This window comes from Marinobacter salexigens (assembly GCF_018860765.1).
Classification (GTDB): Bacteria; Pseudomonadota; Gammaproteobacteria; order Pseudomonadales; family Oleiphilaceae; genus Marinobacter; species Marinobacter salexigens_A.
On the sequence record NZ_JAHKPV010000019.1, the window covers coordinates 115,344 to 173,014 of the forward strand.

Consider the following 57,671-nt stretch of genomic DNA (forward strand, 5'->3'; position numbering starts at 1 on the left):
GGCGCAGTTATTTCCAGAAAAACCCTGTCAAAAGTCATCGAACTGGCTGACAAGTATGACTTCATTGTTGCTTCTGACGAGTGCTACACCGAACTGTACCCTGATGAAAACAAGCCGCCTGAAGGTTTGCTGCAAACCTGCGCAGCGATAGGCCGACATGACTTCGCCCGCTGCATTGTTTTTCACAGCCTCTCGAAGCGCAGTAATCTGCCCGGCCTGAGATCAGGTTTTGTCGCCGGGGATGCAAACATATTAAAAGGCTACCTTAATTACCGCACCTATCATGGTTGCGCCATGCCGGTTCACAACCAGCTGGCCAGCATTGCTGCCTGGCAGGATGAGAGCCATGTGCGGGACAACCGGGCAGCTTACCGAGCTAAATTTGAGGCTGTAATACCTATCCTGCGCGAAGTCATGGACGTGGATTTCCCTGATGCCGGTTTCTACCTTTGGCCTACTACCCCAATGGATGACGAAACTTTTGCGAAAGAGCTGTCTGCCCAGCAGAACGTTCATGTCTTGCCCGGTCGCTACCTGTCCCGCACTGTGAACGGTCACAACCCGGGGAAAAACAGGGTTCGCATGGCATTGGTTGCACCACTGGAAGAATGCGTGGAAGCTGCGAGGCGCATCGTTGAATTTGTAAAGGCAAACTGACTTATGAAACTCTATGGCATTCGCAATTGCGACACCGTCAAAAAAGCCCGTAAATGGCTTGATGAGCAAGGCATTACCTACGAGTTTCACGACTTCAAAAAAGAAGGGCTGGATGAGAACCGGTTATCCCAGTGGGAAAAAGCGGTAGGCTGGGAAACCCTCCTGAACCGCCGTGGCACCACTTGGCGCAAACTCAGCGACGAGGTTCGTGATACTATCAGCGCCCAATCTGCCCACGACATTATGCTGGAAAACACCTCCATCATTAAACGGCCCATTGTCGAATATTACAGCGCGGTTTATGTCGGCTTCAACGCCGACGACTGGGCGGCAATCATCAAAAAACACCATTAAATAGACGTCACCAAACAGACAGGAGCAATCACTGCATGAGCTTTGCATTCGGCATAGGTATCGGCACCCAAAACAATCAGGGAGAATGGCTGGAGGTTTTTTACCAGCAACCGATCATCACCCCCGAGACAGAGCTGATTGATGTAGTGGGGACGGCTCTGGATTATAAAGGCGGGAATCAGGCAATCCATGCTACCGCTGAACAACTGGTTCAATTTGCAAATGCCCTGCGCCAAATCGGCTCAACAAATCAGGCATCACTCGCAGAGAAGGCCGCCAGCAGCAAACGCCCGGTTGTAGTGACCGTTCTAGAAACAGACGATACCGCTTCAAGCACGCCGGAGGTCTATCTTAAGCTGCATTTGATCTCCCACCGACAAGCAAAACCCCATGGCCTGAAATTGGACGGCATCTTCGGCCTACTGCCTAACTTGGCGTGGACCAACGAAGGCGCCATTGACCTGAACGAGCTAGCGGAACGTCAGCTTAAGGCCCGCCTTGAAGGCCGCTCTCTGGAAGTGAAGTCTGTAGACAAATTCCCGCAGATGACGGATTACGTAGTGCCCAATGGCGTTCGCATTGCAGATACAGCGCGAGTGCGCCTTGGCGCCTACGTAGGTGAAGGTACAACCGTTATGCACGAAGGCTTTATCAACTTCAATGCTGGCACCGAAGGCACCAGCATGATTGAAGGCCGCATTTCTGCAGGCGTGATGGTGGGCAAGGGGTCAGACCTTGGTGGCGGCTGTTCGACCATGGGCACTCTGTCGGGTGGCGGCAACATGGTTATTTCTGTCGGCGAAAACTGCCTGATCGGCGCAAATGCAGGCATTGGCATTCCATTAGGTGACCGCTGCAAGGTTGAGGCCGGCCTGTATATTACTGCCGGTACCAAAGTTGCTCTACTGGACGACAACAACGAATTGGTCGAAATCATCAAAGCCCGCGATCTGGCCAACAAACCAGACCTTTTGTTCCGCCGTAATAGCCAAACCGGCGCGGTTGAATGTAAAACCAATCGATCCGCTATCGAACTGAACGACGAACTCCATGCAAACAACTGATTCATCAACAATCAAACTGGCCATCGACCTGATCAGCCGGCCATCAGTAACGCCAGATGATGCTGGTTGCCAAGAGCTGATGATGTCGCGGTTATCTCCCTTAGGTTTTGCCGCAGAGCACATGCGATTTGGCGACACTGACAACCTCTGGGCGCGCAAAGGCTCAGAGGGGCCCGTGCTTGCGTTTGCAGGGCATACCGACGTGGTTCCTACCGGGCCTAAAAAAAACTGGACTTACCCACCGTTTGATCCGGTTATCAAAGATGGCTACCTCTATGGCCGGGGCGCTGCCGACATGAAAGGCAGTCTCGCGGCCTTCATCACTGCATGTGAGCGCTTCGTAAGCGCTCACCCGAATCATCGTGGCTCCATTGCCCTGCTGATTACCAGTGACGAGGAAGGTCCAGCCCAAAACGGCACTGTGAAGGTTATCGAAGCACTGGAAGTCCGTTCAGAAAAGATTGACTGGTGCTTGATTGGCGAACCCTCCAGCACTCATGAAGTCGGTGATGTCATAAAGAATGGTCGCCGGGGCTCGCTGCACGGCTACTTAACGGTACAGGGCGTTCAGGGCCATGTTGCTTATCCCCATCTGGCAGAGAATGCCATCCATGCAGTCGCACCAGCTCTGCATACGCTGGCGAATGAGTTCTGGGACAACGGCAACGATTATTTCCCGCCTACAACCTTCCAGATTACAAAAATGGAAGCTGGCACTGGTAGCAACATCATCCCCGGCGAGTGCTTGGTGCACTTCAACTTCCGATACTGCACAGAAAACACGGCGGAGAGCCTTGAAGAGCGGGTGGTGGCAACGCTTGAGAGGCACAATCTCAAATACGACCTGCAATGGCACCTCAGTGGCCGCCCCTTCCTAACGGATAAGGGCGCGCTGGTGTCTGCTAGCCAGAGCGCCATTCGGAACGTAACCGGGCGCGAGACTGAGCTCTCTACGTCTGGTGGAACGTCTGATGGGCGTTTCATCGCACCAACCGGCGCGCAGGTTGTAGAGCTGGGCCCGATCAACGCGACCATTCACAAAGTAAACGAATGCGTAAAAGCTGACGACCTAGACACTCTATCCCGCATTTATGAGCAGATTCTTGTGGAATTGCTAGCCTGAGCGACTCGCTTGAAAACTAACGCAAGCAAAGAGGCCAGAACATTGTTCTGGCCTCTTTGTTTTATGAATCAGTAGTGAGGTGGCGGTAACTCTTCCTCTTCACGCTTGATATTAGACGACGAAAAATCCTTGATCTGGCTATGCAATAACCGCTTCGCATCCCAGAGTTCACGAATATCCATCTCTTGCTTCGCCACCTGCTCGCTCAGGGTATGAATAACATCATCCTGAAAGGCAAGCCGTGTTTCCAGTTCGTCCAGTCTGGTTTGCAAATCGTTTTGACTCATCAGCTACTCAACCCTCTTGGATAATTGGTTCGCGTGAATGGGTAAATATGAGATCCAGATCCTGCCAAGAGCATTCAATGCCACAGCCGTTTGGTATGCCGCAGGGATAATCTGCTATCATGCCGCTTTTGCCCGCCCGAGCTTTCGTTTTTAAGGGAATCGGGGGGTAATCACTGGCCGGATAAGCGATTTTACCCGATATCCGGTTTTTTATCGTCAGCGTTAATGAAAAATGGAGAATTCTCAGTCAATGCGTAATCCAGCCAAAGCGATCCTTGTTGCTCTCCTGATCGCTATCCCAGCACCATTGGTACTTGCCCTTCTGCTCTCATTTACCCCTGAACCACTTCGCCTGATTGCCATTGGCGAATTTGTAGAGGCTCTGGGCAGCTCCCGTGGCATTGCCGCATACGTCATTACCTTCATTGTTTTCGGTATTACCGGCTTTATTGCCGTTGCAGTTGCCGCTAAACAGCAACCAACACGCAGTGCGCCGCAGCGTAGCAGCTCACCGTCTCGGAGCCAGAGTTCTAGCCAAGGCTACGCGAACTCCGATACCGATGATGCCGACTATGATGACGACAGCCCCGAAGGCGATGAAGAAGGCACTGTTAAGTGGTTTAACGTCAAGAAGGGATTTGGCTTCATTGTCCGCGACAGCGGAGACGAAGTCTTTGTTCACTTCCGCGCTATTCGTGGAAGTGGTCGTCGGGTTCTTCGCCAAGGCCAGCTGGTTCGTTTCAGTGTGGTTGACGCCGATAAAGGCCTGCAAGCAGATAACGTTTCGATCCTGAGCGACTGAAACCTAAGCTGATACAAAAAGGCAGCCCACTATTTAATTAGGGGCTGCCTTTTTCGTTCCGGACGGCACACAGCTAGTCAATTCCAAACAACAAGCTGCTCTCCCCGAACGTCCAACCGCCACCATTTTTCATTTTCCACCGCCTCACCCTCTTGCCACTCCCCCGGGCTGCAACGGACTTCGGTCTCCATCGCTCGCCATGCACTGCGTGCACAATCCAGATCGCTACTCCAAGGTAACTTCTCACCTTCAATAATCAACGAGGTAAATCGCTTACCAAAAGCCTGTGGATACAAGGTGATTTTAAGCCGCTCTTCGCCAAAATACGCTGAGCCTTTGGCAACGGATGCGACATCACTGTCATCAAGCACCAACTGCTTTATGTGGCTTTCAAGCCAACGGACAACGGCGCCTGCTTTCAAGTCACGAATGTAAATTTCAAGATCCTGCACTCGCAGATTCTCCATGCTGGTGATCACAATGCCGCACATAGTGAACCGGCCCGGGCCGCGCTGCAAGCCAGCGTTCCAGTTCATACCGTAAATCGTCCACCGTAAGCTTGCGCAATGTGCCTGCTGCCTGCCGTTCGTACCAGTCAACTTCGGCAGCGACACGCAACAACTGTACTTCTTCAAGCGACTGAGCTATTTCATCCAGTGGTTCTTGCCGCGCCATGGCAACAAGACTCTGGCGCCGGAGTGTATCCTCTTGCCCGGAAAGCGCTACCGACTTCACGGGCCCGCGCCGGGCAAATAGCTCAAGCCGCGCTGCAGCTCGCTCTACCCACTGGAGCATTCCGCCCGGAGTAGAAACACACCGGCTGCGCCGGGAGGCTGCAAATTGAATCACCGGTTGCGGCAAATGAATGTTCCATCGGCGCTCTATAGCTGCCTGATGAGCGACCAAGATAGCCTTGCGCTGCATCTCACTGGAAAGCGGCGCATTATACACCTCCAGCGCCCGCCCAAGCTGTTGCTCCAATGTACGGCAGCTTTCAGCACTTACAGCCTGCACATCCGGCCCCAATAGCATCACGGGCCCCTGCCACCGCTGGACAAGCTCAGAAGCAAGGCCCGAGGGGCTAGCCATCAACATGAGTAAGTCGGCCGGAGTCACATTATCTAGCACCAATACTGGCCAGAGCCTTTTGCCAGAGACCGGAATAACGGCGAGTTCGCTAGCCATTAATTCCGCTTCGCGGCGCAGGTCCATTTCAACATAGGGTTGCGCGAACGATGATAACAGAGAACGCAGCCAAGCAGATTTACCCGCGCCACGCTCTCCCCTTACCCAAACTAGCGCATTTGGTGTTGCGGCCAGAGTGATAGCAACGTCTTCCGCCAGTTCAATCCAGTCCGTATCGGTAATAACAACCGGGGCCGTTTCCTCATTAATTCCTGAGTTTGCGAGGCTTCCGTCACTATTTAGTTGATCACTATTTAAGTGATTGCTATCCATCTGGTCACTTGAGGTCGGCCACCGTGAAACCAACTCAAGAACCGAAACATACGCCTTTTCCTGCAGGCGCTCTGCGTATCGTGCAAGCACCTCTAGGAGTTGCGGCCAATCGAGCCAAGCAGGCGTCCCATAAGTTTCTCGTGCAGTCGCCAACCAGTAGATCAGCTGAGAAGAAAGCAGGCCTTCACCGCCCACTTCGGTCACAATCGGCTGTTCACACTGAACGGTGCGGATAAGCTCATCCATATCGACACCGGATCCACGCAAAAAGCGGCTTATAGGAGGGCTGGTGTTCAACAATGCAAGCAGAAAATCTTCGACCGTAATTACTGCGCCGCCGCGACGATCAACATCTTCACGGGCATTCAGCAATGCAGTCTGACATTGAGGGGCCAAGCATCCTTGCCAGTCTTCCATGAAACATCTCCCTGTTTTAGCGCATCGTCCTGATGCTTTGAGCGTGATACCAACAAGCTAAGTAAAAGTGATCCAATGATTCTATGGACGTTTTCTTACATCTGCAATTCCCGTAAGCCTATTAAGCTTACCAGGTGCCCGTATTCTCCATGCTTGCCCAAGGTTCCCTAGGCGCCAGTGGCTCACCGCTCTGCAGTAACTCTATAGATATATTATCCGGGGTGCGGATAAACGCCATGCGCCCATCTCTCGGTGGGCGGTTGATGGTAACGCCGTTCGCCTGTAATGACTCGCAAAGCGCGTAGATATCGCCCACCCGGTATGCCAAATGACCAAAATTACGCCCACCTTCGTACGCTTCCGGGTCCCAGTTATAGGTTAACTCCAGCATGGGAGCCCTGTTTTCACGAGCTTGCGCCTCATCTTGCGGTGCCGCCAGAAATACTAGAGTAAATCGGCCTTTTTCGCTGCTTTTACGGTCAATCTCAACCATGCCCAACAGGTCGCAAAAGAAGTGCAAAGTTTGTTCGAGATTACTAACGCGAATCATCGTATGTAGGTATTGCATGCTGCTCTCTCTGTAATCGGCCGTTTTATGCGGTAACTTGTTGCGATTAGGCCTGCGGGCCTTTCGATTAAGCTTGCAGCCCTTTCAAACCTCACACCTTTATTGACCGATAGTTTACGGTATTCTGGGTGGATGAATGCAAACCTAGCCGCCAAGCTGATCAATTCTTACCGTACACCAGCGATACGACATCTCGCTTGGTTATGCCAAACACCGCAACTGCTGCGCTCGCCGATCACATTCGATCCAGCGCACTATTTGCCCCCAAACTACCCCGATTTACTCAAACGCTGGGACCAGAAACCTGAAACGGCACCGCTCCTGCTGAGCGAACCACCGCAGCGGAGGTTGGGTTTTTATTTTGAGCGGCTGTATCAAGTTTTGTTAAACGACTTGCTAGGTTGGCCCATCCTACTAAAAAACCAGCAAATCCAATCAAACGGACGCACCATCGGAGAGCTCGACTTTGTAGCGCACAATCTAAAAGACGACAGGGTCGAGCACCACGAAATCGCCATCAAGTTTTATCTTGGTGTACCGACCTCAGGCGGCCCTACCTTCTGGCACGGCCCTAATGCGCGGGACAGGCTGGATATAAAAACAACCAACCTGCTTGAGCATCAAAGCCGACGCACACAGCTGCCTGAAACCCTCGCACTCCTCTCTGAATTCGACATAACCGGCCCGCTGACCCCGCGAGTATTCATGCCGGGATACCTGTTCTATCCCACCAACGAACAGGTGCAAACGCCCACTTATGTTCCCGATAATCACCTGCGCGGGAGTTGGATGTATATTACCGACGCCAAAGCTCTAGACACGTCGCACTGGGTTGTTCTCAGCAAACCACACTGGATTGGTAACTGGTATCAGAGTGATCCGCCTAATACTACGTACACTCTGGAAGCACTGGAACGCGTGGAGCATAGAGCCGTGCCTCAACTGTTCGCCATGATGCAAAAAGACCCGGGAACAGGAAACTGGTTGGAAATAGATCGAGTTTTTGTAGTGCCGGGAGTTTGGCCGGGAGCAAATCGGTCAGCATCCCAATAAGTCGGGCGGTTGACCCCAAAGCTATTCTGCTGCAGGCTAATCTGGTTTCGTTACGCAACCCAAGGAGCAACCCGGCTCCGAAAGGCCTCACTACAGATAGGGAGGAATACTATGAGTCAGTATCAAAATCATGCCATCGTACTGAAAAAACGCCCCAACGGGGAAATCCAAGACGGTGATCTCGTTATGGAAGATCGCCCAGTGCGCAAACCCGAAGAGGGTGAAGTTGTTGCACAAGTTCTTTGGTTGTCATTAGATCCATACATGCGCCCACGCATGAACGATGCTAAAGGGTACATGGACCCTATCGGGATCGACGACCCCATCGTAGGCGAGAGTGTAGCGAGGATTGTCGAGTCTCGTTCAGACAAATTACAAGTCGGCGATTTAGTTACCTGTTACTCCGGCTGGCAGGAGTATGTAACCTTTCCAGCGGACGCCCCAATGGTTTACAAAATCCATCAAAAAGAAGGCGTTCCGCTGCAAACATACCTTGGTGTTGCCGGTATGCCTGGCCGCACCGGTTACTGCGGTTTAACCTATGTAGGCAAGCCTAAAGCGGGAGAGACCGTCGTGGTTTCCGCCGCATCAGGCCCTGTGGGCACAGTGGTTGGCCAAACTGCAAAAACGAACGGTTGCCGCGTTGTCGGTGTTGCCGGTGGTCCGGAGAAGTGCAACTATGTTGTTGACGAGCTTGGTTTTGACGTTTGCGTAGACTACAAAGCCGGTAATTTGGAAGCCGATTTGAAAGCTGCCTGCCCAGACGGCATCGACATCTACTACGAAAACGTGGGTGGCGATGTAACCAGAGCCGTTGCGCCGCTGTTAAATGCAGGAGCAAGAGTGCCGATTTGCGGTTATGTCTCAGCTTACAATGCCAAGAACACAGACAAAGTAGAGACGCCGTTTGATATTCTCAAGCGTCTGGACCCGGTACCTGAGCACCGCTTCTTTCTGGTAACCGAGTGGCAGGACAAGCATCAGGAAATAACCGATATCCTTACAAGCCGTATTGCGTCCGGCGAAATCAAGTACAGGGAAACCGTTGCTGAAGGCCTCGAAAATGCAGTTGAGGCCTTCAAGGGAATGCTGAAGGGCAAAAACTTCGGCAAGCAACTGGTGCACATCGCCGACTAAATTAAACTGCCTTAGAACACCGGGAAGACTACTCCCCTATCTGGAGGAGTACCTTTCCGGTATTTTTGTTCGCCGCCACGTGTGCCATAGCCTCCTCAGCCTGCTCGATGGGCCATACACTGTCGATGACAGGCTCAATTTGCCCGGCTACTAGAAGCGGCCAAACGTGACGGTATAAGTCCTGCATCACTCGCTCCTTGTCTGCTACTGACCGAGAGCGCAGTGTAGAACCAATTAACTTGTGGCGCTTAACCAACATCAAGCCCAAGTCGACCTCCGCAAAACGCCCCCCCAGAAGGCCGATCAAAACAATCCGGCCATCGGCACTAAGAACCTTTTGGTCATCCTTGATATAACTGCCACCAACCGGGTCTAGCGCCATGTCCACACCCCCCCAACTCTTCACCGCGTCGACAAATGAGCCATTTTTGCGGTTCCAGGTGCCGGTTGCACCCAGTTTACGGCAAACTTCCAGCTTTTCGTCATCTCCCGCGGTCGCGAATACCGGATTACCAAAAGCCGTAGCAATCTGGATAACTGCGGTGCCTAGACCACTACCGGCAGCATGCAACAAAACCCTCTCACCAGGCCTCAGGTCGGCTTCCTGGTACAGATTAAGCCAGGCCGTGGCATACACCTCAGGAAGTGCCGCTGCTTTTTTCAATGAGAACCCTTTGGGAATAGGCAATACCTGTGCAGCAGGAGCCACTACCTGAGTTGCGTAACCACCACCGGTGAGCAAGGCGCACACTTCGTCGCCCGGCGCAAAGCCGGTCACGGCCTCGCCAACGGCAGAAATACGACCGCTCACCTCTAGCCCCAAAATTTCAGAGGCACCCGGAGGCGGAGGGTAAACACCGGCACGTTGCGACAGATCCGCACGGTTAACGGCACTCCAGACAACATCGATTGCCACGTGATCCGCTGCTAACTCTTCAAAGCTTGCGCAGTCTTCCCATACAAGGGCGCCATCGGTTACCTTGATTGCTTTCATCATGTCTTTAATCTCAGCACTCTGAATATCCGGTCAGGATACCCCAACTGTCTTCACGGTTGTAATGAGTATGCTTTCATAATTCGCTTACCTCTGCGCCTCGGGAAAAGAGAGGGTCTATTTCTTGAGTGCCAGGGAGGATGAGGCAAGCATTTTAGAAATCAGGGCATTTTGTTTTAATCCCGATTGGACAACCATACGCTTTGATAAGGCTTCAAGGTAATGCAACCCGAAAGGTCACTGATTGCGGTACCCGCAATCAGATCAATCCAATGATCGGTCCCAATCAGATTGATATCACTCAACGCCACCTGCTGCAGTTCGTCACTGATATTATGAATGCAGAAAACGGACTGTTCCCGCCGCATGCTTTGGCGCCAGAATCCGAACAACTTGAGCCCCAGATGCAAGGTAAACTGGGTTGCATTTGGATGGAAAGCCGGCTGCTTTCGGCGAATCGCAATCAGACGCTTCAGCTCCTGATAGGCTTTACTGTGATGACTCAGCGGGTTGTCGAGTTCCTGTTCCAGATCCGCAAGCTGCCACTGACTCCTATTGATGGAGCGCAGGCGACCGGTATGCTCCATTCGCTCGGTATCGTTTTCCTTCGCCAGCAAGCTGTGTATGTAAAAAGCGGGTATACCCTCCAACGCGAGCATGACCGTGTGCGCACAAATAAACCTCTGCAACTGCCAGTGGTCAACACCGTTCCCGGAGGTGCCCTTCAATGCATCATAGAGGGCAATATTGATTTCATAAGGCTGGTCCCGGCCATCAGGTGTGCGCCTGAAGGATACTTTACCGCCGAATGACTCCATGGTTTTGAGCAGTCGCTGCTTTTCCTCTTCAGACAACAACCCGTCCGTGGGGCGCATTCCCACACCATCATGGGATGCAATAAAGTTCAGATAGGTGGTTCCCATCTGTGCCGGCGGCATACTCATGAGCCAGGTTTTGAGGTGCTTGCAGTCACCTGTCACCAGCGTATTAATCAGTAGCGGCGGCAACGAAAAGTTGTAGATAACATGGGCTTCGTTGGCATTACCAAAATACGTGAGATTCTCGCGGTTCGGCACATTGGTTTCCGTGATCACCACGGCGTCCGGGCTGTGGTGCTCTATCAACAAGCGCAAAATCTTGATCAATTCGTGGGTCTGCTGAAGATGGATACTCGGGGTTCCAGGCTCTTTCCATAGGAAAGCCACAGCGTCGAGCCGGAAGATAATGACGCCTCGTTCGAGGTAGTAACGAACAATGGCGGCAAACTCAATCAATACCTGAGGGTTGGCAAAATTAAGATCAACCTGATCTTCACTGAAGGTACACCAAACATAACGCTCGCCGTCCTCCGTATGAACTGACGTGAGCAATGGCGACGTGCGTGGCCTGACAACAGCGCTCAAATCATCCTTAGGGTTTCCCTCAAAAAAATAGTCCTTGCCAGGGTCAATCCGCCTCTTAAAATTCTCAAACCATCGGCTACGGGCTGACATATGGTTGATCACCAGATCCGCCATGAGCTTGAAGTCCTGCGCGATGGCTTCGACGTCTTCCCAGTTTCCGTGGGACTCATTGACGGCAAGGTAATCCATCACCGAGAAACCATCATCGGAGCTGTAGGGAAAGAAAGGCAAAATATGTACGGCGGAAATACTGTCAGAAAGACATCGATTCAGAAACTGACGCAGTGTGACCAAGGGCTTTTCATCGTCTCGCTGAACGGTGTCCGCATAGGTGATCAGAACGATATCCGATTCCGTCCAATGGTTCTGATGAGCTGCTGGCGGAGGCTGGTCCGGACTCAGGCCCATCGTGGTCAGAAGCTCACTGGCGAGGAAATCACAATCCAGCGCCGGATAAACAGTTTCGAGCATACTAACCAGCTTGGCGCTCAGAACCTGACTCATGGCCGATAGTCCTTATTATCCAGGTCCACGGCCTCGAGCAATTGCTCCTTGATATCCGGAATAGCACTGGTGACCCGGTTCCAGCTTGGAATGAATGGCGTATCCATGGGGTTCTCCAGAAAGTAAGCACCTGCGCTCATCACATTCTGGGCGAACAGTTCAACGGCTTTCTCTTCCTTATGCCGATCAAACCCAAGGCCGTTGATAATTGCATCGTTCTGATAGGTCTCCACAAAATCCAGAGCGATGCGGAAATAGGTGGCCTTGATGGTCCGGAACTTCTCGCTCGAGAATATCTCACCATTCGTTGCCAGTTTTCTGAACAGCGCCTTGGAAATATCCACACTCATCTTGGACAAACCCTGGCTGGCATCCTCCGGTGAGAGGTCTTGGTGTTTATGGTCGTAGACATCGGCAATATCTACTTGGCAGAGCCTGTTGGTGGCATAGTTCCGCTTCATTTCCGACAACACGCCAATCTCCAATCCCCAGTCACTGGGGATTCGAAGATCATTAATCACATCTGTGCGGAAGGAGAACTCTCCGGCAAGGGGATATCGGTAACTGTCGAGATAATCCAGAAAATCGCTCGGGCCACACACCTTTTTCATGGCACGAATCAAAGGAGTCACCAGCAGGCGACTGACACGCCCGTTCATCTTCCCATCTGCCACCCGGGCGTAGTAACCCTTACAGAACATATAATTGAAGCTCGGATTGGCCACAGGATAAATCAGTCGTGCCACCAGCTCCCGCGAATAGGTAAGAATGTCACAATCGTGCAGTGCGACGGATTCACTCACACCAGAAGCCAGGACATAACCGAAGCAGTACCAGACGTTGCGGCCTTTACCCATTTCCGTGGGAGCCAGCCCCTGCTCCCGAAGCTTCAGATCAATGGCACGGAGGCGTGGGCCATCGTTCCAGAGCACCTTGAAGTTTTGTGGGAGCCCAGAGAAATATTCAAGCGCATGGCGATATTGCTCTTCGTTAGCCCGGTCCAGACCGATAATGATCTCGTCCAGATAAGGCACCTTCGCAAGTTCCTGCACAATGTGCTTTAACGCTGGCCCTTCAAGTTCGGAATAAAGAGACGGCAGCACAAGTGACATGGGCCGGGTCTTGCGAAAGGTCATCAACTCAGCTTCCAGATCCGCCACTGGCCGGCGAACAAGGTTATGCAGCGTGGTTACAATGCCATTCTGGTAAAAGTCGCCCATGGCGATTCTCCTTTGCAGTACTAGTATCCGTACTCAAACAGGAGATTGAGTACACACTCATTCCATCCCGCCGGGCCGGGTTTGAGAGAGCGCATGGCGTGTTTTTCCGAGGGCAGCTGCACCTCTTTGCTGTTAACCCCGCGGATGACGACCGGAATATCTGCTTCCTCCAGCATTTGCTGGTCGTTGGGGCTGTCCCCCAGCGCAATAGCCGTCACTCGCTGGTAGCCATAGCGCTCCAGGTATAGTTCTCTATATTTGTTTAGCAAAAAGCGGGCCCCATCGGCTTTATCAAAGATTCCCATTGCGTGGTAAAACCGACCACCTTTAACCAGGCGCAGGTTTTCAGTACCCAGCGCGGCTTCAAAACGTATCCGTTCTTCTTCGCTCCCCTGCCAAACCAATGGCTCGGTTCCCAGACGCTCCCGGGCGCGGGCAGACGAAGCTGAATCTAGCCCCGTGAGCTGGGCCAGTTCGTCATCCTCCATATCAGCAAAGCCTCGAAAGCGTGCGCCGCTGTCCCTTTGTGCAGAGAGCACTTTAAGAACCTCTGACCGGGACGCCCCAAAATGCACTACCTGCTCACTATCACTCCCGAATATGTCCGGAGGAATAACCACGGCTGCACTGTTTTCGACGATGAAAGGATCGGTGTTTCCAAGTTGCTGACGCAGCACCCGGATTTCCGCAGCAGTTTTGCTTGAGTTCAGGATCAGCGGAATACCGGCCTCCGCAACCCGCTCTAGCGCAGGCGCCGCCTGCTGCCAACGATAGTTTTCATGGTTGAGCAAGGTTCCATCCAGATCTGAAAATATGACCAAGCGTGACTTGGGCATGGGAAACTCCTTCAGGATTGAGTCCGAAAAATGGGGCGGCTCAGGGAATGATCATCGGACACCTCAATCAACACATCCGCACGATCTGGCAGTTCCCTAAGGCAAGACCGGGTTACCCGCTCATAGTGCATAATGAAGCGGGCTACCTCCTGATCGCTCATGATGCGCAATTCCTGAACAGCTTGCGCTGGTGCGCCCTCATTTGGTGCGCGCGCCGTTTTCTCTGCCAACTTATGCTCTTGCAATGTGCGCCATTCCAGCACCCGGGACATCGAAGGCGCTTTAAGCATAATCAGGCTATCCAACTCATTAAAAAACGCCTGATACTCACCCTTGAGACACTCATTTACATACCTTCGCCAAATGCCCAAGGGATCTTCCGCTGCCTCCAGTGTGTTGAGAGGTGCAGCCAGTGCCTTATCATCTTCAGGTAAAGCCCCTAGGCACCAGCCTTCAACAAGAACAACTTCTGCCCTGCCTTCAAAAACAGGCCATTCGTTCGGAGGAACACGGTCGTCGCGGGATTTGTCGAAAGCCGGAATACGGGTGCGATCGCAAGGGCCGGCCATTCGAAGCTTATCAATAACCTGCTCGCCAAGTTCCAGATCGTGCGTTCCCGGCACACCCCGGGTCATAAACAGAGGGTGTACGCGTTCAGCCAGTGCCCCCCGCTCAGCTCTGGTAAGGTACAGATCATCCAGTGAAATGCTCACTGTCGGGCATTGATAGTGATCATAAAGCAGTCTGGTCAAAAACAACGCCAAAGTGGACTTCCCGGTGCCCTGAGCACCATGAATTCCCAAAACAATGGTTCTGTTCTTCGCGTTCCTTAACGAGACAATGTGCTCTATCAGAGGCAGGATGGTCTGTTCTACTGTAGTCGCGTAATTTTGAGGAAGCCCTTCTTTCTCAATCAGGGCATCAATAATTGCTCTAAGCTCACTGTCAGACACGTTAGGTTCCCGTCTTTGATGGATCAGTTAATCAACTATTCAATAGATCAGCAGAATTCGTACCATATGGGAGTATAGGCTTTTATGAGTAGCAACGATTTCCGTGTAGAACACCGCTACCTGGAGCTCCCGGACAGCTTCTACACCCGAGTGCAGCCCACTCCGCTTAAAGATGCAAGAATGGCCTGCTTCAACCACAAGCTAGCTCAGGAACTAGGTTTTCATGTCACCAATGAAGCCGATTGGGCTGGAATAGGCGGGGGCACGGAACTGCTGGAGGGCATGGACCCGGTGGCCATGAAATACACCGGCCACCAATTTGGCATGTACAACCCGGAACTGGGTGATGGCCGAGGCCTGCTCTTATGGGAAACCATAGGCCCTGATGGCCGCCGCTGGGACTGGCACCTGAAGGGCGCGGGGACAACGCCCTACTCCCGTTTTGGTGACGGCCGAGCGGTTCTACGTTCCACTATCCGCGAATACCTGTGCAGCGAAGCCATGCAGGGTCTGGGCATTCCAACCACCCGTGCTTTGTTTATGGTCAGTGCCCGGGATCCGATTCGAAGGGAGTCTATTGAAACCGCTGCCGCACTGGTGCGTGTAGCGCAAACCCATATCCGCTTTGGCCACTTCGAGTTTGCGGCGCACCACGAAGGACCGGAAACCGTTAAAACCCTGCTAGAACACGTTATATCACTTCACTTCCCACACCTGATCCTGCTAGCTGAGGAAGAGCGCCATGCGCGCTGGTTTGAAGAAGTCGTTGAGCGCACAGCCCGCCTTATTGCCGACTGGCAAGCCGTGGGCTTTTGCCATGGCGTGATGAACAGCGACAACATGTCTATCATTGGTGACACTTTTGATTATGGACCTTTCGCCTTTCTGGATGATTTTGACGCCGGTTACATCTGCAACCATACCGATCAGGGTGGCAGGTACGCCTACAACCGCCAGCCTCAGGTAGGCTTTGCAAATTGTCAGTACCTTGCCAATGCGTTGCTGCCAGTAATGAATGACAACACCATTCGAAAAGGTTTACAGCGCTACGAAACCGCCTACAACGGGCGTTTTTTACAGAACATGCGGGACAAGCTTGGCCTAGTCCAAGAAGACGAAGGCGATCTCGGGCTGGTTACGGACACCTTCAGCATGCTCAACGAGCACCGCACCGACTACACGGCTTTCTTCCGCGCACTGTCCAACCTTTATGACCACGGCCATGCGCCCCTGAGGGATCTATTCGTAGACCGACAAGTGGTAGATGAATGGCTTGCGCGTTACGAGGAACGGCTGACAAAAGAAACCCGCGCCCGGGATGAAAGGGAATACGAAATGCGCAGGGTAAATCCCAAATACATTCTGAGGAACTATCTGGCGCAGAAAGTAATTCTGGAAGCACAGAACGGCGACTTTGAGCCTATGAAGGAGTTGATAAAGGTTCTGGAGAAGCCCTTCGACGAGCAACCGGCCTTTGAAAAATATGCAGAGCTACCGCCAGATTGGGGCAAGCATTTGAACATTAGCTGTTCAAGTTAACTTTAGGGAAACAGGAAAAGAAAACCGAGGGCCAGATTTAGAAACCCGACCCTCGGAGTTAAAGACTAGCTAGTTTCAAACTGCCTTCGCAGCGATAATCTTCTCTTGCCACTCCACCGGGCCTGTTTGGTGTACAGACGTGCCTTTGGAGTCCACCGCAACGGTTACCGGCATGTCTTCCACATCAAACTCGTAAATGGCTTCCATACCCAGCTCAGGGAAAGCAACCACTTCCGCGTGCTTGATGGCTTTGGAGACCAAGTAGGCTGAACCACCCACAGCCATGAGATACACGGCACCAAATTCCTTAATTGCATCTATGGCCACCTGACCACGCTCGGCTTTACCAATCATGCCGGTGAGGCCGGTTTTCTCAAGCATTGTGTGAGTAAACTTGTCCATACGGGTCGCAGTGGTTGGACCAGCGGGGCCGACCACTTCTTCACGTACAGGATCAACCGGGCCAACGTAATAGATGAAACGGCCTTTCAGATCTACCGGCAGCTCTTCGCCGTTATTGATCATATCAACCATCTTTTTGTGCGCTGCGTCGCGGCCGGTCAGCATCTTGCCAGACAACAGAACGGTCTCACCTGGCTGCCACTCTTTTACTTCTTCCGGCGTGACGGTATTCAGATTAACCCGACGCACGCCCTCGCCTACTTCCCAAGTGATTTCTGGCCAGTCTTCTAGGCTCGGCGGGGTTTGCAGAGCAGGACCACTGCCATCAAGCGTAAAGTGTGCGTGACGGGTAGCGGCACAGTTAGGAATAATCGCTACAGGCTTGTTCGCTGCGTGGGTAGGATAGTCTTTTACCTTTACATCCAGCACGGTTGTCAGGCCACCAAGACCCTGAGCACCAATACCCAGATCATTCACTTTGTCGAATAGCTCAAGGCGCAGCTCTTCGGCACGGTTGGATGCACCGCGCGCCTGAAGATCGTGGATATCGATAGGATCGAGCAGCGATTCTTTTGCCAACTGCATAGCCTTTTCAGCCGTACCGCCGATACCAATACCCAGCATACCGGGCGGGCACCAGCCCGCTCCCATTTGCGGCACCATTTTCAAAACCCAGTCCACAACGGAATCGGATGGATTCAGCATGGCAAATTTGGATTTGGCTTCAGAGCCGCCACCTTTAGCCGCCACATGAACTTCAACCGTATCACCCGGCACCATTTTGTAGTGAATAATCGCTGGCGTATTATCACCTGTGTTCTGGCGCTTGCCATCAGGGTCGGCAAGAATTGAAGCCCTCAGTACGTTATCCGGGTTGGCATAGGCACGCCGTACGCCCTCGTTGATGACATCGTCCAGCGCCATCTCGCAGTCCCACTGAACATTCATACCAATGTTAACGAACACGGTCACAATACCGGTGTCCTGACACAGCGGGCGGTGGCCCTGGGCGCACATGCGGGAGTTGATCAGGATTTGCGCCATGGCATCCTTGGCCGCCTGGGACTCTTCCTTCTGGTAAGCCTCGTAAACACCGTCAATGAAATCTTTAGGGTGATAGTAAGAAATGAACTGCAGCGCGTCCGCTACGCTTTCAATCAGGTCATCCTGGCGGATTACAGTGGTCATAGGCGCCTCATCAGGTTGGTCTCGTTATAGTAAATACGTCAAAAAAACAGGTGGCACAGTTTACCAGAAATTCGTGCGCACTAGGCACTGGACAGAAGGCGAAGGTTTTCTTAACAATCGCCGGAAAAAAGGTATCATCCTAACCAAATGACAAAAAACACTTATTTAGGAGAGACCGTGACAGATTTCATCCAAACCGAGCTCAGCAACCAGATTCTTACCGTTCGCATTAAACGCCCAGAACGCAAAAATGCCCTTACTCACGCCATGTATACCGCGCTTGGCGATGCGCTTGAGCAGGCCGAAGCAGATGCTGGTATTCGTTGCGTATTATTTACCGGCAACGAAGACTGTTTTACTGCTGGAAACGACTTGGGCGACTTTGCCAGCGGTTTGCAAGGCGCCTTCACAGAAACGCCCGTGGGCCGCTTCCTGTTTCTTCTGGCCAAGGCTACGAAGCCGGTAGTGGTTTCGGTAAATGGGCCAGCGGTGGGAATTGGCACTACTATGCTGCTGCACTGCGATATGGTGTTTGCAGGTACCAATGCCCGCTTCCAGATGCCCTTTGCCAGTCTGGGGCTGTGCCCGGAAGGCGGCTCCAGCCTACTGTTGCCCACTTGGTTAGGCCGGGTGCGTGCCGCAGAGCTGTTGATGCTGGGCGGTGCTTTCAGTGCAGAGGATGCGCATCGTATGGGCTTAATAAATCGAATATGTGAACCAGCCGAGACAGACAAAGTCGCTCAGGAAGCCTGCCAGAAACTCGCCAGCCAGCCACCAGCCGCTATACGCGCAACCAAAAAGTTATTAGGCAGCCCAACTCAAGAAGCACTTACCACCACTATGATGGCCGAGGGCGAGCTATTTGCAGAGCGCCTGAAATCGCCGGAAGCGGCCGAAGCCTTCAGCGCCTTTATGCAAAAGCGCAAACCCGATTTCTCACGTTTCAAATAACCTACTCGCCCGCCGGAACACATAGTCTGGCGGGCGTTTGATACATTTTGTAAAAACCCCGGCATATCGTTGGCTTGGGCTCGACAAACGCCTCTCAGCCAACTATTTTTCATTAAAGCCAAGCTCCCCTTTCGTGCGAGGAGGGCCCAAATAGCAAGAATCACACTTTTGGCTGATCAACACTGGCTTTAGTGTCGCTATAGTCATAAATACAGAAATTGGCTTGAAGCGCTGGCTACAATTTCAGACAACCGTTTAAGCAGAACAGGCCACTGACACCGGGTTTACCGCATCAGACCGGCCCCGTTAGTTGCCGAACATAACGATACAACAACAGGAAAAGGTTCCACCCATGTTCAAGAAAACTCTAATAAGTCTTGCCGTGGCGTCTTCCCTTGGGCTAACAGGCTGCTTTAGCGGCGCTGACGAGGGGGCGAATGCAAACCCGGATTATAAAGTTGACGATACAACCATTGATCGCAGCCTTGTAAGGCCAATTTATCACCCTAACCCGTTGGCTGGGGAAAATGCTGCCTTCCCGATTAACTCAGACCTGATCCTGCTGCTGGGTGCAACCCAGAGCGCCAATTATGATTTCACTGGTCTGTCAACTGGCTCTACCCCTGCCGACGATGCAGTAAACCGGCTCTCTGGGTTTTCCACTTCCGGCGCATTTAGCTTGAAGTTTGATGGGTCACTGAACCCTGCTTCTGTGTTGGCCAATGCATCTGTTTTTCTGGTTCCGCTTAACGTAGGTCCAGCCGTTGCTTCTGCACCACTGGCGCTTCCCAACACAAACCCAAGCAGTATCGTAACTGCCGATCCGTTCGGCCAAGGACTAGAGACACCTCTTGTACAGCCAAATTTCCGTGCCGATGTAGTCAGTCTGGATGGCGGCAGCGACAACGCAATCCGCGTAGTGCCTCTTGAGCCGCTTGAGGAAGGCCAGAAGTATCTGGTCATTGTTTCTGACGCTGTTCAAGACACCAACGGCAAGTCAATTACCCGCTCTGTTCAAGACGTTGCGCTGGCCGATGGCGTTCTTGGTAACCCAGCACTGGGCAATGTGAAGAGCCTACTTCAAAGTCTAGATGCTTTGGCGAATGGATTCCTCGCAGCCAACAACACAGGGTCCAATTCGGCGCTCGCTTATTCGTTTACTACAAATTCAGACAAAAACGTTCTGAAAGCCATGATGGCACCGGCCGCCTTCGGCACAGCACTAGGCCAGAAAATCGGCTTTACGGCACAGTTGAAGGTTATCAGAGACAACTATCCCACTCTGAACTTTTCAGAACTTACGGAGAAGCTTGGAGAAATAGCTGTCAAGGCTGGCCAATTGCAGCAAGGCGAGCTTGACCCAAGCACGCTTACAGCCGCTGAATTGGCGTCAATTACTCGGTTGAGCCAAATTACGCCGCGTATTACTCCGGAGAACATTGGTGCTGCAATAGCAAACGAAGTTGGAAAATCCTTGCATATTCCTGTTCCACGCCCGTCGTTCTTCTATCCAGCAAAATCTGCGGCCACATTGGCGACCATTGCCAATTTGGATGCAACCAGCCCCATCAAAGGCGCCGCACAGCAAGTACAAGTATCTCAGGGCGCAATTACTCTGCCCTACTTCCAATCCCTCCCCGGTGACGACGGCACAGGCATTGTAACGGGTAGCTGGTCTGGCAGCACAAGCCTAGAAGCAGGTTTGAACGAGAGCCTACAACCGGGCGAGCAAACCTTCTCGTTCCTGCGGGACATCGACGGAAAACTGAACGTGAACGGCTACTTCCCGTTCCCACAACAAAAAGCAAATACCACCGTTCCTGTGGTTGTTTTCCATCCGGTACTGGATGGAACAGCTGCGCAGCCTGCGGCCTGCGTCAATGCAGAGTCTGGCAAGCCTAATGGCGTGACCATCTTCCAGCATGGCATTACCGTAGACCGCAGTGTCTCAATGCTTCCCGCGATTTTGCTTGCTCAGGGCGCTTGCCAAACCGTTGTTGCCATTGACCAGCCATTGCACGGTTTGGCGGGTGCAACAAATGGCCGCGTACCGGGTCTTGATACGCTCGACGAGGCAACTCTGACGGCAACGATTGGTCAGGTTCTTCAGGCGCCCGGCGTTGCCGGTTCACCGCTCGAACCTCAACTAAACGCCTTGATCAATGCGGACTACATTGGTGAGCGCCACTTCGGCTATACCAGTAACGCTCAGTTGCAGCCCGTTGAAGCTGGTGCAGCTGACATCTCCTCAGGCAGCCTGTTTATCAACCCAGGCAACATGATGAATAGCCGTGATAACCTGCGCCAAGGTGTTGTGGATCTGTTGAACGTAGCAGCGTCTATTCAAACCTTTGACATAGATGGCAACTACGCCACACAAGGTGACCTTGCTGGCGTTCCAGTGAATTTCGTAGGCCATTCTTTGGGCGGCATTTCTGGCACCGCATTTGCGACACTTGCAAACGACGGAACGTTGAATCAAACACTAAATGGCATTTACCAGTCGGCGGGTGCGCCATTAAATAACTTCGCTTTCCCATCCTTGAACTCGGTTGTGCTCCATGACACCAGCGGACAGGTAACGCGGTTGATCGAGAACTCGCCAGCCTTCTCCGGCAGCCTGCTTGGTGGCTTGGCAGCGGCGAACGTCACTCAGGGAAGCTCGAACTTTGAAAGCTTCTTCTATGTGTTCCAGTCCATAGTGGATGCATCGGACCCTGTCAACTTCGCTAAAGATCTAGGTGCTTCTACAACCAACATCCTGATGTCGGAAGTTGTTGGCGATACCACTGTACCCAACGAAGCAAACGTGAATACGCTTGGTAGTGCTTTCTCAGCCCCGCTGGCAGGAACCGAGCCGCTCATGGCCCTGATTGATCTGGGCGCTGGCGGTAGTTCTTTGGTTGATGGATCTGAAGGCCTTGGCATCATCGATACAACTACGCCAACCGGTAGTGCAATGCCAGTTGCGAGTTTCTTCGATGGAACAAACCCATGCGCTAGCGCAAACCATGGCACCTTTGTTGGGCCGGTTGTTGCTAACGAAAACTGCCCTGGCGGAGCGGCGGATACAAGCGTTGCATTTAGTGCAATGATCACTCAAACGGCTCAAGCCCTTAGCGGACAACCCATCCCGGGGCAATCTGCCCCTGCCGTTGGCGCTTCGCTTGGCAGCAGCCAGACAATCGACAAGGCTCTGGACCAAAACCAGTAAGCCACTATAAGCACCAAAGCCCCGAGCCTGGCCGGGGCGCAAAAATAAAAAACCGGCGGATGACTGATCATCCGCCGGTTTTTTTGTATCGACCCCTTCCATAGGGTCGGACTCTATCACATTCTCTTCACTATAAATTGCCTACTGACTACTTATAGTCGACTCACCATTAGTAACTAGGCTCGCCGCAATTTCATCCTCCGTGAACGGCAACTTGCGATACATTTTATCGGAATACATCTGACTCTGATCCTTGAAGTAAGGCGACATAGAGTCTGATGACTGAGAATAGCTTACAAGTCCGTAGGCCTCTGGCCCGTTCTCGGTGAACTCAAGCCCAAAGTGCCAGCTTGTCCCTCTGGACATCAGCCAGCCATCAACCCCATCGCTGCCATCAGAAAGCCCTGCGGTGTTAGGGATAGTGCTGGGCGCAATTCGAGGCAGCCTCGTGTCCTCAGCAACCGGACTACCGACAACGCCTATAGCATTGAAAGCGCCATCAATATTACCGTCGCCCCCATGCCAGGGAATCCCGACCATTTGAAAGGTTGGTGTGTCGCCAGAATCAGGTGTTACACCGCCGGATGCGCGATAGTATTGGAGATCACCCAGTTCATCAGCAGGCTGAATGCCTTGGGATTCCAGCGCGGCAACCCCTGCGGAGAGAGCCTGTAGCATTGTGTCCTCTGGTGTTCCAGCATTCTCAGTGTTGGGTAGCGCAGGCGTTCCTACTGGGTCTGCCGGGCTGAACGGCTTGGTCAGGTCAGAGTCTATCTCACTCAGATAGTTCGCCATGAACACCCGGAAGATATGCGCACCTTTGCTATCAAGGTTATAAAGGCCATCCCAACTATCGAGCGTCTGGCACCAGGTAGTTAAATCACGACCATCGACCGGGGTGTTGCCGACATTATTACAGCGATTGCGTAACTCAGGGAGAAGCTGCTCTGCGTACCATGCTCGGTTATTCCAGATAACACCTATAAGCTCCTCAGCACTGAACTTACCATCTTGGCCAGCAATGAGCGGTGCTGAAGGGAAACCGGAATCCATTGGATTCTGTAGCATTTTTATCCCAAGGCGAGTCCGGGCGTTGATGGGTGCATTCTCGTCGCCATAAAGCGGTGAGTACCCGGTCAAGAATTCGCTTGGGTTGGTTGCCCAGTGGCTACTGTTAGAGTTCTGAACCCAATCAGTGCGCAACAGCTTTGGCTTCTGTTCATAAGTTGTGAGGGCACCACACTCGGTTTCTACCCAATCTTCAATAGACTTGCTGCCATCAAGCAGAGTAACACCTTGGTCAAACAGCCCTGCATAGGACGGCTGCAACCGCCTTAAATTAACGAGTGCTGCTGCCTTATCCGAGAGATTCGGCACGGAACTGCTATCTATGTAGAACGCATTTCCCTGATCGTCGGCATAGGTGGTGTTCGTCCAAAGCGTTGAGCCGCAGTTTTTAAAAACGTCCTGAAACTCAGTAAGGTTTTTTGCAAGGCTCATCTGAAGCCAAGTATCCAGCAGGCCACCGGTATTGGCATTGGCATCGCGATAGGTCATCGCGATTCTCTTACCGGAGTTCAGAGCACCATTCCCTCCCCATGCGGGCAACTGCGGGTTGATTGCATTGGCTGCGATCATGGGGCCATATTCGGAAAAGTAGAAGTCCCGCTCCAGCACCAACGGGTCTGCCATACCCGGCATAGCCACTTCGATTTGGTAGGTTTCAACGGTAATCGGCTTTTCCTGACCATCTTTAATATAGGTTAGATCATCACCGTCTTTCAGAACCAGTTCATACCAAGTGAAACGACGACTTGTTGTCACGGTATGTGACCAAGCTAGGTTTTCATTGAAGTTAATCAGTGGAATGGCAGTCCCAAGCAGCCCTGCACCGTGAACGTTAATATAACCCGGCACAGTCATTTGCGTTTCATACAAGCGGCGGTGGCCAGTATAGGGGAAGTGAGGGTTCGCCAGCAGCGCTCCACGCCCCTGTTCGGTCATAGTTTTACCGATACCCCAAGCGTTACTTGCCAAACCTGTATCGCTAAAGTCCTGAACGGATTGTGCGGAGGCTGAGGCGGTCTTAACAACATCTTGTTGTAACTTTTCAACGGCGTCGCTGGCGCCAACAGCGGTCACCGGGTTGGGCGCAGGGCTTACGTTCGGGGGCACCGCTAGAAAGGCTACACCGGTGGCAAAGGAGTTCCCGCTCGCGTATTGCCCCACAATCCGATAATGGGCGAGTAGATCAACCGGCGTAATAGTTTTCACCCATTGCTGGCTCCGGCACTCAGCCGGTAGGGTCGCTGGATCTGTTTCAGTAATATAACGGTTATACCCCTCAACAAACCCCTCGATTAGCGCCCGGCTTTCGTCACTAAGCGTGGGCAACTCTGATTGCGCACCACTGTAAATTTTCTGCGCTTTGTAGCTGAAGTCGGTAACAACATTCAAGCCTACCCCGAATCCAGCGTCTGGCCCTGGCCCAAAGTACTTGGAACGCTCGCTACGCGCCTTGACAACCGCCTCAGCCAGCAAACAAACATTATCCTGCGCTTGCGCATAACCATGCCCGAATGCCGCTGACTTCAAGTTATCAGCTTTAATATGGGGAACACCCCCTTCGGTTCTCCTTATGGTTGCTTCCAGCTTTCCATCGGCGGGAAACAAGTTGGTGTTGAGTTCAGGCTCGGTTGATCCCGATGATGAGCTACTGCCATCAAAACAGCCTGCCAGCATAGTGCTACCTAATAGCACTAGCGCTGCGCCGCGCGCTGATCGCGTGGCCCGATTACTCCAGGTTTGCATAGTGTCATCCTTATAATTGTTAACTGCAGGATTCGCCGTCGTCGGCGACACTATTAAACCTAGCAGAAGGCCGGGAAAACTGAACCTATATTCAGATTAAATCCCGGCTTCGCTTTTAATTACTCGCCCATAGGTCGCCCGATTCGTGTGGTCGACGCGGGCGTTTTCTCAAACTTAATCGGAAACCCTATTTGCTTCTGCATTGTGCCGTCACCTCGATCAACCCCAATCACCATATCCCGCGCTTTTAGTTGTGGGTGTTCAGCCGCCTCCGAAATACTCAAAACCGGCTCCACACATGCGTCGACATCGGCGAAAACTGTCTGCCATTGCTCCAGCGTTTTCTGCTGTATCTTTTCACGGAGCGCAGCTTTAAACGAGGTTTGGTGCTCGGGGTTTTGGCTCATGGCAAAGCTCTTCATATCAGTCAGCTCAAGAATGTCGCACAGTCGCGCGGAAAACTGTGGCTCCAGACTTCCCACCGAGAGCCAACGATTATCCTGAGTTTTGTAGAAATCATAGAAAGAACCACCATTGAGCATGGAACTTTCGGGCTTCTGTTCCTGACCACCAGCCAAATTAGCGGCACCGGCCATGCCGTTAAGTGCAAAGGCCGCGTCTGTCATGCTGATGTCTACAAACTGCCCCTCTCCGGTCTGTTGACGATGAATCACGGCTGCCAAAATGCCCATTACCGCATGGTGGGAGCCCCCTGCAACGTCGGCAATCTGGATGCCCATAGGTGGAGGCCCACTTTGTTCACGACCGCAGTGGCTGCTCACTCCAGCAAGGGAGAGGTAATTTATGTCATGCCCGGCGCGATCTTTGTAGGGTCCGGTCTGGCCATAACCTGTGATGGCGCAGTAAATGAGCTTAGGGTTAACCGTCTTCAAGGTTTCGTAACCAATACCCAAGCGATCCATAACGCCAGGACGGAACTGCTCAATCACAATGTCATAGTCTTCAACCAACTCCAGAATCTTTTCTTTGCTGCCTTCTTTTTTCAGGTTAAGCGCAAGGGATTGCTTGCCACGATTCAGAAAACCATGGGCAGTACTTACTCCTGCATCGTGGGGCGGCATCATGCGGGTTAGGTCGACTCGGTCTGGCGCCTCAACTCTCAGTACCTCTGCGCCCATGTCTGCTAAAAGCATGGTAGCGTATGGCCCCGGCAGCAACGTGCTGAAGTCCAGAATCTTCATTGAGGTCAATGGACCTGCCATAGTGTTCTCCTTTGTTATGCGATGTATTGTTCTTTATCGCTCCATGCTGCACGGTTTTGCAATAGGGGCCAACTGCCTGTTGCGCCATAACAATTAGCCAATTGTTACAGCAGGTCCGGTTGCATTGTGGCTAGGGGGTTTTATGATAGGTCTCGTTTTTACCGAATGGCGAGCTAGATGTCTGATCTGACCGTTTCACGACACTTTGTGCAGGCTGCCCTATCGGGCGCGGAGCATCTGGGTATGGATACAGATGCGATCCTCCGCGAAGCTGGCATATCTCCTGATCTTCTGCGTATTGAGATGGCGCGGGTTAACAGCGACCAGTTCAGTTCGTTACTACAGATAGCCTGGAATCGCATGAATGATGAGTTCCTGGGCATGGGACCGCGGCCAGCGCGAGCGGGCACCTTTGCAACCATGTGCGCTCTGGTTATCGATTGCCCAACTCTGGAAACGGTTTATCGTCGGGCATATCAGTTTTCCCGACTGTTTGATCCTATGGTCACTCTGGAACTGGAAACCGATGGGGAAAAGGCCCGCCTAATTGCGCGAATTGAAGGTAAGATCTACGACCCCGATTATTTCCTACGTGAGAGCATACTAGTGATCTGGCACCGACTGGGTAGCTGGTTGGTAGGACAGCCGATCGAGCTGGAGAAAGCCGAATTCAATTATCCCCAGCCACCTCACAGCGATGAATATCGGCACATTTTCCACTGCCCTCTAGCCTTTGATTCAGACTGTACAGCCCTCACTTTCGACAAGCGCTTCCTGTCAGCGCCTGTTATTCGAGATAAGCCTGAAATGCTACAGTTTCTGAAAACTTCGCCGGCCGATTTGTTATCCCGTCCAGATGAGAGCAACACCTACACCGGGCGGATTCGGGCACTCATTGGCCGGGATCTCTCAAAACCTCTACCCGATTTCGAGTGGATTGCGAGCGAACTGCATACCAGCCCTCAAACTTTGCGTCGTAGGCTGAAACAGGAAAACACATCGTTTCAGGAGATAAAGGATTTACTACGAAGAGATATGGCAATTTACTATTTGGGGCGGCAAGAACTATCTATTAACGACATAGCCGAAAAAGTCGGATTCACTGAGCCTTCAACTTTCCACCGAGCCTTCAAGAAGTGGACCGGCGTGACCCCGGGCGCCTATCGTGAGGGCGAACGGGGTTGAAAATCGTCGATAATCTCTCTTCTAAACATTAAGAGCCTGAAGGGACCTGCAGGTTGCGAATCAGTTTGCCCAGTGTCTGGGCAACTTCTTCTACCTGACTTCGATTTGGCGCCAGTTGGAACAAACGCGAGCCGTCTCGTGGGTCATATACCCAGCAGGTCGCTACTGCAGACTCACAGCCCCACTCGACTTGGGGATTTACACCAAAGACCTGCACCTGCGTCGCTGTTCGGGTAGCACCGCCAGCACTATTCAGTTTAATTTCCTGAATGGCAATGGCATTCCCGCTCACGTTCACGCGATACTCAATATCCGGCCGCTTATCAAGGCGCACAACCTCTTGACTTTCCCGCCATGCTGCAGTGCCCAACAAACTGTTGAGATGCAATAACAAGGCTTCTCGGTCGGAGTCTGCCAAATACAACTTCCGCAAAGATTCAAGCCGACTGTCGCCGGCAGGCTCAATCACGGCTATTTTGGCATCGCTGCTGGTTTGAGGCGCCTGAGCTTTTGCTTTGCGCGCTCGCTCGATGTTGGTAAGGAGCTTTAGGCCTTCCTGGTAATGCTCGCCTTCCGTACCCGCTTTCGTCACATACGCTTCAAATGCTGATTGAGCTTCGTTGAGGTGCGAAGATTGCAGCATTACCTTGCCGCGGTAATAGTGATAGTCGACCGGTTTTTCTGCCTCCAATAGCTGCAAGCGGTTTAGGTACTCACCAGCTTCGCCCCAGCTCTCATCTGTTACCGCCTCTTCTATAGCAAGCATTAGCCGACGCGCTTCGTGCTCGGGCGCAAGCGCTGCCACCTGCCCGGCCACTAGTGCTGAAGCCATAACCGCCACTTTGACCATGTGGCGACCTTTTAACCTCCAAACCGATAAGCGGCTATTCCCGAAACATACTGCCATGGCACTTACTCCTGATCGTTATCTGCACCAATTGCCTGCTTTTCTGAATCCGCCTTTTCGCGGGTTAACTCCTGCTCAGAATCTACCTCTGCCTGATCCACGATAGCTTTTGGCAGCTCTCTTTTTACCCTCACTCCAAGCTCAACAAACCTATTAGCTTGTGAGATAAGGTTGCCCCGGCCCCTAGTCAGCGTGTTCATGGCGGAGTCATAAGTAACCTGAGCGGTATGAAGCTGCCCACCAAGGCGCTCCATGGCTTCAACAAACACCCTGAGTTTGTCATAAACAGCGCCCGCGCGCTCTGCTATCAAGCGCGCATTCTGGCTCTGGCGTTCGTATCGCCAGATGTTTTCGACCGTGCGTAGGGTTGCCAGCAACGTTGTAGGTGTTACTACAATAATCTTTCGCTCGAAAGCTTCCGAGAAAAGGTTCTCGTCTTTCTGAAAAGCTGCCACAAATGCCGGTTCAATGGGCATGAAAAGAAAAACAAAGTCTGGCGAGTGTAGGCCGTCCAATTGACTATAGTCTTTCTCACTGAGCGTGCGAATATGATTCCGCACAGCTTCAACGTGATTTTTAAGGGCGTCTTCCCGGGCATTATCATCTTCTTCCGTGACCCACTTCTGATAGGCCACCAAGGATACTTTTGAATCAATCACCAGATTACGATTATCCGGGAGATGCACCACCACATCCGGCCGAAGCAAATGGTTCTCAGTGTCGCGGTAACTGCCTTGCGTGTCGTACTCAATACCTTTACGCAGCCCGGATTTTTCCAAAACCCGCTCAAGAATCAACTCACCCCAGTTGCCCTGAATTTTTTTGTCGCCCTTCAGGGCGCGGGTCAAGTTAGCGGCCTCTTCAGTGATCTGCCGGTTTAGATCCTGAAGCGACTTTATCTCACTGCGAAGCGCTTGTCGGTCTCGAGTTTCAGTGGTGTATACATCTTCCACCCGCTTTCGGAAATCCTGCAACTGGTCACGGAAAGGATTGAGCAGAGTATCCAGACTGGTGCGCGTTTGCTGAGTAAAGCGCTCACTCTTCTGCTCGAAAATGCGGTTGGCAAGATTTTCGAATTCCTGTTTCAAGGCATCTCGGTTGCGCTCCAGCAGCGCGAGCTTCTCCGTAGCCGAACGCCTTTCCTCTTTCAGAACAGCCTGCTGTTCTCGCAACAAGGCACGGGCTTCGCCCAACTCCCCGCCGAGCCTATCAATCTTCGCTTGCTGGTTTTGGCGCTCTTCTAAAAGCTCTTCTATTCGCCTGTTCTGGGCAGCTACATCCGATTGCAGGCCAGCCGCCCGCCTTTCCGACTTAGCCCTTGCCAGAAGACCCACAATAACAACCGTGGTTACAAACAGCAGGGCAACCAGTGCCGCCATCATCTCAGGCCGGGATAGCATCAGTTCGCTCACGGCCTTAGGCACAAGCAAAGCTCCTCCGGATTATCCGTATATTTAAGGATTTTCGTAATGTTAATCGCGTATTACATTGTATAGGAGCATAACGATTTTTTCGCTGGCGTTATTTTCTATGAGGCACATGCACGGCCTGCACCACGACTGCTTGGCATTTTGGTCACGCACCTAGAATCGGCTCTAGACCCAATACATAATATCGATTAAAAGAGTAGTGTCGTCCGCAATAAATGGCATTACACTTTTTTAACGGCTTTTAGGTCGGCACAGAACCAAACTGGATTACTAACAATGCTGAAAGAACTCTGGCGAAAGCTAGGTGCAGATTTTCTACAAGCCGACAGCCCATACGACGAGTGCACAGACTTAGCACCGGAAGGTTATGGTCCAGAGGATTTTAGGATTCTCCCCCATATCACCCACACCGGCGAGTTTCACCTTGAGAGGCTCACAGCGCTGTTAAAAAGCCGATATGGAAAAAGCTCTGAAGCAGAAAGCGCCCTAAGCGACGATGCGATACGCGACATTATCGTTTTTGCCGCGCGAATTCAGGACCAAGACATACAAAAAGAACTGCTTCTTTTTTATCTCAACTGTTCGCCAGTGGTGCAAGAACATTTGCGTTCTGATGAAGTGCTTGGTACCAGTCATTTCTTATCCCGCTGAATTGCTTCTTCAGGCGGTTAAAAAGCATCCCCTTAACCAACTGTAAAACAACGACACACGTTGATTGTTGTATACTCCCGCTCCGGATCATCTCCGTATAAACTTTTAGACCGTCACATTTTCTTTTTCGGGATGTGACCGACAACGGGCTCAGGGGTTTTTCATGTGTTTTAAACGATTGCGAGCTGGTCGATCGGCGCTCTCCGTCACAGTTCTTACTGGCACTGTATTGCTAGCGGGTTGTGCGACAGACAGCTATTTCATGGTTCCGAAATCCGATCTTGGCGAGCTCAAAACCTCGGTTCAGAGCCAGCGCGCCACGTTGGTCACCATGGAAGACAACGCAAAGGTTCGACATGAAAAGGTCCTGGAGCATACCGATGCCTCAACCCAAAAGGTCCTTGAAGCCATTGCAACGCAAGTTGCCAAACCTTCCTGCCCTCCCATGCCGGCCCAGAAAGCCTGCCCAGCCTCCGACAAATCAAAAGGGCAGGCTGATCGACTGAAAGGAAAAGTCATTGTTGGTGAGGTAGAGAACTTTTATCTGGCTGGCCCCGGGCTTATCTACAAAGCCCGCATTGATAGCGGAGCGGAAACATCCTCGATAGATGCCCGAAACGTTACTCGTTTCGAACGCGACGGCAGCAATTGGGTTCGTTTTGACGTTCCTGTTCCCGGCGCTGAAGAGTTCATTACCCTTGAGAAAGAAATTTCCCGACGCGTCAAGGTTATTCAAGCCAGTGCAGATGGCGCGGAACGGCGTGTCGTTGTAGAGCTTCAGTTCTCCATTGGTGACCACCAGCAAGTGGCAGAGTTTACGCTCGCAGACCGAAGCAACCTCACTTATCAGGCTCTTATTGGCCGCAACGTGCTTAGGGACGTCATGCTGATTGATGTCGGCAAGGAGTACGCAACCGAGCTGCCTGAATCCATCCGTACAGACAACGGGAAATAATAGTGACCAGTCCCTCCCGCCTACCCTTTTATATTGCTGTATTTCTGCTCATTACTGCCGGCATTTCACTTGCTGTTTGGCGACACATTGAACTTGGAATCCCCTGGCTCACCGGGGAACAGCGCCCGGTCTGGATGGTCGAAGCACGGGTAGATTTTGATGGCTCAAATGAGCCTGTGGTGGCTAGCCTGAACGTTCCCGAGCAACCGCCCGGATTCCGGATCCTGACTGAGCAAGCCGCTTCACCGGGCTATGGTTTTTCGATTATTGATAAGGCAGGCAGTCGGCGGGCTGAGTGGACGAAGCGAGAAGTAGTTGGCCCGCAAACTCTGTACTTCAAAGCCCAGTTCATACCAGACCCCAACGCAGAACCTGCTCCCCCTGCCCAGCCACCCAAGACCAAACGATTGTTTTGGGAAGAGCCCCAAGCCACCGCAGTACGGGAAATTTTGGCACAGGCTGAGGCTCGCTCAAGCACACCCGAAAGCATGACCCGTGAGCTGATCCAGCTGATGCAGCCTGACACCCGTGTTCAGAACACAACCCTTCTTGTATCCGAGGCGAATTATCTTCAGCTACTCGTGAACATGCTCAATCACTCAGGGATTCCGGCACGGACAGCCGATGGCTTAAAACTTGAAGACGCCCGTCGGCGGCAACAACTCACACCTTTCCTACAGATATACAACGGTGAGCGATGGCTTACCCTGAACCCGAAAACCGCTGCTCAAGGCGTGCCGGAAGACCTAATACTGTGGCGACAGGGCTCGGAGTCCTTACTCGATGTGGTTGGTGGTGACAACTCCGAAATTAGCTTCTCCATGCTGCGTCAGACTGTACCCGCGCTGCAGCTTGCTGCCATGCAGTTCGACGGCGACGGTTTGAGCTTTTTGAGCTTCTATGAACTTCCCATCGAAGAGCAGAGCATGTTCCGTATGCTCCTGTTGCTACCACTTGGGGCGCTTGTGGTTGCGTTTATGCGCATTGTAATTGGTATCCGCACCTCGGGAACATTCATGCCGGTACTAATTGCGGTTGCCTTTGTTCAAACCACACTGGTACCCGGGCTCGTTGCCTTTCTGTCCGTCGTAGCTATTGGCTTGGCGATGCGGGGCTACCTTTCTAGCCTGAACTTATTGTTGGTTTCGCGAATATCAGCGCTGATTATTCTGGTTATTTTCATCACCGCAGGCCTAAGTATCTTCGGTTATCAGATGGGCTTTAACACAGGCATGACCGTCACCTTCTTCCCCATGGTCATAATTGCTTGGACGATTGAGCGCATGTCCATCCTATGGGAGGAAGAAGGCGGCCAAGAAGTACTTGTACAAGGTTCTGGCAGCCTATTCGTTGCTATCTGCGCCTACCTGCTAATGAGCGCACCCTTGGCAGGCCACCTAACATTCAATTTCCCCGAGTTGCACTTCGCAATTTTGGGACTGATTTTGCTAATGGGCCAGTACACAGGCTACAAACTCAGCGAGCTCAGACGCTTCACGCCGATGAAGGTCTACGACTGATATGGACTGGATCTCTCCGCGCGCACTAAACCGGCTGGGCATGCTGAATATGAACCGGCGCAACGTGGACTACATCGCCCGTTATAACGAGCGCTCGTCCTATCCATTGGTAGACAACAAGCTTAAAACAAAGCTGGCCGTTGCAGAATACGGCGTAAAAACGCCGCAACTCTTGCAGGTAGTAAAGCAGCAGCACGAAATCTCCCGTTTTAGGGACATGGCCGAAGGGCTTGCAGGGTTTGCCATCAAGCCCGCAAAGGGTTCTGGCGGCAAAGGCATCACGGTAATCACGGGCCGTGATGGAGACGACTACGTAAAAGCGTCTGGCGCTCGCGTGGGCGCCTCTGTGCTGGAGCGGCACCTCACCAACATTCTGGCCGGGCTGTATTCACTTGCCGGCACACCCGATGTAGCCATTGTCGAGAGTCTGGTGGAATCAGCCCCTTCACTGGCCCGCTATTCCCACCAAGGCGTACCTGATATACGCATAGTGGTGTTTCAGGGCTACCCGGTAATGGCCATGTTACGCCTTGCAACCACAGACTCCGACGGCAAAGCCAATCTGCACCAAGGTGCTGTAGGGGTTGGTCTGGATATAGGCACTGGGAGAAGCCTGAATGCGGTACAGTTTAACCGCCCTATAACACTGCACCCCGACACAGGTTTGGCTTTAGAAAATATCAATATTGATGATTGGGAAGAGATGCTGGAAATGGCCTCCCGCTGTTATGAGGCTACAGGTCTAGGCTATATGGGTGTTGACCTTGTGGTAGATTCCAACGAAGGGCCACTGCTACTTGAACTCAACGCTCGACCCGGCTTAGCCATTCAGATGGCAAATGGCCGCGGCCTGCTACCCCGGCTGCGTGCCGTCGAAAGCCTGAAACGCCCTCACTTTACCCCCGGAGAACGAGCAAACTATGCCATGAAAACGTTTGCGAGTCTTTGACCTGGATAGCAGGCATAAAAAAACCGGAGACAGTTGCTCCGGTTTTTTTATACCTCATTGCTTATTACATCTCGCCTCTGGCGATCAGCAACTTACGCTCATGAGTAAGGCCTTTGAGTAAGCCCCAAGTCATGATCAGGAGAATCACCGTGAACGGTAAGCCCGCACTCACGGCAGTCGCCTGAATAGCGCCCAAAGCATCTGCACCGCCACCAAAGATCAATGCGGCTGCAATCGCCCCCTCCATAACTACCCAGAACACGCGCTGAGCGGTTGGCGCATCGGTTTTACCACCAGCCGTTATGCTGTCGATTACCAGCGAGCCGGAATCCGAAGATGTAATGAAAAACACCAAAACCAGAACAATGCCAATGAACGAAAGAATACCGGTCAGCGGAAGGTTTGCGAACATTTGGAAGGTCGCCAGAGAAACCTCTGTAATACCATTTTCCGCTAGTGCACCAATACCCTGATCGATTTGCTCAAGTGCCGCACCGCCAAAGGAACTCATCCATACCGCTGTAATCACCGTCGGGATGATCAGAACCGCCATCACAAATTCACGAACCGTTCTGCCCTTGGACACTCTGGCGATGAACATACCCACAAACGGTGACCAGGAAATCCACCAGGCCCAATAGAATACGGTCCAGCCGCGCATCCAAGCTTCATCGTCACGACCAAACGGGTTGCTGAACGCCACAACATTGCTCACATAACTGGAACTGGTCGCCCATAGGTTTTCCAAAATACTCATGGTGGGGCCAGCAAAAATTACGAAGAACAACAGAATACCTGCTAGCGACATGTTGATATTACTCAGCACTTTCACACCGCCGTCGAGGCCTCGCAGCACAGACATAAGCGCAACCGCTGTTACACCAACAATAATGGCCATTTGAACGTTGATGCCCGAACCCATGCCAAACAGATAGTTAAGGCCGGAAGCCGCTTGTTGTGCACCAAAGCCTAGGGAGGTTGCCAAGCCAAAAATGGTGGCAACAACGGCCAAACTATCAATAATATGCCCGGGCCACCCCCACACTTTGTCTTTCAGCAAGGGGAAGAACGCCGACCGGATAGTTAACGGCATGTTCTTGTTATAAGCAAAAAAGGCCAAAGAAAGCGCAACAATAGAGTACACAGCCCAAGGGTGAAGCCCCCAGTGGTACATGGTAGCGCCCATGGCCAGATTACGGGCCTCTGGCGTATTCGCTTCTATGCCAAACGGCGTGCCGAACCAACCCGTGTAATAAGCCACTGGCTCTGCCACCGCCCAAAACATCAAGCCAATGCCCATACCAGCCGCAAAAAGCATCGCGAACCAGGAAATGGTTGAGAACTCCGGCTTGGCGTCCATACCGCCCAAGCGAATTTTCCCCACGGGCATAAAAATCAACGCAATACACACGATGACAAAAATGTTGGCGCTAAGCAGAAAGAACCAGTCGAAGGTTTCGATGATGTCGTTCTTGGCGCCATCCAGCAATTCCTTGGCGACCGTTGGGAACATTAAGGTTCCAATAACGAAAACCACCACCAGTATTGCCGTGATCGGAAAAACCGGCGCATGCAGATCTAGCCCGAATGGTCTTATATTATCCTGGCCAGCTACGTAATCCGTTTGATACTCGTCTTTAACTACGTCGCCCACGTATTGGCGCCTCCTGATTTCTGAATTTGGTATCGAAAACTCGTCATAAATCTGGACTCATACATTACAGACGCGCCATGTTAATGTTTTGAACTCAAAACATCAAAAACACAACGTGTTCATCTCAGCATAGACTAAAGGGGACGCGCCAAAAGCTAAAAGCTCAAGCAATCGACTATCAGTCCGGTGCCGTATCGATATACTGGATATAAAATGGCGTACTGCACTCTACTCACAGTTTTACGGAGCCAAGCGAGATACTTATGGAGAAAACGAAAACCTTCCCGGTGCGCTACTCGGCCTATGCCATTAGCATTGCGGGCTTTCTTGTTTCACTGGCGCTGAGTCTGTACTTTGAGGCAGGGTATTTTTTCCCTGTTATTTTTGGCGCCCTGACTATTCTAGGCACCTATGACCTGCTGCAAAAGAAGCGCACAATCAGCCGCAACTACCCCATCATGGTGCACTTTCGCTACCTGTTTGAATCCATAGGCCCCGAAATTCGCCAATACTTCATCCAGTCGGACAACGACGAGCAGCCATTTTCCCGCGACCAACGCACGCTCGTTTATCAACGCGCCAAAAACGTACTGGACAAGCGCCCTTTCGGCTCACAACTCAAAATGTACGAAGACGGTTTCGAGTGGATCAACCACTCACTCCGACCTTCAAAAATACAAGACAGCAACTTTCGTGTGCAGATCGGCTCAGGCTGCGCAAAGCCATACAGCGCCAGCGTTTTCAACATTTCCGCCATGAGCTTTGGAGCTCTCTCTGCGAACGCAATTTTAAGTTTGAACGCGGGCGCAAACATGGGCGGGTTTTACCATGACACAGGCGAGGGTTCGATTTCCCGATACCACAAGCAGCCCGGCGGCGATCTAGTGTGGGAAATTGGCTCGGGATATTTTGGCTGCCGTAACACAGACGGGACTTTCGACGCTGAGGCGTTCCGGAAAAACGCCACCCTAGATCAGGTAAAAATGATAGAGGTCAAACTATCTCAGGGCGCAAAGCCCGGCCATGGAGGCATCCTTCCAGGCGCCAAAGTAACACCGGAAATTGCCGAAGCACGGGGCGTTTCTGTAGGTGAAGACTGCGTATCGCCTGCACAGCATTCGGCATTTTCCACGCCAATTGAAATGCTAGAGTTTCTTGATCAGCTCCGTGAACTTTCGGGCGGCAAACCGGTTGGCTTCAAGCTTGCAATCGGCCACCCATGGGAATGGTTTGCCATTGTAAAAGCCATGCTCGAAACCGGTCGCAAACCGGACTTCATTGTTGTTGATGGCGGCGAAGGCGGCACAGGTGCCGCGCCGCTGGAGTTCATCAATCGAATCGGCACGCCCATGACAGAAGCCCTGCTCCTTGTAAACAACACGCTGGTAGGCACCAATCTGAGAGAAGACATATCCATAGGCGCCGCCGGCAAAATCACTTCGGCCTTTAATATCGCTCGCACTTTGGCCTTAGGAGCCGACTGGTGCAACTCAGCCCGCGGATACATGTTCTCGCTGGGTTGCATTCAAGCCTTGAACTGCCACACCGGGCGCTGCCCTTCTGGGGTAGCTACGCAAGATCCGAGAAGAGGCAACAAGTTGGACGTGCAGGACAAAAGCCAGAGAGTATACAACTTCCATAAAAAAACTCTGGAAGCCCTACAAAACCTGCTGGAAGCTGCTGGCTTGCGGGATGCTTCGGAACTTGGCCCCGAACACATTGTTCGCCGAGTTTCAAAAACCGAAGTGCATTCCTACATCGACCTGTTTCCATTTCTGGAACCCGGTGCCCTGCTTGAGGGAAAAACCGGCATGGCCGTCTTTGATAAATACTGGGCCGAATCGAAACCGGACAGTTTTGATCCACCGGAATTCATTAGGCAACTCAGAGAAACCAAGTTGCGCTAAAAATTCGGGAGCAATTCCCACAATGCCTGTTTATTTTCAATCCAGGCTAGTGTAGACTTCGCTCCCGCTAAGCCACTGAGATTCCTCTTTAAGTCTCTTTGGCAATCGCCGTCAAAGCTCGGCTTTAAATAGGCAGCAATTAGCGAATCGGGGCGTAGCGCAGCTTGGTAGCGCACTTGCATGGGGTGCAAGGGGTCGTAGGTTCAAATCCTACCGTCCCGACCATATTCAACGCATAAAGGCACATCTTCGGATGTGCCTTTTTCGTTTTTGGGCACTAGACTATATATTCAAAATAGATCTGAATAAATTATTTATTATTCTTTCCAGTTTTAACTGGGTTTTGGTAGCTTACTCCTCATCAAATCATCTGATTTAGGGGATTGTCATGCCAAGTAAACTCAAAGGCCTGGTTACCGGTCTTGCGCTAAGCGCTTCACTCTTTGCTCAGCCGGCGGTATCTGCCGACCGTGAACTGCTTAACACCTCCTATGACATCGCCCGAGAACTGTTTGCTGCCTACAACGTGCACTTCAACCAGTACTGGGAAGCAAAGACCGGTGAAACGCTGGAAGTCAGCCAGTCTCACGCAGGCTCCTCAAAGCAGGCGCAGGCAATCATTCAAGGCTTAAAGGCCGATGTAGCCACGTTCAACCAAGTTACTGATATCGATATCCTGCACGCCCGTGGTGGCCTGATTCCGGAGAACTGGGCTGAACGCCTACCCAACAACAGTTCGCCCTACTACTCCACCATGGCCTTTCTGGTGCGCAAAGGTAACCCGAAGAATATTCAGAACTGGGACGACCTGATTAAGGAAGACGTTGCCTTGGTTATGCCGAACCCGAAAACTTCAGGCAACGGCCGTTATACGTATCTGGCTGCCTTGGGTTATGCCCAAGACAGCTTTGGCAACGACCAGAAAAAAATAGACAGCTTCCTGCAAGACTTCCTTTCTCACGTGAAGGTATTCGACAGCGGCGGGCGCGGCGCAACCACTACGTTTATTGAGCGTGAAATTGGTGATGTGCTGCTGACGTTCGAGTCAGAAGTGCTCAACCTTGCCGATCGTTACGACAATGGGGAATATGAGGTGGTAACGCCGAAGGTAAGCTTTTTGGCAGAGTTCCCGGTTACCTGGATCGACGAATACGTGAAGCAGAACAAAACTGAAGATCTTGCAAAAGCCTATCTGGAGCACCTGTACAGTGAAGACGCTCAGCGCCTGCTGGCTGGATTCAACTACCGGGTTCATAACGAAACGGTAAAACAGGAAACGTCAGACCGCTTTCCTGAGGTAAAACTGCTGCCGATTGACGTTATTGCTGGCAGCTGGGAAAACGCCACCAAAGAACACTTTGCCAGTGGTGGCAAACTCGACCAACTACAACGTCGGCGATAATTCATGTCAACGGCTAATCAGGCCAGCGCTGTAATCCCACAGCGTTGGCCGAGGATCGGAAGCCGCAGCAAGCGGGTACTACCGGGGTTCGGTTTGAGCCTCGGTATTTCGCTTTTGTTTATCAGTCTGATTTTGATGCTGCCACTGACCGGGCTGGTGATGGAAGTATCCGCCATGAGCTTCGATCAGTTCTGGTTTGTGATCACCGACCCGAGGGTAGTCGCCTCTTACAAAGTTACCGCCCTTGCAGCACTGGCAGCCTCGTTATTTAACGGCCTCTTCGGATTGCTGCTGGCCTGGGTTCTGGTACGTTATGAGTTTCCCGGTAAGCGGCTGATCGATGCCGTAGTTGATTTGCCGTTTGCGCTGCCAACCGCAGTAGCCGGTATCGTTCTCGCTACCTTGTTTGCAGAAAACGGCTGGTATGGACAATGGCTGAGCAAATTGGGAATTGAAGTTGCCTTCACGCCGGTGGGCATAGTTGTGGCCATGGCGTTCACCAGCCTGCCCTTTGTGGTACGCACCGTTCAGCCGGTACTGGAGGAACTCGCCCCCGAAGATGAAGAAGCAGCCGTTAGCTTGGGAGCAAGCGATGCTTTGGTGTTTCGTCGAGTGATCTTCCCAGCCCTGTGGCCAGCTCTGTTAACTGGTGTGGCCTTATCGTTTACTCGCAGCCTTGGCGAGTTCGGTGCTGTTATCTTTATTGCGGGCAACATGCCTTACGTGAGCGAAGTAACCAGCCTGATGATTTTTGTCCGCCTGCAGGAATACGATTACGCCGCCGCCAGCGCCATAGCGTCTGTGGTTTTGTTGGTATCACTGGTGATGCTTTTCGCTATTACCCTGTGGCAGGCCAGATACCTTAAACGCATAGAGGGACGCTAATTCCATGAACGCCTCCCAATCTTCCCGACACCGCCGTGTTGGCGATAGCCCGGCAATAAAATGGCTTTTGATCGGAACGGCTGTTGCTGTCGCGATTGCTTTGTTGATCATGCCATTGCTGGTGATCTTTGTTGAAGCACTCGGAGCTGGCTGGGGTACTCTGGCAGATAATCTAACGGATCAGTACACACTGCACGCGATCGGCTTAACGCTGTTTGTGGCCGCTCTTACTGTTCCCCTCAACCTTGTCTTTGGCACTGCGCTGGCCTGGCTGGTAACACGTTTTCGGTTCCCCGGGCGCAAGCTGCTGATCACACTGATTGATATTCCGTTTGCAGTGTCGCCGGTTGTAGCTGGCTTACTATACCTGCTGCTATACGGCCGTAACGGTTGGGTGGGAAGCTGGCTTGCAGATCACGACGTGCAGCTGATGTTTTCCTGGCCCGGTATTGTAATGGTTACCGTATTTGTTACCTGCCCTTTCGTTGCACGCGAGCTAATACCACTCATGCAACAGCAAGGCAGTGAGGAAGAAGAAGCCGGAGTGGTGCTGGGCGCCTCCGGCTGGAGAATATTCCGTACCATCACACTGCCAAATATTAAATGGGCACTGATTTACGGCGTGGTACTCACTAACGCAAGAGCCGTAGGCGAGTTTGGCGCGGTATCGGTGGTGTCCGGAAATATCCGCGGGCAAACCAACACGCTCCCCCTGCACGTTGAGCTCTTGTATCAGGATTACAATATTGTTGGCGCGTTTGCGAGCGCCTCGCTACTGGCCGGCATCGCTGTATTTACGCTGGCTGTTAAAGGTTTCGTGGAATGGCGGCAGACACGCACTCTGAACCGTCTGCAAACAGAGGAGACAGCTTAATGACTATCACGGTTGATGGCATCAACAAGCGTTTTGGACAATTTCAGGCGCTGAACAACGTCTCCTTGAATATTCCAGAAGGAAAACTGACCGCGTTACTGGGGCCATCCGGTTCCGGAAAAACAACGTTACTGCGTATTATTGCGGGCCTCGAATCAGCCGATAGCGGGCGAGTCGCCTTTTCCGGCAAGGATGTAACCAAACTGCATGTACGCGATCGCAACATTGGTTTCGTATTCCAGCATTACGCCCTGTTTCGTCACATGACCGTTGCCCAAAACATTGCTTTTGGCTTGGAATCACTGCCACGTAAACAGCGTCCGCCCAAGGCGGAGATTCAGAAACGCGTCAGCGAACTATTGGACATGATCCAGTTGCCACATCGGGCACAGCGTTTCCCTGCCCAGCTATCCGGTGGTCAAAAGCAGCGTGTGGCCCTTGCCCGCTCTATTGCTACTCGGCCGAAAATCCTGCTTCTGGATGAGCCTTTCGGTGCTCTGGATGCCAAGGTGCGTAAAGACCTAAGGCGCTGGCTGCGTAATTTGCACGATGAGTTTCACTTCACCAGCATCTTTGTGACCCACGATCAGGAAGAGGCTCTGGAGCTGTCCGATCAAGTAGTCGTAATGAGTCAGGGCAATGTGGAACAGGTGAATGAGCCGACCGAGCTTTACGCCCGCCCCGATAGCCGTTTCGTGTTTAATTTCCTCGGGCAGGTGAATGTTCTATCTGGCGAGGTCAAACATGGGAGCTTAAGTCAGGGCAATGCCCGGGTGACGTTACCGGGCATTCAGCATCAAGGTAGCGCCCAGCTTTACTTGCGGCCACACGAAGTGCGCTTGGCCACAGTGCCGGCCGAACATGCGAATCTACCGTTACGCATCGAAGCTGTTAGCCTAATCGGCTCCGAAGTACGGGTTGAGCTGCGCCCGGAAGGCTGGACTAGCGAAGGCTCAGATGACATTTGGGAAGTCGGCATCAGCCACGCGGAATTTAACGACCAGCGCCCGACCCGTGGCGACCTGCGTTACGCCGTACCAGAAGTCGGGCACCTGTTTACCGGAAAGGACACCCAGCCGGAAACGGTTAGTTGGGCCGAAGCAAAATCATTCCCCAGAGTTCGCCTAATTAACTGAGTGCGACTATGCAAAGTTTGTGAATACACTGCCAGCAGACTCATTTGCCCCTCCCATGTTCTGCTGACAGCTCTGGCAGAATATGAGAGGGGCAGAATGTTAGGGGCAACGCCTTAAAACTCACAAGTTTATTTTGAATTGGCCAACAGCGTCAACAACTTGCTGGGCTCCAGCCCGCATTTCATTCATTACCTGCCCTGCCTCATTTGAAAAAGTGAGCGCCTGACCGGTTTTCTCCTGACTGCTTGCAATTAACGCCACTGCCTCTTCCGTCAGTTTTTTATTCTCAGAAACCACCTTGACGATTTCTTCAGTCGCCGAACTTGTTCGCGATGCAAGCTGCCGCACTTCATCTGCAACCACCGCAAACCCACGCCCTTGATCACCCGCTCGCGCTGCTTCGATAGCGGCATTCAGGGCAAGAAGATTGGTCTGATCGGCAATACCTCGAATACTCTCCACCAGTTCGAACACTTTGGCAGATTGATGATCCAAGGCGGCGATCCCCTTGCTAGCCTCTTCCATCTGCGCCGATAACTCATTCATGGTTCGAACAGTCGACTCAATAACAGCGAGACCGGCAGAAGCGTCCTCACCGGTTTTTCTGGAAATATCGCTGGCTACCTCGGCGGTATTCATAACCTCCTGATCACGGGTCACCTGCTCTGTTATTACAGTTGCAAATTTCACAACCTTGTAGAGTTCTCCTGAGTCGTCATGCACAGGATTGTATGTGGCCTCCAGCCATATATCGTTGCCTCTGCTATCCAGACGCTTGAATCTACCGGAGACAAATTCACCTGATGCAAGGGTTTTCCAAAAATTCGCATAACTTTGCGAGCTTACCTCCTCCGGCTCGCAGAAGATCCGGTGATGCTTGCCCACGACCTGACTTCTGCTGTAATGGACACTACTCAAAAAGTTGTCATTTGCGTTAAGTATTATGCCGTCCAGACTGAACTCGATAATACCCAGAGAGCGGTTCAGGGCAGCAAGTAAATCCTCTTGCTCGCGGGACTTGGAGATAGTTTGAGTCAGTTCCTTGGAATAGCACACCAGCTCCGTTTTCTGACTGCCTGTGGATTGTCTGGGCTGCATAATAGTGCGGTACCAGCCCGAGCGACCGTCCTTGTGCACAAGCTGTAGCGCACCCTGCCAGGATTTCTTCCCATCAATAGCCGCAAACATTTGCTTGCAGTGCGCCTTATCCCGGGATTTGTCGAACACGAAGGGTTCGAAACTCTCGCCAGTCAATTCCCGCTCTGTATAGCCAGTAGACTGCAAAAAATGATCATTTACCTCTACAAACCTTCCTGCCGCGTCCAGCGAGAAAAAGATCATCTCGGCTCGCAGTTCCCTTTGGATGTCATGGTAGGCTTTTAATTCCTCCTCTAAAGACTCGATTCGGGTCTGCAATTTATGACGGCCAAAAAACATCTATTATTCCTCAAGGTTGGACCCGACCTCGAATCCAATACAGTTTGTATATAGGCCTCGTTAACGGCGGTCAGGGGCGTTTCTTTAACGCGTGGGCCATATACGAAACCCAGAGCAATTTGAATCAATTCGTCATCATTAGCCAACCTGTTACCATGCTAGAAAATCCACTGAAAAGAGATGAACCATGCTGGATACGAACACTTTTTATATTAATGGCAAGTGGGTAACGCCAGAAGGATCCCAAACACTGGATATCATCAACCCATCCGATGAAGCCGGGTTCTCAACGATAGCTCTGGGGTCGCAGGCGGATACAGACAGCGCAGTCGCTGCTGCGAAAAAAGCCTTTCCAAAATGGTCTGCCACAAGCAAAGAGCAGCGCGTCGAGTTGCTGGAGCGCTTGTTTGAAACTTACAAAGCCCGGGCAGAAGAGATGGCCCAAACCACCAGCCAAGAGATGGGCGCGCCTATAGATCTTGCGCGAAGCGCTCAGGTTGGCGCTGGCGCCGCTCACCTCAAGAATACGATCCGCGCGCTAAAGTCGTTCGAATTTGAGCACCCCCTTGGCGAGCACGCGCCAGACAACATCATTCTGCATGAGCCTGTTGGCGTGTGTGCCTTGATTACGCCTTGGAACTGGCCGATGAATCAGGTAATGCTGAAGGTAGCTCCCGCTTTGGCCACAGGCTGCACAGTGGTTCTCAAGCCGTCGGAAATTTCGCCACTATCAGCCATGCTCTTAGCCGACATGATTGACAGTACAGGCTTCCCACCGGGTGTTTTCAACCTTGTGAATGGCGACGGCGCCGGTGTCGGCTCCCAACTTTCTGAGCATCCTGACGTTGATCTAGTCAGCTTCACCGGCTCAACCCGCGCCGGCAAAGCCATCACCATTGCAGCAGCCGATACTGTGAAGCGGGTAGGTTTGGAACTGGGCGGCAAGGGTGCCAATATTATTTTTGCAGATGCCGATGAAAAAGCAGTTACCCGTGGTGTGCGCCACTGTTTTGCCAACTCGGGCCAGTCCTGCAACGCGCCCACACGAATGCTGGTAGAAAAATCTCTATATAAGCAGGCGGTTGATACCGCTGCAATGATCGCGGGCAAAACCGATGTAGGATTGGCGAGTGCAGAAGGTCGCCATATCGGGCCTGTCGTGTCCCAGCAACAGTTTCAGAAGGTTCAGGCCCTAATCAAAAAGGGTATAGAGGAAGGTGCCTCGCTAGTGGCTGGCGGTGAAGGCAGGCCAGAAGGCCTTGAAAAGGGCTACTTCGTGAAGCCAACCGTTTTTGCAGACGTAACGCCCGCTATGACCATCTGGAGTGAGGAAATTTTCGGTCCGGTACTCGCTATCACACCTTTTGAAACCGAAGAAGAGGCCGTAGAACTGGCAAACGATACGCTTTACGGGCTTACCAATTACATTCAGACTTCCGATAAAGAAAGAGCTCGCAGAGTCGCACGTCAGGTCAGATCCGGCATGGTGGAAATCAATGGAAAATCCGGCTCGGCAGGCTTCCCGTTCGGCGGCATGAAACAGTCAGGTAATGGCAGCCGTGAAGGAGGCGTTTGGGGGCTGGAAGAGTTTCTGGAGGTCAAATCCGTCACTGACTGGTAACACTTGCACAAAGGTTGATTGAAGCTCAGCTATTGTCCCGGAGTTTTGAAACTGCCTCCGGGGCAATAGCTCTAAGAGCCTATTAGTTCAATTTTGCCCCGCGCCAATCGCACCCTGCTCTTTCGTTCAAGCTCTTTCAGCAACCGGCTGACAACTTCGCGGGCAGTTCCCAGCTCAACAGCCAACTCTTGGTGTGTGATGTGTATTGGGCTCCGACGGGCCTGCAGCCACTCTTCAAGCCGTTCATCCATACGACGAAATGCCACTTCTTCCACCAACAACATCAAGTCGTCCAATCGGCGCCCGTAGGATTCCATGATTCCGAGCCTAAAGGCGGCAGACTGATCCATTAGCCGATCAAACAACCCCCGAGGCACCATAGCCGCTTCGGACTCTTCTTCTACAACAGCCTCTGCCCTATAACCGTAGCCCGTCATCAAGCAACCAATAGAGAGGGTACAAATATCATCAGCACCCATGCGGTAAAGCACAATGCTGTTTCCGGAAACGCCTGTCATCTGGACCTTTACCGCACCGCTAAGCATCAGCGGCAAGCCCTGACAGTGCTCTCCCGCTTGAAACAAAACCTTACCCGGCGGAAACCTCATAATCCTAATGCTTTCAAGAGCTTCCTTTTGAAGCTCCCTGGGCAAAGTCTCCAGAATACTGTGATCAAGCATGAGTTTTTCCGTGGAGTTTTGATATAGACGAGATCAGTGTGACTTTATCACTGAACTGTCTCTCTGTGGGATCTAAAGTAAGAATCCTAGGATTCCTAGTAAGCCTCATGCAACACAGGAGAATGGACTATGAGCATTAATATGGGTTCTGCTGATCGGATTATTCGCGCTATTGTAGGCATCGTACTGCTAGCGTTGGTGTTCGTAGGGCCGCAAACACCTTGGGGCTGGATTGGTATTGTGCCGCTAGCTACCGCACTGATGGGTAACTGCCCTGCGTATTCATTGCTGGGCATTAAAACCTGCAAAAAGCAGTAGTTTAAAGATCCCACAAAAAAGCCGAAGTGATGGGGAATCGCTCCGGCTTTTTTATAGCAGTACGCAGCTTATTTGGCGGGTGCGTTGAGCACTTCCAACACCTCTTCCAGCTCGGTAATCATTTGCCGGATCAACTGCTTATAGTGCGTGGTATCGTCTTTTACTTCATGACTGCTGAGTTTTTGCTTGGCACCACCAATGGTATACCCCTGCTCGTAAAGCAGGCTGCGTATCTGGCGGATGGTAATCACATCGGCTCGCTGATAATACCGGCGATTACCCCGGCGCTTGACCGGTGACAGCTGAGGAAACTCTTGCTCCCAATAGCGCAATACATGTGCTTTTACTGCACACAGGTCCGCTACCTCACCAATCGTGAAGTAGCGCTTCCCTGGTATCGCGGGGAGTTCATTGTTATGACTGGGTTCCAACATACGCTTCTACTTTCTGTTTCAGTTTCTGGCCCGGACGAAACGTAACGACACGTCGTGCGCTTATCGGAATTTCTTCACCCGTTTTTGGGTTTCGGCCAGGACGTTGTTTTTTATCCCGCAGATCGAAATTACCAAAACCCGAGAGTTTTACCTGCTCGTTGTGGCTGAGTGCGCCTCTGATCTCATCGAAAAAAGCTTCCACCATTTCCTTGGCTTCGCGTTTGTTCAGGCCCAATTCCTCGTACAAGCGCTCTGCCATTTCCGCTTTCGTCAAAGCCGACATGTCTCAACTCCTCAGTGTTGCTCCCAACTCTTCTTTCAGTGCCTCGATGACACCGTTAAAGAGCGAATGCACTTCATCTTCATTCAACGTGCGTTCAGGATGCTGCCAGAACAGACTTAATGCCAGACTCCGGTTGCCCTCGCCTAGACTCTCTCCCTCGTAGACATCAAACGCACGCAACGCTGTCAGCTGCTCGCCTGCGTGTTTTCGTGTTACACGCTCTACGTCGGCAAACGCGACATCACCACCGATAATGATCGCCAAATCCCGCCGAACTTCAGGAAATTTCGAAATTTCTTTGAAATTAGGCACATATCCGGTAATGATCGAATTCAAGGATAGCTCAAACATCAGAATGGTGCCATTAAGTTCAAGATTTTTCTGAACCTGTGGGTGCAGTGTGCCCAACCACCCTACATGTTCGCCATCCCGAAGAAGCTCAGCCGTTTGTCCCGGGTGTAAAGCCGGGTGCTGACTGGCGATAAAATCGATTTGCACGCCAAGCAAACTAAAAAGACCTTCCAATTCACCTTTTACATCAAAAAAATCGGCAGTTCTGCGACCGTTCACCCAATTTTCAGGGTATTGGTTGCCGACTACCACACCTGCCAACATCTGCTGCTGATCAATACGCTGATCATCCTGCAAAAAACGCAAACCCGTCTCAAATAGGCGGATGCGTGGTTGCTGACGGTTTTGGTTGTGAGCAACCGTTTTCAGCAAGCCGCTCCAAAGGCTTGTGCGCATCACAGACAAATCTGACGAAATAGGGTTCGCCAATGCTATGCCTTCACGCTCCGGATCCACTTGCGTCTGTACCTTAGGATCAACAAAGCTGTAGGTGACCGCTTCCTGATAGCCATGGGAGACAAAATAATTTTGAATGGCCGATACGGGGCGAGTTGCTTCCTCGTTTACCCGCAACCCAAGCGAGCCTGTAGGCTCTGTGACAGGGAGGTTGTTATAGCCATAGATACGGCCGACTTCTTCAATTAGGTCTTCTTCGATGGAAATGTCTGGGCGGAAGCTGGGCACCTGAATTCGCCAGCCATCTTTCAGAAGCTTATCAACACGCAAACCTAGTCGGGTGAGAATCTCTTCCACCGTGGTGCGGTTTATTTCCAGACCTAGAACATCCGAGAGACGCCTTGATCGCAGATCAATTTGGTGTTGTTTCGGCAGATTGTCGGCACTGGCAACTTCGACAATTTCACCGGGCTCTCCACCCACGATATCCATGAGAAGCCGGGTTGCCCTCTCCATGGCTTCACGGGCGAGCTCATAGTCCACACCACGCTCAAATCGGTGTGAAGCATCTGTATGCAAGCCATAGTGGCGAGCCTTGCCAGCAAGGGTAATCGGGTCGAAATAGGCAGATTCAAGCACCAGATCACGGGTTTTCGGGCTCACACCTGAATGCTCACCACCCATAACACCAGCAATGGCAATGGGCTTTTCGTGATCAGCAATTACCAGCGTCTGATCGGTCAATTCCACTTCCTGTCCGTCCAACAACACCAGCTTTTCAGCGGGGCGTGCCATGCGCACAACAATACCCGTGCTGATCTGATCGCGATCAAACGCGTGCATTGGCTGGCCTTGTTCGAGCATCACATAGTTGGTTACATCCACAGCTGCATCAATCGAACGTACGCCGGAACGGCGAAGCTTTTCCTGCATCCACAAAGGTGTTTCAGCCTGAAGATTAACGTTGCGAAGAATTCGGCCCAGATACCGGGGGCAGCCTTCAGGCGCATCCACACGAATATCCGGCACTTCCGAGTGTACAGCTTCAACCGGCTCAATCTGCGGCGCTTCCGGAACCAAACTATTCAGCACAGATACTTCGCGGGCAATGCCTTTAATGGAGAGGCAATCGCTGCGGTTAGGCGTCAGGTCTACGTCGATGGCTATGTCGTTCAACTTGAGATAGTTGCCCAGTTCTGTGCCAACCGGCGCGTCAGAAGGTAGCTCCATCAGGCCTTCATGACTATCAGACAAGCCCACTTCAGACTCGGAGCACAGCATGCCTTCAGAAGGCTGGCCGCGCAGTTTAGCTTTCCGAATTTTGAAATCACCGGGCAATACAGCACCAACCACAGCAAACGGAACTTTCAAGCCTTGGCGCACATTAGGTGCACCACAGACAACCTGAACCACTTTGTTGCCGTCACTAACCTGACACACCCGCAACTTATCGGCGTCTGGGTGGGGCTCAACAGACTGAACCTCGCCAACCACAACGCCTTGAAACTTACCGGCCACAGGCTCAAAGCCGTCGACTTCCAGCCCTGCCATTGTAATTTGATCCATCAACTCCTGAGAGCTGATTTCCGGGTTTACCCACTCGCGCAGCCACTGCTCACTGAATTTCATGGTTATTGCCTTGTCCTGATGCGGTTTTGACTATTGGTTCGGATGCCGTATAACGTCGAATTAGCGGAATTGGCGTAGAAAGCGCAAGTCGTTCTCGAAAAACATACGCAAATCATTTACGCCATAACGGAGCATAGCCATGCGTTCGACACCCAAGCCGAATGCAAAGCCACGATATTCCTCGGCATCAATACCGCAATGTTCAAATACTTTCGGATGCACCATGCCGCAACCCATGATTTCCAGCCACTTTATGCTGCCATCGGCTTCGCGGCCCCATTCAATATCTACCTCGGCAGAGGGCTCGGTAAACGGGAAATAGGACGGCCGGAAACGAACCTGAAGATCACGTTCAAAAAACACTCGAAGAAACTCTTCAACTGTGCTTTTCAAATCCGCAAAGCTGACATTTTTCTCAACCAACAACCCTTCAACCTGATGAAACATAGGGGTGTGCGTCATGTCGGAATCACAGCGATATACTCGCCCGGGGCAAATCATGCGGAACGGCGGCTTGCCAGCTTCCATGGTGCGAATCTGTACCGGAGAAGTATGAGTACGCAACACGGTTCCGGGGTTGAAGTAGAACGTATCGTGCATCGCCCGAGCGGGGTGGTGATCAGGAATATTGAGTGCTTCAAAGTTGTGATAGTCATCCTCGATCTCCGGTCCCTGCTCTACGGTATAACCGGCACGGGAAAAAAACTCCTCGATACGCTGCAGAGTGCGGGTGACCGGATGCAGTCCTCCCAGATCTTGACCACGACCGGGCAGACTCACATCAATGGATTCACTAGCAAGCTTTTGCTCAATAGCAACGCGCTCAAGCTCACTGCGCTTGGCATTAATCGCTTGCTCAACCTGCCCTTTTGCCTCATTGATCTTCTGGCCGGCCGCGGGGCGCTCTTCGGCAGAAAGTTTACCTAGAGTTTTTGCTTGCTGGGTAATAACGCCTTTCTTACCAAGATACTCCACACGAATGTGATCAAGCGCCTGCAAGCTGTCGGCTTTTTCTACTGCCGTCAAGCCGTCCTGAACCAATTGCTCCAGGTTTTCCATTGACCCTGCTCCAAACCAGAAATGAGGATTTCCAAAAAAGAAATCTTGAAACAAAAATAGGGGAAGAGCGCGCCCTTCCCCTATTAAACGGTGCCTGTTGCGCGAATAGATTGACGCATGACACCGGTTCGATTCGTAATCGATGAAAGAGCTAAGCGATCAAAGAGACGCTTTAGCCTTCTCAACAACAGCGGCAAACGCCTGCTGTTCGTTCATGGCCAGATCAGCCAGAACCTTACGGTCGATTTCAACGTTTGCCTTTTTCAGGCCAGCAATCAAGCGGCTGTAAGACAAGCCATTGGCCCGGGCGCCAGCGTTAATACGAGCGATCCACAATGCACGGAAGGCACGCTTGCGGTTACGACGGTCGCGATATGCGTATTGACCGGCTTTGATAACCGCTTGCTTGGCAACGCGGAATACACGGCTACGAGCTCCGTAGTAACCCTTGGCCTGCTTTAAAATCTTCTTATGACGACGACGTGCGACCACGCCACGTTTAACACGAGCCATACTATAATCCTTCTACCTTAAAACCGTTGTGAGTGTATTGCTAGGTTATTGACCGAGCATACGCTTTACGGATGCCACATCAGATTTGGCAACCAATGAAGTACCACGCAGCTGACGCTTACGCTTTGGGGTCTTCTTGGTCAGGATGTGACTGGTGAAGGCTGACTTGTGCTTGAAGCCGGAAGCAGTTTTTTTGAACCGCTTGGCCGCTCCACTCTTCGTTTTCATTTTAGACATTTTTTAAAACTCCGCATTCTGTTTTTTTAACTACATAAATGGGAACCTGAACGACAAAACCCCCGCCTATGCTACGGCAGGGGATTCATCATTGAATCAAGTTCACTTCTTTTTGCGGGGAGCCACAATCATGGTCATTTGCCGGCCTTCCATTTTCGGCCGCATTTCGACCTGAGCCAGCGCCTCAATATCTGCTTCAATTCGTTCCATGAGTTTCATACCAATTTCTTGGTGTGCCATCTCACGGCCACGGAAGCGGATAGTGATTTTGCCGCGGTCCCCGCCTTCAAGGAAACGTACCAGGTTGCGTAGTTTTACCTGATAATCCCCTTCTTCAGTTCCTGGTCGGAACTTAAGCTCTTTGACTTGCGTCTGTTTTTGCTTTTTCTTGGCAGCAGCCTTCGCCTTTTTCTCGTCGAAGACCTTTTTGCCATAGTCCATTATTTTACAGACGATCGGATCGGAATCTGTAACCTGTACCAGATCCAGAGTCGCCTCCTCTGCCATTCTGAGGGCTTCTGCGATCGGAACTACCCCTACCTGAGTGCCTTCGGCATCAATCAGGCGGACTTCAGTTGCATCAATATTCTCATTGATCGGCGCCTTTGGAGTACGCCCACCCCGATTCGTTCGCTGTTTAATAGTTAAATCTCCGTCTTGATTCTGCCCTTGCGCTCAACATCTTCTTTCAGAAGTTGTTCAAACGCTTCGAGCGATAGAGTTCCCAAATCTTCACCTTTGCGGGTTCTCACCGCAACGGCGTTGTTCTCGACCTCTTTATCACCGACAACGGCAAGAAAGGGAACTTTGTTAATAGTATGCTCGCGGATTTTAAAGCCGATCTTCTCGTTTCTCAAGTCAGCATTAACCCTAAAACCTAAAGAATCCAACTTTTTCGCGAGATTCTGACAATAATCACGCTGATTATCGGTGATATTGAGAATTGCGATCTGAGTCGGGGCAAGCCATGCAGGGAAAGCGCCCTCGTACTCTTCAATCAATATGCCAATAAACCGCTCGAAAGACCCGAGTACGGCGCGATGTAGCATAACCGGTGTTTTACGCTCGGAATTATCAGCAACATACTGGGCGCCCAGACGACCAGGCATCGAAAAATCTACCTGAATAGTGCCACACTGCCACACCCTTCCGATACTGTCCTTGAGCGAAAATTCAATTTTCGGTCCATAAAACGCGCCTTCGCCCGGCAATAGTTCCCAATCTACACCTTCACGATTCAGCGCTTCTTCCAAAGCAGCTTCTGCTTTATCCCATACCTCGTCTGAACCTACACGTTTTTCCGGGCGAGTGGATAGCTTGTACAAAATTTGATCAAACCCAAAATCTTCATAAACTTCGTGGAGAAGCTCGATGAACTTTGAAACTTCCGGCTGAACAGCGTCTTCTTCACAGAAAATATGGGCATCATCTTGGGTAAACCCACGCACTCGCATCAAACCGTGCAAGGCGCCAGATGCTTCATTGCGGTGGCAAGAGCCAAACTCCGCAAGGCGCAGAGGTAGATCCTTATAGCTTTTCAGCCCCTGATTAAACACTTGGATATGACAAGGGCAGTTCATCGGCTTAATAGCAAAATCGTGCTTTTCGGATTCCGTGGTAAACATATCATCACGGAACTTGTCCCAATGGCCGGATTTCTCCCACAGGCTGCGGGATACCACCTGCGGCGTTTTGATTTCCTTGTACCCGTGACGGTGCAGCATGTCGCGCATATACTGCTCAATTTGCTGATAGACAGTCCAACCATCAGGATGCCAAAAAACCATGCCTGGGGACTCTTCCTGCATGTGGAAAAGGTCTAGTTTTTTCCCGAGTTTCCGGTGGTCACGCTTTTCTGCTTCTTCCAAGCGGTGCAAGTAGGCCTTGAGGTCTTTTTTGTTGCCCCAGGCGGTGCCATAAACCCGCTGTAACTGCTCATTACTGGTATCGCCGCGCCAGAATGCGCCGGAAACCTTAGTTAGCTTGAATGCTTTTAGCTTGCCGGTACTGGGCACATGAGGGCCACGGCAAAGATCGATAAAATCGCCCTGACGGTAGAAAGACAGATCTTCATCGCCCGGAATATCTTCGATAATGCGAACTTTGTATTCCTCACCCATCTCGTCAAAAAGCTTTATCGCTTCGCTGCGGGAAAGCACCGAACGGGATACGGGGATATCCTGCTTTGCGAGCTCTTCCATACGCTTTTCAATTCGGGCCAAATCCTCATTGGTAAAAGGCCGGTCAAATTTGAAATCGTAGTAAAACCCGTTATCAATAACTGGACCGATGGTCACCTGAGCAGCAGGGAACAGCTCTTTGACTGCCATGGCCAACAGGTGGGCCGTTGAGTGGCGAATAACGTCGACACCGTCTTCATCACGCTCCGTGATAATAGCCAGCTCGGCATCTTGCTCAATCCTGTAGCTGGTATCTACAAGCGTACCATCCACTTTTCCGGCAAGAGCTGCTTTGGCAAGGCCAGCACCAATATCGGCGGCAACATCATGAACGGTAACGGATTCTGCGAAACTACGGTGACTGCCATCCGGCAGAGTTATGACGGGCATGAAAGACTCCTGATTGATTACTCAGCGGTGATCTATACGAGAGATCACATGGTGACGGCATTCCGCGATACAAACCGCGAGCCGTTTCGAGGCGCAGTTTAACAGAAAAAACCCCGGCAGGTTAATGCCGGGGTTTGTTTAGAGCCTTACTTAGCAATTTACATATTTTGCCTACCGGTTATCGGGAACAAAAGCTGGCCGCTCCCCCTCACCGGCCCTGCGCCGCAACTGCAAAAAAGCCAGAGTCCCAAGTAGGAGAAGTGCGGGAATGAACATCAGCTCTTTCGGGGGGCGCGGATTTGCCACTTGCACGGTATCAATAGTCCAACCAAAGCTAAGCCCGGCCTTTTCCGCATCGCTACCGAAATTAACAAACTCTACGTTCATCACTTCACCAGCCGTCGACACTTCCAATCCGGCGGCAGCCAATCGCTCCTCTGGTGTGTCTCCCTTCGGAAGCGGCAGTTTCATAAACTTAGAAACATCATCACCAGACAGCGACATGCCCGAAGCCTGAAGGATAATGGGTTGATCTGCGGCAACCTCGTCAACATGCTGCATCAGTTCAGCACCGGGGCGTTCGTTAGTGGGAGGATAGATTTCATCCCACCAGAAACCCGGGCGAAACAGGGTGAAAGTAATCAACAGGAGGCCGATGGTTTCCCACCAACGGGTTTTGGTAAACCAGAACCCCTGAGTAGCTGCAGAGAACACCAACATTGCCGTGACCGCGCTGAATACGGTTACCAGCAAATCGAACCAGCCGGTCAAACCGATCAGCAACAACTGAGTATTGAAGATGAACATGAACGGCAAAATGGCGGTTCGAATGTCGTAGGTGAAGCCCTGAATACCCGTTCGTATCGGGTCTGCCCCCGAAATCGCTGCCGCTGCATAGGCGGCGAGCCCCACCGGCGGCGTGTCATCGGCGAGTATACCGAAGTAAAACACGAACAAGTGCACAGCAATTAGTGGAACCAGCAGACCGTTTTCTGCGCCCAAGGTAACGATAACCGGCGCCATCAAGGTGGAGACCACGATGTAGTTGGCGGTGGTGGGTAGGCCCATTCCGAGTATCAGGCTAATAAGGGCCGTGAAGGCCAACATCAGCAGCAGATTACCACCGGAGATGAACTCCACGAACTGCGTCATCACCAGCCCTATGCCGGTTAGCGTGACGGTGCCGACCACAATACCTGCAGTCGCCGTCGCTACACCGATACCCACCATGTTGCGGGCGCCGGTAACGAGCGACAGCATCAGGTCTGAACTGCCCTGCTTCAGACCGTCCAGATAATTACCGCTATCTTTAAAGAAGGCTTTAAGCGGACGCTGGGTGATGATGATAAACACCATAAACACGGTAGCCCAGAAAGCCGACAGCTGCGGCGAAAAACGCTCCACGGTCAGGCACCAAACCAGCACGACCACGGGCAACAGGAAATACAGCCCGGTCTTTACCGTTGGCCCCACTGGTGGCAACTTATCCATAAGTGAGTCAGCCGCATCTTCCTCCAAATCGGGGAAACGTGAACCGTAGCCCACAAGGCCAACGTAGATCGCAACCAGTAGAGGCGCCAGTATCCACATGGCCGCGCTACCGAAAACATCCTTCATCCAGCCGACACCGTAATAAACTGCCAGAGTCAAAATACTCAGCCCGAGCAACATCATCACCCAAACGAGCATGCGCTGAGCCAAAGTAGGTTTATTCAGGCGCTCAACGCCCTTCATGTTCATCTTGCAGGCTTCCAGATGAACAATGTAGATAAGCGCAACATAGGAAATCATCGCTGGCAAAATGGCATGCTTGATAACTTCCAGATAAGAAATACCCACGTATTCAACCATCAGAAACGCTGCAGCGCCCATAATGGGAGGCGTCAGTTGGCCGTTGGTAGACGCCGCCACTTCCACAGCACCGGCTTTCGTAGCAGGAAACCCGACCTTTTTCATGAGCGGGATAGTAAAGGTGCCCGTTGTCACCACGTTAGCGATAGACGAACCAGAAATTACACCACTAAGGCCACTGGCAACTACGGCTGCCTTGGCGGGGCCACCGCGCATGTGACCTAGCATGGCGTAGGCCACTTTAATAAAGTAGTTTCCGGCACCGGCACGTTCGAGTAAGGCGCCAAATAATACAAACAGGAAAACAAAACTGGTTGATACACCCAGAGCGACGCCGAAAACACCTTCCGTACCCAACCATTGGTGCGATGCCAACTTATTGAGGCTTGCCCCTTTGTGGGAGATCACATCTGGCATATAAGGTCCGGCCAGAGAGTAGATAATGAATACGCCTGCAACAATCGTGAGGGGTAGACCCAGCGCTCGACGTGTAGCCTCCAAAAGCAAAACAAGCCCCGCCATCGCGACCACTAGGTCTTGCATATTGGGAGAACCGGGACGGTTTGCCAACTGATCGTAGAAAACGTACAAATAGGAGGCGGTAAAAGCTGCCGCAAGTGCTAACAGCCAATCGTAAACGGGCACCTTGTTAACATGCCTACCCTTAATCATGGGGAACGCAGCAAAGGCCAGAAACGAGGCGAATGCGAGGTGAATAGAGCGCGACTCCGTAGAGTTAAGCACGCCAAATTCGAAAATATAAGGTAGTGGTGATGCTATCCAAAGCTGGAAAAGAGACCAGAGCAAAGGAACAACAAAAAGAATGATAGCCGCAGATCCGGTTGCAGCTCTTCCACCGGATTCGGTTTGAAGAAACTCCTCGACCTTCTGCTTATCGATGCTATCCCCGGCTTTCGGCTCGCCATTGGTCATAGCAGAATCCTGTTAGAGGGAAACGGTAGGTAAATTATAGCTGCGGGCGAGGTGCCCGCAGCCACTCCAACTGCTAGAGACCGAATTAATCGATCAAACCAGCTTCTTTGTAGTACTTAGCTGCACCTGGGTGCAACGGCGCACTCAAAGCATCGGATACCATTTCTTCCTTCTTCAGGTTTGCGAAGGCTGGGTGCAAACGCTTGAAGCTGTCAAAGTTCTCAAACACCGCCTTAACCACTTCGTACACAACGTCTTCAGGTACGTCGGTAGACGATACAAACGTCGCGGCCACACCAAAGGTAGTTACGTCGTTGTCAGAGCCACGGTACATCCCACCTGGAATCACAGCTTTCCGGTAGTAAGGGTTGTCATCGATCAGTTTTTTGGCTGAGTCGTTGTACACGTTAACCAGAGTGCTGTCGCAGGATGTGGTCGCTTCTTTGATAGCACCGGAGGGGTGGCCAACAGTGTAGAAGAAGGCATCAATGTTGCCATCACACAGCGCCTGAGATTGCTCAGCAGCCTTTAGTTCGGCCGCCAAGGAGAACTTATCCATGGTCCAACCCATTTCGTCCATTAGCACTTCCGCTGTGGCACGCTGGCCAGAACCCGGGTTGCCTACCGAAACCCGCTTACCAGCGAGGTCTTCAAAGTTCTTGATGCCCGAGCCTTTGCTGGCCACTACGGTAAATGGCTCTGGGTGCAGGGAGAAGACCGCACGCAAATCTTTGTTTGGACCATCTTCTTTGAACTTACTGGTGCCGTTGTAGGCATGGTACTGCCAATCTGACTGGGCGACCGCGAGATCCAACTCGTTCTGGCTGATCGCATTCAGGTTGTATACGGAACCGCCCGTACTCTCAACCGAGCAACGAATGCCGTGCTCTTTACGGTCCATATTCACCAAGCGACAAATAGCACCACCTGCAGGATAGTAAACACCGGTAACACCACCGGTTCCGATCGTAACAAAGCGTTGCTCTTGTGCGGAAACCGCAGTAGAGGCAGCACCCAAAGTAACAGCCGCAGCAACTGCAAATGCGGAGGCTTTAAGTTTCAGTGTCATGTAATCATTCCTTATTTTTAATCGTTGTAATCAACTGCCCGCCTGAGTACACGGGCAAGCATTGTGCTCACAATAGAACATAGACCACTTCACACCATAAATAAAGCTTGGATTAGCTCGCTAACCAGTTGAACAGACAACAAAAAAGCCCGCTCAGTTGCGGGCTTTTTTGTTAGCGACTGCCAGTTCTATTTTGCAGCGCGTGCTTTGGCGATCATCTGATCCGGCCGCAGCAGGAAGCGCGCAAGGGCCGGAAGCAGCCAAATTGCGCCAATCATATTCCATAGGAACATGAAAAATAGCAGGAAGCCCATATCCGCCTGAAACTTAATGGGTGAGAAGATCCAGGTCACAACACCCAGCCCCAAGGTTACACCGGTAAACATAACAGCTTTACCAGTAGAGCGCAGGGTCTCGAAATAGGCATTTTGAAGCGTCTTACCTTCGAGCAAGTATTTTTCAAGCTTGCTGTAAATATAGATGCCGTAGTCCACGCCAATACCCACGCCAAGCGCTATCACAGGAAGGGTTGCTACCTTTATACCAATACCCGACACAGCCATGATCGCCTCGCAAAGAATCGAGGTTAACCCCAGCGGCACAACAATACACAGCACAGCCCGAATAGAGCGGAATGTGGCAAAGCACAATAAGCTCACCACGCTGTACACCATAAT

The 57,671-nt window shown here is 51.9% G+C and carries 50 protein-coding genes and 1 tRNA gene (2 of these 51 cut by a window edge); 23 read left to right on the forward strand and 28 right to left on the reverse strand.

The genetic code is table 11. The features are described from left to right. The 4 genes in view from dapC to dapE are tightly spaced (at most 35 nt apart) and all read left to right on the forward strand, a layout consistent with a single transcriptional unit that may run on beyond the window. A protein-coding gene (dapC, locus tag KO508_RS11265; protein WP_216008413.1) for a succinyldiaminopimelate transaminase crosses the window boundary here: on the forward strand, positions 1–657 show its 3' portion. The gene continues 540 nt to the left of window position 1, outside the view; only the last 657 of its 1,197 coding nucleotides appear in the window; its start codon lies off the left edge, out of view; its stop codon occupies positions 655–657. 3 nt (positions 658–660) lie between these two features. Continuing rightward, complete coding sequence (locus KO508_RS11270) at positions 661–1,011, forward strand: ArsC family reductase (RefSeq protein WP_216008414.1); 351 nt, start codon at positions 661–663, stop codon at positions 1,009–1,011. A gap of 35 nt (positions 1,012–1,046) precedes the next feature. Further along, a complete protein-coding gene (dapD, locus tag KO508_RS11275; RefSeq protein ID WP_216008415.1) occupies positions 1,047–2,075 on the forward strand; it encodes a 2,3,4,5-tetrahydropyridine-2,6-dicarboxylate N-succinyltransferase in 1,029 nt (342 codons plus the stop codon). Next, a complete protein-coding gene (dapE, locus tag KO508_RS11280) occupies positions 2,062–3,198 on the forward strand; it encodes a succinyl-diaminopimelate desuccinylase (protein WP_216008416.1) in 1,137 nt (378 codons plus the stop codon). The genes dapD and dapE overlap by 14 nt, the downstream gene beginning before the upstream one ends. Positions 3,199–3,266: 68 nt before the next feature. Here the strand turns inward: dapE and KO508_RS11285 are convergent, their stop codons facing one another. Further along, positions 3,267–3,485 (reverse strand): SlyX family protein, encoded by a 219-nt coding sequence (locus tag KO508_RS11285; RefSeq protein WP_200365652.1) that lies wholly within the window; start codon positions 3,483–3,485, stop codon positions 3,267–3,269. 250 nt (positions 3,486–3,735) lie between these two features. On the opposite strand from KO508_RS11285, the gene KO508_RS18980 reads away from it, so the two are divergent. Next, on the forward strand, positions 3,736–4,287 hold the full coding sequence (locus KO508_RS18980; protein WP_216008417.1) for a cold-shock protein: 552 nt from the start codon (positions 3,736–3,738) through the stop codon (positions 4,285–4,287). A gap of 77 nt (positions 4,288–4,364) precedes the next feature. Here the strand turns inward: KO508_RS18980 and KO508_RS11295 are convergent, their stop codons facing one another. The 3 genes from KO508_RS11295 to KO508_RS11305 form a co-directional block, all read right to left on the reverse strand. Continuing rightward, entirely contained in the window at positions 4,365–4,739 is a 375-nt protein-coding gene (locus KO508_RS11295; protein WP_216008418.1) for a hypothetical protein, read from the reverse strand. Then, positions 4,726–6,162 carry a hypothetical protein gene (locus KO508_RS11300; RefSeq protein ID WP_216008419.1) on the reverse strand — a complete coding sequence of 479 codons (1,437 nt, stop codon included), beginning with the start codon at positions 6,160–6,162 and terminating at the stop codon, positions 4,726–4,728. Before KO508_RS11300 ends, KO508_RS11295 begins: the two co-directional genes overlap by 14 nt. Positions 6,163–6,289: 127 nt before the next feature. Then, positions 6,290–6,730, reverse strand: coding sequence for a VOC family protein (locus tag KO508_RS11305; protein WP_216008420.1), 441 nt, complete (start codon positions 6,728–6,730; stop codon positions 6,290–6,292). 132 nt (positions 6,731–6,862) lie between these two features. On the opposite strand from KO508_RS11305, the gene KO508_RS11310 reads away from it, so the two are divergent. Next, a complete protein-coding gene (locus KO508_RS11310; RefSeq protein WP_216008421.1) occupies positions 6,863–7,783 on the forward strand; it encodes a DUF1853 family protein in 921 nt (306 codons plus the stop codon). Positions 7,784–7,894: 111 nt separating this feature from the next. Further along, entirely contained in the window at positions 7,895–8,920 is a 1,026-nt protein-coding gene (locus KO508_RS11315) for an NADP-dependent oxidoreductase (RefSeq protein ID WP_216008422.1), read from the forward strand. 28 nt (positions 8,921–8,948) lie between these two features. On the opposite strand, the gene KO508_RS11320 is transcribed toward KO508_RS11315, so the two are convergent. From KO508_RS11320 to KO508_RS11340, 5 genes are all read right to left on the reverse strand, one after another. Further along, a complete protein-coding gene (locus tag KO508_RS11320; protein ID WP_252738111.1) occupies positions 8,949–9,914 on the reverse strand; it encodes an NAD(P)H-quinone oxidoreductase in 966 nt (321 codons plus the stop codon). A 176-nt stretch (positions 9,915–10,090) separates the two neighbouring features. Continuing rightward, a complete protein-coding gene (locus tag KO508_RS11325) occupies positions 10,091–11,821 on the reverse strand; it encodes a sugar phosphorylase (protein WP_200365670.1) in 1,731 nt (576 codons plus the stop codon). Continuing rightward, positions 11,818–13,041, reverse strand: coding sequence for a glycosyl transferase (locus KO508_RS18865; protein WP_252738074.1), 1,224 nt, complete (start codon positions 13,039–13,041; stop codon positions 11,818–11,820). Before KO508_RS18865 ends, KO508_RS11325 begins: the two co-directional genes overlap by 4 nt. A gap of 20 nt (positions 13,042–13,061) precedes the next feature. Next, entirely contained in the window at positions 13,062–13,877 is an 816-nt protein-coding gene (locus KO508_RS11335; protein WP_216008424.1) for an HAD-IIB family hydrolase, read from the reverse strand. 11 nt (positions 13,878–13,888) lie between these two features. Continuing rightward, positions 13,889–14,830: a hypothetical protein gene (locus tag KO508_RS11340; protein ID WP_216008425.1), complete on the reverse strand. Its 942-nt coding sequence runs from the start codon at positions 14,828–14,830 to the stop codon at positions 13,889–13,891. 84 nt (positions 14,831–14,914) lie between these two features. Here KO508_RS11340 and KO508_RS11345 point away from each other — a divergent pair, with 84 nt between their 5' ends. Next, positions 14,915–16,369, forward strand: coding sequence for a protein adenylyltransferase SelO (locus KO508_RS11345; RefSeq protein WP_216008426.1), 1,455 nt, complete (start codon positions 14,915–14,917; stop codon positions 16,367–16,369). A 75-nt stretch (positions 16,370–16,444) separates the two neighbouring features. Here KO508_RS11345 and KO508_RS11350 read toward each other — a convergent pair whose 3' ends face one another. Then, the gene (locus tag KO508_RS11350; RefSeq protein WP_216008427.1) at positions 16,445–17,959 is read right to left on the reverse strand and encodes a fumarate hydratase; all 1,515 of its coding nucleotides are present in this window, start codon (positions 17,957–17,959) and stop codon (positions 16,445–16,447) included. Positions 17,960–18,136: 177 nt separating this feature from the next. On the opposite strand from KO508_RS11350, the gene KO508_RS11355 reads away from it, so the two are divergent. Both KO508_RS11355 and KO508_RS11360 read left to right on the forward strand, forming a co-directional pair. Beyond that, the gene (locus tag KO508_RS11355; RefSeq protein ID WP_216008428.1) at positions 18,137–18,910 is read left to right on the forward strand and encodes an enoyl-CoA hydratase; all 774 of its coding nucleotides are present in this window, start codon (positions 18,137–18,139) and stop codon (positions 18,908–18,910) included. 352 nt (positions 18,911–19,262) lie between these two features. Further along, entirely contained in the window at positions 19,263–22,124 is a 2,862-nt protein-coding gene (locus KO508_RS11360) for an MECDP-synthase (RefSeq protein WP_216008429.1), read from the forward strand. Between the two features lie 141 nt (positions 22,125–22,265). Here KO508_RS11360 and KO508_RS11365 read toward each other — a convergent pair whose 3' ends face one another. After that, complete coding sequence (locus tag KO508_RS11365; protein ID WP_216008430.1) at positions 22,266–24,935, reverse strand: penicillin acylase family protein; 2,670 nt, start codon at positions 24,933–24,935, stop codon at positions 22,266–22,268. Positions 24,936–25,054: 119 nt separating this feature from the next. Continuing rightward, complete coding sequence (locus KO508_RS11370; protein ID WP_216008431.1) at positions 25,055–26,158, reverse strand: CaiB/BaiF CoA transferase family protein; 1,104 nt, start codon at positions 26,156–26,158, stop codon at positions 25,055–25,057. A gap of 177 nt (positions 26,159–26,335) precedes the next feature. Between KO508_RS11370 and KO508_RS11375 the strand changes: the two genes are divergently transcribed. Continuing rightward, complete coding sequence (locus tag KO508_RS11375; protein ID WP_216008432.1) at positions 26,336–27,343, forward strand: AraC family transcriptional regulator; 1,008 nt, start codon at positions 26,336–26,338, stop codon at positions 27,341–27,343. A 28-nt stretch (positions 27,344–27,371) separates the two neighbouring features. On the opposite strand, the gene KO508_RS11380 is transcribed toward KO508_RS11375, so the two are convergent. Beyond that, entirely contained in the window at positions 27,372–28,250 is an 879-nt protein-coding gene (locus KO508_RS11380; protein WP_354668027.1) for a hypothetical protein, read from the reverse strand. 5 nt (positions 28,251–28,255) lie between these two features. After that, positions 28,256–29,674: a DNA recombination protein RmuC gene (rmuC, locus tag KO508_RS11385; protein WP_216008433.1), complete on the reverse strand. Its 1,419-nt coding sequence runs from the start codon at positions 29,672–29,674 to the stop codon at positions 28,256–28,258. A gap of 282 nt (positions 29,675–29,956) precedes the next feature. On the opposite strand from rmuC, the gene KO508_RS11390 reads away from it, so the two are divergent. The 4 genes from KO508_RS11390 to KO508_RS11405 all read left to right on the forward strand — a co-directional run bounded on the left by KO508_RS11390 (position 29,957) and on the right by KO508_RS11405 (position 33,755). Beyond that, entirely contained in the window at positions 29,957–30,331 is a 375-nt protein-coding gene (locus tag KO508_RS11390; protein ID WP_216008434.1) for a hypothetical protein, read from the forward strand. 163 nt (positions 30,332–30,494) lie between these two features. After that, positions 30,495–31,286 (forward strand): ATP-dependent zinc protease family protein, encoded by a 792-nt coding sequence (locus KO508_RS11395; RefSeq protein ID WP_216008435.1) that lies wholly within the window; start codon positions 30,495–30,497, stop codon positions 31,284–31,286. Between the two features lie 2 nt (positions 31,287–31,288). Beyond that, positions 31,289–32,806, forward strand: a complete 1,518-nt coding sequence (locus KO508_RS11400) for an inactive transglutaminase family protein (protein ID WP_216008436.1) — start codon at positions 31,289–31,291, stop codon at positions 32,804–32,806. Position 32,807: 1 nt separating this feature from the next. Further along, positions 32,808–33,755, forward strand: a complete 948-nt coding sequence (locus KO508_RS11405) for an alpha-L-glutamate ligase-like protein (RefSeq protein ID WP_216008437.1) — start codon at positions 32,808–32,810, stop codon at positions 33,753–33,755. Positions 33,756–33,819: 64 nt separating this feature from the next. On the opposite strand, the gene KO508_RS11410 is transcribed toward KO508_RS11405, so the two are convergent. Beyond that, positions 33,820–35,409, reverse strand: coding sequence for a BCCT family transporter (locus KO508_RS11410; protein WP_216008438.1), 1,590 nt, complete (start codon positions 35,407–35,409; stop codon positions 33,820–33,822). 263 nt (positions 35,410–35,672) lie between these two features. On the opposite strand from KO508_RS11410, the gene KO508_RS11415 reads away from it, so the two are divergent. From KO508_RS11415 to KO508_RS11440, 6 genes are all read left to right on the forward strand, one after another. Beyond that, complete coding sequence (locus KO508_RS11415; protein WP_216008439.1) at positions 35,673–37,316, forward strand: FMN-binding glutamate synthase family protein; 1,644 nt, start codon at positions 35,673–35,675, stop codon at positions 37,314–37,316. 148 nt (positions 37,317–37,464) lie between these two features. After that, positions 37,465–37,541, forward strand: a tRNA-Pro gene (locus KO508_RS11420). 163 nt (positions 37,542–37,704) lie between these two features. After that, positions 37,705–38,718, forward strand: coding sequence for a thiosulfate ABC transporter substrate-binding protein CysP (gene cysP / locus KO508_RS11425; RefSeq protein ID WP_216008440.1), 1,014 nt, complete (start codon positions 37,705–37,707; stop codon positions 38,716–38,718). A 3-nt stretch (positions 38,719–38,721) separates the two neighbouring features. Next, positions 38,722–39,603 carry a sulfate/thiosulfate ABC transporter permease CysT gene (cysT, locus tag KO508_RS11430; protein WP_216008441.1) on the forward strand — a complete coding sequence of 294 codons (882 nt, stop codon included), beginning with the start codon at positions 38,722–38,724 and terminating at the stop codon, positions 39,601–39,603. 4 nt (positions 39,604–39,607) lie between these two features. Further along, positions 39,608–40,477: a sulfate ABC transporter permease subunit CysW gene (gene cysW / locus KO508_RS11435; RefSeq protein ID WP_216008442.1), complete on the forward strand. Its 870-nt coding sequence runs from the start codon at positions 39,608–39,610 to the stop codon at positions 40,475–40,477. Continuing rightward, positions 40,477–41,613, forward strand: a complete 1,137-nt coding sequence (locus tag KO508_RS11440) for a sulfate/molybdate ABC transporter ATP-binding protein (protein ID WP_216008443.1) — start codon at positions 40,477–40,479, stop codon at positions 41,611–41,613. The genes cysW and KO508_RS11440 overlap by 1 nt, the downstream gene beginning before the upstream one ends. A 120-nt stretch (positions 41,614–41,733) precedes the next feature. Here KO508_RS11440 and KO508_RS11445 read toward each other — a convergent pair whose 3' ends face one another. After that, positions 41,734–43,050 (reverse strand): methyl-accepting chemotaxis protein, encoded by a 1,317-nt coding sequence (locus KO508_RS11445; protein WP_216008444.1) that lies wholly within the window; start codon positions 43,048–43,050, stop codon positions 41,734–41,736. A gap of 187 nt (positions 43,051–43,237) precedes the next feature. Between KO508_RS11445 and KO508_RS11450 the strand changes: the two genes are divergently transcribed. Beyond that, positions 43,238–44,671, forward strand: coding sequence for an aldehyde dehydrogenase family protein (locus KO508_RS11450; protein ID WP_216008445.1), 1,434 nt, complete (start codon positions 43,238–43,240; stop codon positions 44,669–44,671). A gap of 71 nt (positions 44,672–44,742) precedes the next feature. On the opposite strand, the gene KO508_RS11455 is transcribed toward KO508_RS11450, so the two are convergent. Beyond that, positions 44,743–45,351 (reverse strand): Crp/Fnr family transcriptional regulator, encoded by a 609-nt coding sequence (locus KO508_RS11455; protein ID WP_216008446.1) that lies wholly within the window; start codon positions 45,349–45,351, stop codon positions 44,743–44,745. A 129-nt stretch (positions 45,352–45,480) separates the two neighbouring features. Between KO508_RS11455 and KO508_RS11460 the strand changes: the two genes are divergently transcribed. Beyond that, positions 45,481–45,669: a YgaP family membrane protein gene (locus KO508_RS11460; RefSeq protein ID WP_216008447.1), complete on the forward strand. Its 189-nt coding sequence runs from the start codon at positions 45,481–45,483 to the stop codon at positions 45,667–45,669. Positions 45,670–45,737: 68 nt separating this feature from the next. Here KO508_RS11460 and KO508_RS11465 read toward each other — a convergent pair whose 3' ends face one another. The 11 genes from KO508_RS11465 to KO508_RS11515 all read right to left on the reverse strand — a co-directional run. Next, entirely contained in the window at positions 45,738–46,103 is a 366-nt protein-coding gene (locus KO508_RS11465) for a MerR family transcriptional regulator (RefSeq protein WP_216008448.1), read from the reverse strand. Then, positions 46,084–46,386 carry an integration host factor subunit alpha gene (gene ihfA / locus KO508_RS11470; protein WP_216008449.1) on the reverse strand — a complete coding sequence of 101 codons (303 nt, stop codon included), beginning with the start codon at positions 46,384–46,386 and terminating at the stop codon, positions 46,084–46,086. Before ihfA ends, KO508_RS11465 begins: the two co-directional genes overlap by 20 nt. Before the next feature lie 3 nt (positions 46,387–46,389). Further along, positions 46,390–48,762, reverse strand: coding sequence for a phenylalanine--tRNA ligase subunit beta (gene pheT / locus KO508_RS11475; RefSeq protein WP_216008450.1), 2,373 nt, complete (start codon positions 48,760–48,762; stop codon positions 46,390–46,392). Between the two features lie 60 nt (positions 48,763–48,822). After that, positions 48,823–49,821: a phenylalanine--tRNA ligase subunit alpha gene (pheS, locus tag KO508_RS11480; RefSeq protein WP_216008451.1), complete on the reverse strand. Its 999-nt coding sequence runs from the start codon at positions 49,819–49,821 to the stop codon at positions 48,823–48,825. 159 nt (positions 49,822–49,980) lie between these two features. Then, the gene (gene rplT / locus KO508_RS11485) at positions 49,981–50,334 is read right to left on the reverse strand and encodes a 50S ribosomal protein L20 (protein WP_022989373.1); all 354 of its coding nucleotides are present in this window, start codon (positions 50,332–50,334) and stop codon (positions 49,981–49,983) included. Positions 50,335–50,379: 45 nt separating this feature from the next. Next, on the reverse strand, positions 50,380–50,571 hold the full coding sequence (gene rpmI, locus KO508_RS11490; RefSeq protein ID WP_216008452.1) for a 50S ribosomal protein L35: 192 nt from the start codon (positions 50,569–50,571) through the stop codon (positions 50,380–50,382). Between the two features lie 102 nt (positions 50,572–50,673). Further along, positions 50,674–51,213: a translation initiation factor IF-3 gene (gene infC, locus KO508_RS11495; RefSeq protein ID WP_200365932.1), complete on the reverse strand. Its 540-nt coding sequence runs from the start codon at positions 51,211–51,213 to the stop codon at positions 50,674–50,676. A gap of 2 nt (positions 51,214–51,215) precedes the next feature. Next, positions 51,216–53,141, reverse strand: a complete 1,926-nt coding sequence (gene thrS, locus KO508_RS11500) for a threonine--tRNA ligase (protein WP_216008453.1) — start codon at positions 53,139–53,141, stop codon at positions 51,216–51,218. A gap of 171 nt (positions 53,142–53,312) precedes the next feature. Next, positions 53,313–55,925 carry a TRAP transporter permease gene (locus tag KO508_RS11505; protein ID WP_216008454.1) on the reverse strand — a complete coding sequence of 871 codons (2,613 nt, stop codon included), beginning with the start codon at positions 55,923–55,925 and terminating at the stop codon, positions 53,313–53,315. Positions 55,926–56,010: 85 nt separating this feature from the next. Then, a complete protein-coding gene (locus KO508_RS11510; RefSeq protein WP_216008455.1) occupies positions 56,011–56,994 on the reverse strand; it encodes a TAXI family TRAP transporter solute-binding subunit in 984 nt (327 codons plus the stop codon). Between the two features lie 188 nt (positions 56,995–57,182). Beyond that, on the reverse strand, positions 57,183–57,671 hold the 3' portion of the coding sequence (locus KO508_RS11515; protein ID WP_216008456.1) for an efflux RND transporter permease subunit. 1,896 nt of this gene lie beyond the right edge of the window; the window shows 489 of its 2,385 coding nt (coding positions 1,897–2,385); its start codon lies beyond the right edge, outside the window; the stop codon is at positions 57,183–57,185.

Coding starts and splice junctions, on each gene's coding strand:
- KO508_RS11375 (WP_216008432.1), top strand. CDS start 26,336: ATGTCTGATCTGACCGTTTCACGACACTTTGTGCAGGCTGCCCTATCG.
- cysT (WP_216008441.1), top strand. CDS start 38,722: ATGTCAACGGCTAATCAGGCCAGCGCTGTAATCCCACAGCGTTGGCCG.
- rplT (WP_022989373.1), bottom strand. CDS start 50,334: ATGGCTCGTGTTAAACGTGGCGTGGTCGCACGTCGTCGTCATAAGAAG.
- KO508_RS11320 (WP_252738111.1), bottom strand. CDS start 9,914: ATGAAAGCAATCAAGGTAACCGATGGCGCCCTTGTATGGGAAGACTGC.
- KO508_RS11345 (WP_216008426.1), top strand. CDS start 14,915: ATGAGTAGCAACGATTTCCGTGTAGAACACCGCTACCTGGAGCTCCCG.
- KO508_RS18865 (WP_252738074.1), bottom strand. CDS start 13,041: ATGGGCGACTTTTACCAGAATGGCATTGTAACCACGCTGCATAACCTT.
- KO508_RS11380 (WP_354668027.1), bottom strand. CDS start 28,250: ATGGCAGTATGTTTCGGGAATAGCCGCTTATCGGTTTGGAGGTTAAAA.
- KO508_RS11395 (WP_216008435.1), top strand. CDS start 30,495: ATGTGTTTTAAACGATTGCGAGCTGGTCGATCGGCGCTCTCCGTCACA.
- KO508_RS11505 (WP_216008454.1), bottom strand. CDS start 55,925: ATGACCAATGGCGAGCCGAAAGCCGGGGATAGCATCGATAAGCAGAAG.
- KO508_RS11370 (WP_216008431.1), bottom strand. CDS start 26,158: ATGGCAGGTCCATTGACCTCAATGAAGATTCTGGACTTCAGCACGTTG.
- KO508_RS11390 (WP_216008434.1), top strand. CDS start 29,957: ATGCTGAAAGAACTCTGGCGAAAGCTAGGTGCAGATTTTCTACAAGCC.
- ihfA (WP_216008449.1), bottom strand. CDS start 46,386: ATGTCGGCTTTGACGAAAGCGGAAATGGCAGAGCGCTTGTACGAGGAA.
- KO508_RS11450 (WP_216008445.1), top strand. CDS start 43,238: ATGCTGGATACGAACACTTTTTATATTAATGGCAAGTGGGTAACGCCA.
- thrS (WP_216008453.1), bottom strand. CDS start 53,141: ATGCCCGTCATAACTCTGCCGGATGGCAGTCACCGTAGTTTCGCAGAA.
- KO508_RS11445 (WP_216008444.1), bottom strand. CDS start 43,050: ATGTTTTTTGGCCGTCATAAATTGCAGACCCGAATCGAGTCTTTAGAG.
- KO508_RS18980 (WP_216008417.1), top strand. CDS start 3,736: ATGCGTAATCCAGCCAAAGCGATCCTTGTTGCTCTCCTGATCGCTATC.
- dapD (WP_216008415.1), top strand. CDS start 1,047: ATGAGCTTTGCATTCGGCATAGGTATCGGCACCCAAAACAATCAGGGA.
- KO508_RS11335 (WP_216008424.1), bottom strand. CDS start 13,877: ATGCCCAAGTCACGCTTGGTCATATTTTCAGATCTGGATGGAACCTTG.
- KO508_RS11510 (WP_216008455.1), bottom strand. CDS start 56,994: ATGACACTGAAACTTAAAGCCTCCGCATTTGCAGTTGCTGCGGCTGTT.
- KO508_RS11350 (WP_216008427.1), bottom strand. CDS start 17,959: ATGACCACTGTAATCCGCCAGGATGACCTGATTGAAAGCGTAGCGGAC.
- KO508_RS11405 (WP_216008437.1), top strand. CDS start 32,808: ATGGACTGGATCTCTCCGCGCGCACTAAACCGGCTGGGCATGCTGAAT.
- dapE (WP_216008416.1), top strand. CDS start 2,062: ATGCAAACAACTGATTCATCAACAATCAAACTGGCCATCGACCTGATC.
- cysP (WP_216008440.1), top strand. CDS start 37,705: ATGCCAAGTAAACTCAAAGGCCTGGTTACCGGTCTTGCGCTAAGCGCT.
- cysW (WP_216008442.1), top strand. CDS start 39,608: ATGAACGCCTCCCAATCTTCCCGACACCGCCGTGTTGGCGATAGCCCG.
- pheS (WP_216008451.1), bottom strand. CDS start 49,821: ATGGAAAACCTGGAGCAATTGGTTCAGGACGGCTTGACGGCAGTAGAA.
- KO508_RS11325 (WP_200365670.1), bottom strand. CDS start 11,821: ATGAGTCAGGTTCTGAGCGCCAAGCTGGTTAGTATGCTCGAAACTGTT.
- rpmI (WP_216008452.1), bottom strand. CDS start 50,571: ATGTCTAAAATGAAAACGAAGAGTGGAGCGGCCAAGCGGTTCAAAAAA.
- KO508_RS11285 (WP_200365652.1), bottom strand. CDS start 3,485: ATGAGTCAAAACGATTTGCAAACCAGACTGGACGAACTGGAAACACGG.
- KO508_RS11360 (WP_216008429.1), top strand. CDS start 19,263: ATGTTCAAGAAAACTCTAATAAGTCTTGCCGTGGCGTCTTCCCTTGGG.
- KO508_RS11460 (WP_216008447.1), top strand. CDS start 45,481: ATGAGCATTAATATGGGTTCTGCTGATCGGATTATTCGCGCTATTGTA.
- KO508_RS11310 (WP_216008421.1), top strand. CDS start 6,863: ATGAATGCAAACCTAGCCGCCAAGCTGATCAATTCTTACCGTACACCA.
- KO508_RS11315 (WP_216008422.1), top strand. CDS start 7,895: ATGAGTCAGTATCAAAATCATGCCATCGTACTGAAAAAACGCCCCAAC.
- KO508_RS11455 (WP_216008446.1), bottom strand. CDS start 45,351: ATGCTTGATCACAGTATTCTGGAGACTTTGCCCAGGGAGCTTCAAAAG.
- KO508_RS11270 (WP_216008414.1), top strand. CDS start 661: ATGAAACTCTATGGCATTCGCAATTGCGACACCGTCAAAAAAGCCCGT.
- KO508_RS11365 (WP_216008430.1), bottom strand. CDS start 24,935: ATGCAAACCTGGAGTAATCGGGCCACGCGATCAGCGCGCGGCGCAGCG.
- KO508_RS11305 (WP_216008420.1), bottom strand. CDS start 6,730: ATGCAATACCTACATACGATGATTCGCGTTAGTAATCTCGAACAAACT.
- KO508_RS11300 (WP_216008419.1), bottom strand. CDS start 6,162: ATGGAAGACTGGCAAGGATGCTTGGCCCCTCAATGTCAGACTGCATTG.
- KO508_RS11465 (WP_216008448.1), bottom strand. CDS start 46,103: ATGTTGGAACCCAGTCATAACAATGAACTCCCCGCGATACCAGGGAAG.
- KO508_RS11440 (WP_216008443.1), top strand. CDS start 40,477: ATGACTATCACGGTTGATGGCATCAACAAGCGTTTTGGACAATTTCAG.
- KO508_RS11415 (WP_216008439.1), top strand. CDS start 35,673: ATGGAGAAAACGAAAACCTTCCCGGTGCGCTACTCGGCCTATGCCATT.
- pheT (WP_216008450.1), bottom strand. CDS start 48,762: ATGAAATTCAGTGAGCAGTGGCTGCGCGAGTGGGTAAACCCGGAAATC.